Annotated in this window: 55 protein-coding genes (2 of these 55 only partly in view); 42 read left to right on the top strand and 13 right to left on the bottom strand. The window is 48.7% G+C overall.

The annotated features are described in order from the left end of the window. The 9 genes from AC0L4K_RS20925 to AC0L4K_RS20965 form a co-directional block, all read left to right on the top strand. Positions 1 to 234, top strand: partial view of an ATP-binding protein gene (locus AC0L4K_RS20925; protein ID WP_473267758.1) — the final stretch only. The gene continues 942 nt to the left of window position 1, outside the view; the window shows 234 of its 1,176 coding nt (coding positions 943-1,176); its start codon lies off the left edge, out of view; its stop codon occupies positions 232 to 234. 309 nt (positions 235 to 543) lie between these two features. Next, positions 544 to 810 (top strand): hypothetical protein, encoded by a 267-nt coding sequence (locus AC0L4K_RS20930; protein WP_473267759.1) that lies wholly within the window; start codon positions 544 to 546, stop codon positions 808 to 810. Positions 811 to 1,027: 217 nt separating this feature from the next. Next, complete coding sequence (locus AC0L4K_RS20935) at positions 1,028 to 3,772, top strand: DNA methyltransferase (RefSeq protein WP_473267760.1); 2,745 nt, start codon at positions 1,028 to 1,030, stop codon at positions 3,770 to 3,772. Between the two features lie 2 nt (positions 3,773 to 3,774). Then, the gene (locus AC0L4K_RS20940; RefSeq protein WP_473267761.1) at positions 3,775 to 5,844 is read left to right on the top strand and encodes a DEAD/DEAH box helicase; all 2,070 of its coding nucleotides are present in this window, start codon (positions 3,775 to 3,777) and stop codon (positions 5,842 to 5,844) included. An 11-nt stretch (positions 5,845 to 5,855) separates the two neighbouring features. After that, positions 5,856 to 7,160 (top strand): GIY-YIG nuclease family protein, encoded by a 1,305-nt coding sequence (locus AC0L4K_RS20945; RefSeq protein ID WP_473267762.1) that lies wholly within the window; start codon positions 5,856 to 5,858, stop codon positions 7,158 to 7,160. Between the two features lie 725 nt (positions 7,161 to 7,885). Beyond that, positions 7,886 to 9,418: an IS21 family transposase gene (gene istA, locus AC0L4K_RS20950; protein WP_473267764.1), complete on the top strand. Its 1,533-nt coding sequence runs from the start codon at positions 7,886 to 7,888 to the stop codon at positions 9,416 to 9,418. Positions 9,419 to 9,428: 10 nt separating this feature from the next. Then, positions 9,429 to 10,169, top strand: coding sequence for an IS21-like element ISVch3 family helper ATPase IstB (istB, locus tag AC0L4K_RS20955; RefSeq protein WP_473267100.1), 741 nt, complete (start codon positions 9,429 to 9,431; stop codon positions 10,167 to 10,169). A 387-nt stretch (positions 10,170 to 10,556) separates the two neighbouring features. After that, positions 10,557 to 11,222: a hypothetical protein gene (locus AC0L4K_RS20960; protein ID WP_473267765.1), complete on the top strand. Its 666-nt coding sequence runs from the start codon at positions 10,557 to 10,559 to the stop codon at positions 11,220 to 11,222. 10 nt (positions 11,223 to 11,232) lie between these two features. Continuing rightward, positions 11,233 to 11,781, top strand: coding sequence for a FlgO family outer membrane protein (locus AC0L4K_RS20965; protein ID WP_473267766.1), 549 nt, complete (start codon positions 11,233 to 11,235; stop codon positions 11,779 to 11,781). A 154-nt stretch (positions 11,782 to 11,935) separates the two neighbouring features. Here the strand turns inward: AC0L4K_RS20965 and AC0L4K_RS20970 are convergent, their stop codons facing one another. After that, positions 11,936 to 12,388, bottom strand: a complete 453-nt coding sequence (locus tag AC0L4K_RS20970) for a tellurite resistance TerB family protein (protein ID WP_473267767.1) — start codon at positions 12,386 to 12,388, stop codon at positions 11,936 to 11,938. Positions 12,389 to 12,561: 173 nt separating this feature from the next. Between AC0L4K_RS20970 and AC0L4K_RS20975 the strand changes: the two genes are divergently transcribed. Genes AC0L4K_RS20975 through AC0L4K_RS20985 form a run of 3 tightly spaced genes read left to right on the top strand, consistent with a single transcriptional unit; the run spans position 12,562 to position 15,781 of the window. Next, positions 12,562 to 13,041, top strand: a complete 480-nt coding sequence (locus AC0L4K_RS20975) for a MarR family winged helix-turn-helix transcriptional regulator (protein WP_417227711.1) — start codon at positions 12,562 to 12,564, stop codon at positions 13,039 to 13,041. A 20-nt stretch (positions 13,042 to 13,061) separates the two neighbouring features. Continuing rightward, the gene (locus tag AC0L4K_RS20980) at positions 13,062 to 14,270 is read left to right on the top strand and encodes an EmrA/EmrK family multidrug efflux transporter periplasmic adaptor subunit (protein WP_473267768.1); all 1,209 of its coding nucleotides are present in this window, start codon (positions 13,062 to 13,064) and stop codon (positions 14,268 to 14,270) included. Next, positions 14,267 to 15,781, top strand: coding sequence for a DHA2 family efflux MFS transporter permease subunit (locus AC0L4K_RS20985; RefSeq protein ID WP_417227709.1), 1,515 nt, complete (start codon positions 14,267 to 14,269; stop codon positions 15,779 to 15,781). The genes AC0L4K_RS20980 and AC0L4K_RS20985 overlap by 4 nt, the downstream gene beginning before the upstream one ends. A gap of 58 nt (positions 15,782 to 15,839) precedes the next feature. Here AC0L4K_RS20985 and AC0L4K_RS20990 read toward each other — a convergent pair whose 3' ends face one another. Then, a complete protein-coding gene (locus tag AC0L4K_RS20990; RefSeq protein ID WP_473267770.1) occupies positions 15,840 to 19,886 on the bottom strand; it encodes a hybrid sensor histidine kinase/response regulator in 4,047 nt (1,348 codons plus the stop codon). Positions 19,887 to 20,216: 330 nt separating this feature from the next. On the opposite strand from AC0L4K_RS20990, the gene AC0L4K_RS20995 reads away from it, so the two are divergent. From AC0L4K_RS20995 to AC0L4K_RS21005, 3 genes are read left to right on the top strand one after another with little or no spacing between them, the layout of a single operon-like run. Then, the gene (locus tag AC0L4K_RS20995) at positions 20,217 to 20,426 is read left to right on the top strand and encodes a hypothetical protein (protein WP_417227707.1); all 210 of its coding nucleotides are present in this window, start codon (positions 20,217 to 20,219) and stop codon (positions 20,424 to 20,426) included. 9 nt (positions 20,427 to 20,435) lie between these two features. Continuing rightward, positions 20,436 to 20,867, top strand: a complete 432-nt coding sequence (locus AC0L4K_RS21000; RefSeq protein WP_473267771.1) for an EAL domain-containing protein — start codon at positions 20,436 to 20,438, stop codon at positions 20,865 to 20,867. A 21-nt stretch (positions 20,868 to 20,888) separates the two neighbouring features. Beyond that, on the top strand, positions 20,889 to 21,332 hold the full coding sequence (locus tag AC0L4K_RS21005; RefSeq protein WP_473267772.1) for a response regulator: 444 nt from the start codon (positions 20,889 to 20,891) through the stop codon (positions 21,330 to 21,332). Between the two features lie 10 nt (positions 21,333 to 21,342). Here the strand turns inward: AC0L4K_RS21005 and AC0L4K_RS21010 are convergent, their stop codons facing one another. The 6 genes from AC0L4K_RS21010 to AC0L4K_RS21035 all read right to left on the bottom strand — a co-directional run bounded on the left by AC0L4K_RS21010 (position 21,343) and on the right by AC0L4K_RS21035 (position 28,245). After that, the gene (locus AC0L4K_RS21010; protein WP_473267773.1) at positions 21,343 to 22,302 is read right to left on the bottom strand and encodes an isopenicillin N synthase family dioxygenase; all 960 of its coding nucleotides are present in this window, start codon (positions 22,300 to 22,302) and stop codon (positions 21,343 to 21,345) included. A 69-nt stretch (positions 22,303 to 22,371) separates the two neighbouring features. Next, on the bottom strand, positions 22,372 to 23,463 hold the full coding sequence (locus AC0L4K_RS21015) for a BMP family ABC transporter substrate-binding protein (RefSeq protein ID WP_417227703.1): 1,092 nt from the start codon (positions 23,461 to 23,463) through the stop codon (positions 22,372 to 22,374). A gap of 244 nt (positions 23,464 to 23,707) precedes the next feature. Next, a complete protein-coding gene (locus AC0L4K_RS21020) occupies positions 23,708 to 24,634 on the bottom strand; it encodes an ABC transporter permease (protein WP_417227702.1) in 927 nt (308 codons plus the stop codon). A gap of 26 nt (positions 24,635 to 24,660) precedes the next feature. After that, on the bottom strand, positions 24,661 to 25,749 hold the full coding sequence (locus AC0L4K_RS21025; RefSeq protein ID WP_473267774.1) for an ABC transporter permease: 1,089 nt from the start codon (positions 25,747 to 25,749) through the stop codon (positions 24,661 to 24,663). Further along, complete coding sequence (locus tag AC0L4K_RS21030; RefSeq protein WP_473267775.1) at positions 25,746 to 27,293, bottom strand: ABC transporter ATP-binding protein; 1,548 nt, start codon at positions 27,291 to 27,293, stop codon at positions 25,746 to 25,748. Before AC0L4K_RS21030 ends, AC0L4K_RS21025 begins: the two co-directional genes overlap by 4 nt. Positions 27,294 to 27,588: 295 nt before the next feature. After that, positions 27,589 to 28,245 carry a TetR family transcriptional regulator C-terminal domain-containing protein gene (locus tag AC0L4K_RS21035; RefSeq protein WP_473267776.1) on the bottom strand — a complete coding sequence of 219 codons (657 nt, stop codon included), beginning with the start codon at positions 28,243 to 28,245 and terminating at the stop codon, positions 27,589 to 27,591. 296 nt (positions 28,246 to 28,541) lie between these two features. Here AC0L4K_RS21035 and rfbD point away from each other — a divergent pair, with 296 nt between their 5' ends. Then, complete coding sequence (gene rfbD, locus AC0L4K_RS21040; RefSeq protein WP_417227698.1) at positions 28,542 to 29,474, top strand: dTDP-4-dehydrorhamnose reductase; 933 nt, start codon at positions 28,542 to 28,544, stop codon at positions 29,472 to 29,474. Between the two features lie 59 nt (positions 29,475 to 29,533). Here the strand turns inward: rfbD and AC0L4K_RS21045 are convergent, their stop codons facing one another. After that, positions 29,534 to 29,908, bottom strand: coding sequence for a SirB2 family protein (locus tag AC0L4K_RS21045; protein WP_473267777.1), 375 nt, complete (start codon positions 29,906 to 29,908; stop codon positions 29,534 to 29,536). A gap of 91 nt (positions 29,909 to 29,999) precedes the next feature. Between AC0L4K_RS21045 and moaA the strand changes: the two genes are divergently transcribed. The 5 genes from moaA to AC0L4K_RS21070 all read left to right on the top strand — a co-directional run bounded on the left by moaA (position 30,000) and on the right by AC0L4K_RS21070 (position 33,527). Beyond that, a complete protein-coding gene (gene moaA / locus AC0L4K_RS21050; RefSeq protein WP_473267778.1) occupies positions 30,000 to 31,013 on the top strand; it encodes a GTP 3',8-cyclase MoaA in 1,014 nt (337 codons plus the stop codon). Positions 31,014 to 31,132: 119 nt separating this feature from the next. Then, positions 31,133 to 32,257 carry a 1-acyl-sn-glycerol-3-phosphate acyltransferase gene (locus AC0L4K_RS21055; protein ID WP_473267779.1) on the top strand — a complete coding sequence of 375 codons (1,125 nt, stop codon included), beginning with the start codon at positions 31,133 to 31,135 and terminating at the stop codon, positions 32,255 to 32,257. Further along, on the top strand, positions 32,254 to 32,733 hold the full coding sequence (moaC, locus tag AC0L4K_RS21060; RefSeq protein ID WP_417227694.1) for a cyclic pyranopterin monophosphate synthase MoaC: 480 nt from the start codon (positions 32,254 to 32,256) through the stop codon (positions 32,731 to 32,733). The genes AC0L4K_RS21055 and moaC overlap by 4 nt, the downstream gene beginning before the upstream one ends. A gap of 51 nt (positions 32,734 to 32,784) precedes the next feature. Then, on the top strand, positions 32,785 to 33,351 hold the full coding sequence (locus tag AC0L4K_RS21065) for a lysophospholipid acyltransferase family protein (protein ID WP_473267780.1): 567 nt from the start codon (positions 32,785 to 32,787) through the stop codon (positions 33,349 to 33,351). After that, positions 33,312 to 33,527 (top strand): hypothetical protein, encoded by a 216-nt coding sequence (locus tag AC0L4K_RS21070; RefSeq protein ID WP_473267781.1) that lies wholly within the window; start codon positions 33,312 to 33,314, stop codon positions 33,525 to 33,527. Before AC0L4K_RS21065 ends, AC0L4K_RS21070 begins: the two co-directional genes overlap by 40 nt. A gap of 77 nt (positions 33,528 to 33,604) precedes the next feature. Here the strand turns inward: AC0L4K_RS21070 and fabB are convergent, their stop codons facing one another. Beyond that, the gene (gene fabB / locus AC0L4K_RS21075) at positions 33,605 to 34,822 is read right to left on the bottom strand and encodes a beta-ketoacyl-ACP synthase I (protein ID WP_417227692.1); all 1,218 of its coding nucleotides are present in this window, start codon (positions 34,820 to 34,822) and stop codon (positions 33,605 to 33,607) included. An 81-nt stretch (positions 34,823 to 34,903) separates the two neighbouring features. Continuing rightward, the gene (gene fabA / locus AC0L4K_RS21080) at positions 34,904 to 35,419 is read right to left on the bottom strand and encodes a bifunctional 3-hydroxydecanoyl-ACP dehydratase/trans-2-decenoyl-ACP isomerase (RefSeq protein ID WP_417227691.1); all 516 of its coding nucleotides are present in this window, start codon (positions 35,417 to 35,419) and stop codon (positions 34,904 to 34,906) included. Positions 35,420 to 35,557: 138 nt separating this feature from the next. On the opposite strand from fabA, the gene AC0L4K_RS21085 reads away from it, so the two are divergent. Then, positions 35,558 to 36,208 carry a thiopurine S-methyltransferase gene (locus tag AC0L4K_RS21085; RefSeq protein ID WP_417227690.1) on the top strand — a complete coding sequence of 217 codons (651 nt, stop codon included), beginning with the start codon at positions 35,558 to 35,560 and terminating at the stop codon, positions 36,206 to 36,208. 86 nt (positions 36,209 to 36,294) lie between these two features. On the opposite strand, the gene ispB is transcribed toward AC0L4K_RS21085, so the two are convergent. Then, a complete protein-coding gene (ispB, locus tag AC0L4K_RS21090) occupies positions 36,295 to 37,263 on the bottom strand; it encodes an octaprenyl diphosphate synthase (RefSeq protein ID WP_473267782.1) in 969 nt (322 codons plus the stop codon). 227 nt (positions 37,264 to 37,490) lie between these two features. Between ispB and rplU the strand changes: the two genes are divergently transcribed. The 4 genes from rplU to proB all read left to right on the top strand — a co-directional run bounded on the left by rplU (position 37,491) and on the right by proB (position 40,651). Next, positions 37,491 to 37,802 carry a 50S ribosomal protein L21 gene (gene rplU / locus AC0L4K_RS21095; RefSeq protein ID WP_126159392.1) on the top strand — a complete coding sequence of 104 codons (312 nt, stop codon included), beginning with the start codon at positions 37,491 to 37,493 and terminating at the stop codon, positions 37,800 to 37,802. Positions 37,803 to 37,826: 24 nt separating this feature from the next. Then, the gene (gene rpmA, locus AC0L4K_RS21100) at positions 37,827 to 38,084 is read left to right on the top strand and encodes a 50S ribosomal protein L27 (protein WP_126159393.1); all 258 of its coding nucleotides are present in this window, start codon (positions 37,827 to 37,829) and stop codon (positions 38,082 to 38,084) included. 161 nt (positions 38,085 to 38,245) lie between these two features. Beyond that, on the top strand, positions 38,246 to 39,442 hold the full coding sequence (cgtA, locus tag AC0L4K_RS21105) for an Obg family GTPase CgtA (protein ID WP_417227688.1): 1,197 nt from the start codon (positions 38,246 to 38,248) through the stop codon (positions 39,440 to 39,442). An 84-nt stretch (positions 39,443 to 39,526) separates the two neighbouring features. Further along, the gene (gene proB / locus AC0L4K_RS21110) at positions 39,527 to 40,651 is read left to right on the top strand and encodes a glutamate 5-kinase (protein ID WP_473267783.1); all 1,125 of its coding nucleotides are present in this window, start codon (positions 39,527 to 39,529) and stop codon (positions 40,649 to 40,651) included. Between the two features lie 75 nt (positions 40,652 to 40,726). Here the strand turns inward: proB and rpsT are convergent, their stop codons facing one another. Further along, positions 40,727 to 40,993: a 30S ribosomal protein S20 gene (gene rpsT / locus AC0L4K_RS21115; protein ID WP_417227686.1), complete on the bottom strand. Its 267-nt coding sequence runs from the start codon at positions 40,991 to 40,993 to the stop codon at positions 40,727 to 40,729. Positions 40,994 to 41,381: 388 nt separating this feature from the next. Here rpsT and murJ point away from each other — a divergent pair, with 388 nt between their 5' ends. The 16 genes from murJ to AC0L4K_RS21195 form a co-directional block, all read left to right on the top strand. Then, complete coding sequence (gene murJ, locus AC0L4K_RS21120) at positions 41,382 to 42,878, top strand: murein biosynthesis integral membrane protein MurJ (RefSeq protein WP_473269257.1); 1,497 nt, start codon at positions 41,382 to 41,384, stop codon at positions 42,876 to 42,878. Positions 42,879 to 42,970: 92 nt separating this feature from the next. Further along, positions 42,971 to 43,903 (top strand): bifunctional riboflavin kinase/FAD synthetase, encoded by a 933-nt coding sequence (gene ribF / locus AC0L4K_RS21125; protein ID WP_417227685.1) that lies wholly within the window; start codon positions 42,971 to 42,973, stop codon positions 43,901 to 43,903. Positions 43,904 to 43,940: 37 nt separating this feature from the next. Then, positions 43,941 to 46,745, top strand: coding sequence for an isoleucine--tRNA ligase (ileS, locus tag AC0L4K_RS21130; RefSeq protein ID WP_473267784.1), 2,805 nt, complete (start codon positions 43,941 to 43,943; stop codon positions 46,743 to 46,745). 10 nt (positions 46,746 to 46,755) lie between these two features. Further along, positions 46,756 to 47,250 (top strand): signal peptidase II, encoded by a 495-nt coding sequence (lspA, locus tag AC0L4K_RS21135; RefSeq protein WP_473267785.1) that lies wholly within the window; start codon positions 46,756 to 46,758, stop codon positions 47,248 to 47,250. Between the two features lie 11 nt (positions 47,251 to 47,261). Continuing rightward, entirely contained in the window at positions 47,262 to 47,705 is a 444-nt protein-coding gene (locus AC0L4K_RS21140; RefSeq protein ID WP_417227682.1) for an FKBP-type peptidyl-prolyl cis-trans isomerase, read from the top strand. A gap of 109 nt (positions 47,706 to 47,814) precedes the next feature. Next, positions 47,815 to 48,336: a type IV pilus modification protein PilV gene (gene pilV / locus AC0L4K_RS21145; protein WP_473267787.1), complete on the top strand. Its 522-nt coding sequence runs from the start codon at positions 47,815 to 47,817 to the stop codon at positions 48,334 to 48,336. Further along, positions 48,333 to 49,040: a PilW family protein gene (locus AC0L4K_RS21150; protein WP_473267788.1), complete on the top strand. Its 708-nt coding sequence runs from the start codon at positions 48,333 to 48,335 to the stop codon at positions 49,038 to 49,040. The genes pilV (AC0L4K_RS21145) and AC0L4K_RS21150 overlap by 4 nt, the downstream gene beginning before the upstream one ends. A gap of 2 nt (positions 49,041 to 49,042) precedes the next feature. Then, a complete protein-coding gene (locus tag AC0L4K_RS21155; RefSeq protein ID WP_473267789.1) occupies positions 49,043 to 49,615 on the top strand; it encodes a pilus assembly PilX family protein in 573 nt (190 codons plus the stop codon). Between the two features lie 4 nt (positions 49,616 to 49,619). After that, positions 49,620 to 52,397, top strand: a complete 2,778-nt coding sequence (locus AC0L4K_RS21160) for a pilus assembly protein (RefSeq protein ID WP_473267790.1) — start codon at positions 49,620 to 49,622, stop codon at positions 52,395 to 52,397. Further along, positions 52,397 to 52,837: a type IV pilin protein gene (locus tag AC0L4K_RS21165; protein ID WP_473267791.1), complete on the top strand. Its 441-nt coding sequence runs from the start codon at positions 52,397 to 52,399 to the stop codon at positions 52,835 to 52,837. The genes AC0L4K_RS21160 and AC0L4K_RS21165 overlap by 1 nt, the downstream gene beginning before the upstream one ends. Before the next feature lie 11 nt (positions 52,838 to 52,848). Further along, the gene (locus AC0L4K_RS21170; protein WP_473267792.1) at positions 52,849 to 53,340 is read left to right on the top strand and encodes a GspH/FimT family pseudopilin; all 492 of its coding nucleotides are present in this window, start codon (positions 52,849 to 52,851) and stop codon (positions 53,338 to 53,340) included. A gap of 234 nt (positions 53,341 to 53,574) precedes the next feature. Beyond that, positions 53,575 to 54,060, top strand: coding sequence for a GspH/FimT family pseudopilin (locus AC0L4K_RS21175; protein ID WP_473269258.1), 486 nt, complete (start codon positions 53,575 to 53,577; stop codon positions 54,058 to 54,060). Next, complete coding sequence (gene pilV, locus AC0L4K_RS21180) at positions 54,060 to 54,497, top strand: type IV pilus modification protein PilV (RefSeq protein ID WP_473269259.1); 438 nt, start codon at positions 54,060 to 54,062, stop codon at positions 54,495 to 54,497. The genes AC0L4K_RS21175 and pilV (AC0L4K_RS21180) overlap by 1 nt, the downstream gene beginning before the upstream one ends. 3 nt (positions 54,498 to 54,500) lie before the next feature. Next, positions 54,501 to 55,469: a PilW family protein gene (locus tag AC0L4K_RS21185; RefSeq protein ID WP_473267793.1), complete on the top strand. Its 969-nt coding sequence runs from the start codon at positions 54,501 to 54,503 to the stop codon at positions 55,467 to 55,469. Then, positions 55,466 to 55,915, top strand: coding sequence for a pilus assembly PilX family protein (locus AC0L4K_RS21190; RefSeq protein WP_473267794.1), 450 nt, complete (start codon positions 55,466 to 55,468; stop codon positions 55,913 to 55,915). Before AC0L4K_RS21185 ends, AC0L4K_RS21190 begins: the two co-directional genes overlap by 4 nt. 31 nt (positions 55,916 to 55,946) lie before the next feature. Continuing rightward, on the top strand, positions 55,947 to 57,245 hold the start of the coding sequence (locus tag AC0L4K_RS21195; protein WP_473267795.1) for a pilus assembly protein. The gene runs 3,405 nt beyond the window's last position; 1,299 of the gene's 4,704 nt are visible here — the first part of the coding sequence; its start codon is at positions 55,947 to 55,949; its stop codon lies off the right edge, out of view.

Consider the following 57,245-nt stretch of genomic DNA (forward strand, 5'->3'; position numbering starts at 1 on the left):
TTTGATAGATTAACGCCCAAAGAAAAGACATATCTTAATGAAATGGCCAAACTTGGGGCTGGGCCGCATCGCTCAAGCGACATTGCGGACTCAATGAAGAAAAAAGTATCTGATGTGGCACCTGTTCGAAATAGCTTAATTAAGAAAGGAATGATCTGGTCGCCTAATCATGGTGATACCGCTTTTACTGTACCGTTATTTGATGAGTTTATGCTGCGAACTATGGAAGAGTAGAGGGAGCGCAAAAGTACGTCCTATTCTAACCAGCGAAACCATTAAAAACCCCGATTTTCTAGCAAGCCAGATGGCATCTGGGGTGTATATTGATTTTACCTAATATCCTGTAAGCCAGCGTACGCGCCCTTTGTTGAGCACCCGTTTCGGATTATCAAATGTCAGTTTGGTTTTAAGAAGGCCCGATACAGAGGACTGGAGAAAAATGACTATAAGCTGCTTGTTTTTTGATCACCTGCATATCTTGCTATTCTTCTAAATAAAGATAATCTTACATCATTGAAAAAATGAGTAAATTTAGGAAGATGCATGTACATCGTAGATAAAGTTTTAAAGAGAATTGAAGAGAATAAGCAAAGCCGAAGCTCTCAAGTTTTAGCCCGCGCTTTGTTAAGTGCCTGTGGCATGTCATGCGAGGATTTTACGCTGCTTTCAGTTTCGACGAGACTTGATGATGATGGGCGGGCGCTAGTGGCAGAACTAATAAATATTGCACAACAGTCTGATTTTTCTAACGCAGATCAAGACGCAGCGGTTGTTAAAATAAAAGAATTAATGCCTCACTTGCTACAATAATCAATAGTTCTGATTTGTTATAATTTCTTATTATCGCCTGCGATTTAATCAATTGAAGTAATCATCAATAATAAGCATCGCAATAGCGTCTCACCATAGACGGGACGCTTTATAGGGCGTTGATGAGTTGGTGTTTGTAGTCTCAATCTAAATTGATTAATCAGCATTTATACAAAAGTCGAAGGCACGACGAATGATCGGCACAAGGAGTTGACGCATGGCCATCAGTCAGGCACGCATTATTGAAGCACTGGAGCAGGCTTGCTCCAACCTTAATCCAGATGAATTCATTTTCTCCTTCCTTGAGGCTTACGGCTTCCCGAAGAGTACGATCACCCGGCTTCGTAAAGGCGGGGACAGTCGCAATGTAGGTGAAGCCAGTGATATCGGCCTGAAGAAGAAACTCTATTTCCGTGTCGTCCCGAAAAGCGCTGACCTTGATGCTGAAGCTGAATCGCTTAAGGCAAGTGGTGTGGTCGCTCGCAATGATATCCGTTTCGTGATCGTAACTAACTTCGATAGTCTCGTGGCGTTCGATCTTAAGGCTGAAGAGCGCCTTGAAACGTCTATGGATGAACTGGATAAACAGTATGCCTTCTTTCTGCCACTGGCTGGTTACGAAAAAGCAGTCATGCATTCAGAGCATCCTGCGGACGTAAAAGCCTCTGAGAAAATGGGGCAGTTGTTTGATCTGATCCGTGAACGCAACGATCTTTCCAAACCAGAGGATATTCACGCGCTGAACGTCTTTCTGACCCGTCTGCTTTTCTGCTTTTATGCCGAAGATACTGGCATCTTTGAGCAATCCCAGATGACCGCCGCTATTCAGTCCTGCACTCAGGATGATGGCTCTGACGTTGATCAATTTTTCACTGACCTATTCACTGTTCTAAATCTAGATCCAACCACTCCTGAGCGCAAAGCGATGCCTGCTCACTTTCAGGCATTCCCGTATGTGAACGGGGGGCTGTTCCGTGATGATGAGCCTATCCCTGAATTTGGTCGCAAAGCGCGTCGTATTCTTATTGATTGTGCTTCGCTAGATTGGTCTGAGATTAATCCAGATATTTTTGGTTCGATGTTTCAGGCCGTTATTGATGAAGAACAGCGCGGAAACCTGGGGCAGCACTACACATCGGTATCGAACATCATGAAAGTGATACGGCCGCTTTTTCTCGATAAGTTGTATGCTGAGCTGGAAAAGTCGAGTAAGAGTGAACGGAAGTTAAAAGAGCTTTTGATTCGTCTTCAGAATCTTCGTATTTTTGACCCGGCATGTGGCTCCGGAAACTTTCTGATCATTGCGTACAAAGAGCTGCGCAATCTGGAGATGAAAGTGATTGATGCCCTGAATGCTGTGTCGGGTCAGGCTGAGATGTATTGCTCCGGCATCCGTCTATCCCAGTTCTTCGGCATCGAAATCGATGACTTTGCGCATGAGGTGGCAGTCCTGTCTCTGTGGTTGGCTGAGCATCAGATGAACATGGAGTTCAAGGCTGAGTTTGGCTATGCCGAAGCGGCGCTGCCGCTGCGGGATTCAGGCAACATCGTGTGTGGCAACGCGTTACGACTAGATTGGGGAGAAGTGTGCCGGCCCGTTGATGTCAGTGGCAATACTTATGAGGTGTATGTCTGTGGGAATCCGCCCTTCTTGGGCACGACAGAGCGAAGTGCCGACCAATCAGATGATATGAAGTTCGCCTTCGCCGGATTCAAATCACTGGGTTATCTTGATTTGGTATCAGCCTGGTTCTGGAAAGGTGCCCAATACATATCGGGCAGTATCGCTAAATGTGCGTTTGTATCTACCAATTCGATCTGCCAAGGGGATCAAACCTCATTGCTCTGGCCACCCATCTTCGAACTGGGTGTTTCGATAGACTTCTGCTACCAAACATTCACATGGAGCAATAACGCCAAGAACAAAGCTGCTGTTCATGTGGTGGTCGTAGGCCTGAAAAACAAAAGCGATACCGTAAGCAAGCCCCGTATATTTTCAGTATCTAAGGACCGAGTGCTCTCATCAGAGGTCGAAAGTATCAGCCCCTATCTTGTGCCCGGGCCAGATCTGGCCGTTTATCCGCGTACCAAACCACTCGGACCCGTTAACAAAATGATTTTTGGCAACAAGCCAACGGATGGCGGCCACCTCTACATCACGCATGAAGAACGGGATTTGTTCATCGCCAAATATCCCCAATACGCTCACTGGATACGCAAAATTCTCGGCGCGCAAGAGTTTATCAACGGTGGGGAGCGATACTGCTTTTGGCTGGCTGATATTCCCTTGGATGAGGTTATGGAAGTACCAGAGGTTGCCTCTCGTTGTGAGAAGATTCGTAATCTCAGGGTTAAGGCAGGCCATGCCGCTGCTTTGAAGGGTGCCGAGCGTCCTCATACTTTCTTACAGATGGCACAACCTGATGCAGGCAACTACCTTCTCGTGCCGCGTGTTTCCTCTGAGCGGCGTCGATATTTGCCTATGGGTTTTTATGGTATTGAGGTTATAGCAAGTGATGCCAATCAGATGGTTCCTAATGCTACTCCTTATGAATTCGGCATCCTTACCTCCGAAATGCACAACGACTGGATGCGTACAGTAGCCGGTCGCCTGAAAAGCGACTACCGCTATTCTGCCACTCTGGTTTACAACACCTTCCCCTGGCCAGAGGTGAACGATCAACAGCGTAAGCAGATCGAAGCCCTGGCTGAAGAGGTCTTGTTGATCCGCGAGGACTACCCGGATAAGTCACTAGCTGACCTGTACGATCCCGACAAGATGCCCGATCCGCTGCGTGACGCTCATAAAGCACTGGATCGCGCGGTTGAAAAGCTCTACCGGCCCAAGCCGTTCCGCGATGCATCAGAACGCCTGGAGCATTTATTCTCTCGTTATGAGAGGTTGATTGCTGAAGAGCAGGCAAAGAAAATCACAAAGAAGAAAACCACAAGGAGTAAGTGATCATGGCTGATTTGTTGACCGTCCAGTACAAGCAAACCGGTAAGAGTTCGAATCTGAATGCCATGGGCATGCGCGAAATGCAGGCCCGAGCTTATGAAGCGCGTGATGCCCAGTACCTGCTACTGAAGGCACCTCCTGCGTCCGGCAAGTCCCGTGCATTGATGTTTCTGGGGCTGGATAAGCTGCATAATCAGGGAGTGAAGAAAGTCATCGTGGCTGTGCCTGAAATGTCGATTGGTAGTTCATTTAAAGACACTGATCTGACGAGCGGCGGGTTCTTCGCTGACTGGAAGGTGCTGCCGAGCTACAACCTCTGCGTCCCTGGCGGCGAGTCCCAAAAGGTCAAGGCGTTCGTGCGCTTTATGTCTGATCCGGATGCCAGTGTGCTGGTCTGTACCCATGCCACCCTGCGCTTTGCCTACCAGGATCTGAAGCCTGCCGACTTCAACGATACCCTGCTGGCCATTGACGAGTTCCACCATACGTCAGCGGATGGTGAGAACCGCTTGGGTAGCCTGATTGATGGTGTGATGGCGGGGTCTAATGCGCATATCGTTGCCATGACGGGTTCCTACTTCCGTGGGGACGCGGTGCCGATCCTACTGCCGGAGGATGAGGAGAAGTTCACCCAGGTCACCTATTCCTATTACGAGCAGTTGAACGGGTACCAGTACCTGAAGTCCTTGGGGATTGGTTACCACTTTTATACTGGCCGCTATATCGATGCTGTGCATGAGGTGCTGGATACCACCAAGAAGACCATCGTGCATATCCCGAACGTGAATGCCGTCGAATCCACCAAGGACAAGCTTGCTGAGGTGGATTACATCCTGGATGCCATTGGTGAGGTGCTTGAGAAGGATATGAAGACCGGCATCATTACGGTGAAAGATGCTTCAGGCCGGATACTGAAAGTGGCGGATCTGGTTGATGATGGCCCGTTGCGGATCGAAGTCCAGAATTACCTGCGTAACGTGTCAAAAGCCGATGATATAGACATCATCATTGCACTGGGCATGGCAAAGGAAGGCTTTGACTGGCCATGGTGCGAACACGTACTAACCATTGGTTACCGGTCGTCTCTCACTGAGATCATCCAGATCATTGGCCGTGCGACACGCGACTGTGAAGGCAAGCCGCATGCTCAGTTTACCAACCTGATCTCCCAGCCGGATGCCGAAGATGAGGATGTGAAACGGTCGGTGAACGACATGCTCAAGGCGATCACCGTGTCGCTGCTGATGGAGCAGGTTTTGGCCCCTGCGGTGACGTTTAAACCGCGCTCACGCATCCTGCCGGGTGAAGAGGTCGAGCCGGGTACGGTGATCATTGAGGACACCACGGCACCGGTCTCCGACAAGGTGATTAAGGCTTTGGAAAACATGGACAACATCAAGGCGGCCATTCTCCAAAAGCCCGAAGTGATTGCACCGGCTGTGACCGGTGATGTTGATCCTGAGATGATGGAAGCGGTTGAGATCCCCAAGGTGGTTGAAAAGCTGTATCCCGATATGGACCCTCAGGAGGTTCAGACCGTTTCGGAAGCGGTTCATGCGTCCATGGCGATCCAGTCAACGGGCGGCCTGTTCGACGAGTCGGAACTACCGGAGGGTGCTGACATCATGCAGCCAGTGGTTACTGACGGGGAGGCTGCGGCTGATGTCGGTAGTGCAGGTTCAGCTCCCAAAGCAGGCCCGCTGTCACCCGATGGCGATCCAAAGCCTAACCGCAAATTCGTCCTGATTGGCAACAAGTTTGTGAACATTGAGCACCTGAACGTCGACTTGATCCGTCAGATAAACCCGTTCCAGGGTGCCTATGAAATCCTCTCGAAGGCAGTTACTCCCTCTGTGCTGAAAACCATTCAAGATACAGTGGTCGGTATGCGCTCGCAGATGTCCGAAGAGGAAGCAGTCATCCTCTGGCCGCGTATCAATGAATTCCTTAAGGACAAAGGGCATGAGCCTTCTGTCACGGCCAGTGACCCTTACGAGCGCCGTCTGGCGGATGCGCTGTCCTACATCAAACATAAGGCTCAGGAACGTAAGGCTACTCAAGTACAAACCGCATAAGGAGATGCACGATGCCACCTATTCATCATGACAGGAAGGGTGCGGTACGCCCTTCACTGGATGACATTTTTAACGGCCCGGACGAGTTCGGTCTCTTGGATGTTCGGGCTAAACGCTCCAGTAGTGGAGCGCCGCTGGAAGTGTCCAAATTTGAAGATATTAATGTATTCTTCGATCAGTATGGTCGATCGCCGGATGGCTCGGGAGAGCTGTCTGAGAAGCTGTTGGCTCGCCGCCTGAACGGCTATCTTTGCAATGTCGACCTTCACGCGTCTCTGAAACCTTACGACCGCCATGGCTTGCTGCCAGAGCCGGAAAAGACTTCAGATGGACTGGTGAGCGTTTCTGCCGAGTCGGGCGTGCAGCCTGAGCCAAATGGTAGAACTGTTGAAGCCACAAAGCATATTACCGCCGATAACGAAGAGGTAACGTCACTGGATGACATCTTTGCGAGCGAAGTATTCGCGGAAATGGACCAGGGTGACCCCTCGCTATTCGAGTCGGTCCATGTTGCCTTCACGCCCGATCGAGAGGCACCGGATGAAGTTGCTCAGCGGCGAGTATGTGAGGACTTCTATGCGTTCGAGTCGACCTTCAAAAACTTGCACGAAGGGCTCAAGTCCGGGGATGTGCAAACGGCTCGCTTCCAGCAAGCTTCGCAGGTTCAGCCGGGCGATGCCTTCATTTTGGAGGGCGTGCTGTGCTTGGTAGATGAAGTGGGCGAATACCGCGAGGATGGTGAGGGTCGCTATGATCCCCGTCTCCGCGTGATTTTTGAAAATGGAACAGAGTCGAATCACCTCCTCCGCTCATTGGCGAAGCGCCTGTATACCGACGAAACAGGACGCCGAATCATTCGTGATGCCGATTCAGTAGTAGATGCGTTCAATAATATTTCTCATAAGGATAAGCGTGCCGGCCAGATCTACTTCGTCACGACCAAGAGCGAAAGCCCTGATCTGAAAGAGATTCCGAACTTGGTCAAAATCGGCTACACCGAGCAGACGGTTGAGGAGCGGACGAAGAATGCGGAGCGGGATACGGCTTTCCTAGAAGCGCCGGTCAAGATTCTGGCGTCGATGGAGTGCTATAACCTGAATCCCAACAAATTTGAAACTCTGATCCATGGGTTTCTTCATGCCCAGCGGTTGAAAATGACGCTAATTGGCAAAGACGGGAAAGCGTATCATCCGAAAGAGTGGTTTTCAGTTCCTTTGGATACGGCCAGAGAAGTCGTTAAAAGAATAATTGATGGCAGCATTGTCCTCTACAGAATGGACAATACCACTGGACGGTTATTGAAGAAAAAATCTTAATGCATGGGCTAAGAAAACTACGATTAAGAAGTTGCAAAATACTTGATCGATACATCTCCCAGTATGCTGTGGTAACGTAACGTTTAAAGTTGTTATATGGCCTTGATTAACAGTAAACGTTACAATAAACGTTACGTTTTTATGCTTTTATGTGATATTATTATTTTGGATTCTTTAATTTAGGGCGGTTTAACCCACCCACCTAGTTTTAAATAAGCTTTTTATTGTTTACTTCCCTTTTAGGCCTCGGTTTATGTAAAGTGTAACGTTTAGATGTTACATATATCTACTAAGACCCCGCAATAGCGGGGTTTTTTGGTTTTTAGGCTATTTCAAAAATGTAGTGCTTTGATTTAACTAAAAGAGGGAAGTATGTTTTCAGCAAGTTGACGCAGAGGCATAGACTTTTTAAAGGCATGGCAACTATATCATTGGGCTATCTAAACTATTGGTGGACATTGCCGGCTATTCAAATTGAGGTTAATTAAAGTTAGTTGCGTATTTCGGAGCATTCCGAACAGCCATTTCGGTATGATCCGAACACCTATTTCGGTTTAATCCGAACGCACATTCCGCGATTATCCGAACACTTTTAAGCGAACTCCGAAATCAGCGTTCGGAATAGCGAAAACCGCGTTCGGAATGCCCGAAATCCTTCCTTTTTCTCTTTTAAATCAATAGCTCGCTATTCTTTACTTCTTAAAAAAGAACGTAAGGAAGCGACAATGGCTAAAAAGAGAACTCCAATGAACAAAATCAAAGAGGTATTACGCCTTAAGTACGAGTGTGGGTTGTCCTACCGTAGTATTGCCAGTTGTCTCAATGTCAGCCTTGCAACAGTCTCAGAACTTGTCGCTCGCTTTAAGCAAAGTCAGATAGGCTGGCCTCTCCCAGAAGGTTGCAGTGATACAGACCTTACTAAAGCTCTTTATCATTCGAAGAAAGCCAGTCGACACAAGGTCATGCCAGACTTCGCTCAGTACGCTGTCGAACTCAAGCGTAAAGGCATGACAAAGATGTTGTTGTGGCAGGAATACCATGAGCAATATCAAGAGCAGGCTTACGCTTACACTCAGTTCTGCGAGCACTTCACTCGTTGGTTCAAAACCCAAAAGCGCAGCATGCGTCAGCTCCATGTTGCAGGTGACAAGCTGTTTATCGATTACTGTGGGCCTCGGCTTCAAGTCGTCAACCCTGATACAGGTGAAGTGCGCGAAGCCGAAGTATTCGTAGCGACCTTAGGCGCGTCAAATTACACCTATGTTGAAGCCTTCCCTAGTCAAGGTAAGTCTTACTGGTTAGAGGCGCATGCGAATGTGTTCGAACACTTCGGCGGTGTACCACAGCTCTTGGTTCCCGATAACCTGCGTAGCGCGGTCACCAAAGCTAATCGCTATGAGCCAAGACTTAATGACAGCTATCAAAAACTGGCAAATCACTATCAAACTGCTGTGATGCCTGCTCGCCCCTACAAACCGAAAGACAAAGCCAAGGCAGAGAATGCCGTGCTCCTAGTGGAACGTTGGATCATGATGCGGCTACGACACCAAACCTTCCATACCTTCAAAGAGCTGAACTTGGCCATCCGTGAGCTTATGAATGACTTAAATCAACGTGAGATGAAACAGTATGGTGCAAGTCGTAAAGCGCTGTTCGACAAACTCGATAAACCTGCATTGAAGCCACTGCCTAAGCAGCGATACCTATATACCGAAACCAAACGAGCCAAAGTGGGGCCTGATTATCACATCGAATATCGCCGCCATTACTACTCGGTTCCTCATCAGCTTGTTGGCCATCATGTCGAACTGGAAGCTTCCAACCGTTTGGTGCAAATCTACCATCAAGGTAACTTGGTCGCTCAGCACCCACGTAGCCAAAGGGAGCACGGAAACAGCACTCAACCAGAGCACATGCCGAGTAATCATCAACATCAAAAGTGGTCGCCTGGACGCTTACTCAACTGGGGAGCCAATATCGGCCCAGCCACACGAGAAGTTGTCAATAAGATGCTTAACTCCAAGCCTCATCCAGAGCAGTCTTATCGTTCTTGTCTGGGGTTACTCAACCTAAGCAAAGCCCATGGTGAATCGCGCCTAGAGCAAGCCTGTAAAGATGCACTGATGCTGACAAAACCCAATTACACCTTCGTCAACAATCTACTCAAGAACAATCGTGAAGGGCAACTGAGTAAAGACAAAGCGAATACGCCGAACCTTGTTCACAGCAATGTTCGAGGCCCGACCTGTTATCACTAGGAGAAAAGATATGAACGCACTTAATGATCAACTCAAAAGCCTCCGCTTGAGCCATGCGGCGAAAGCGTTAGAGCAGCAACAAGAGCAACTGACCACTTACGCAGAGCTGAACTTCGAGGAGCGGTTAAGCTTGCTTCTGGAAAGCGAGATCTTGAACCGTAATCAGAGCAAAATACAACGCTTAAAACGACAAGCTAAGCTGAGAGTGGATGCGCAACCGAGTCAACTCATCTACAAGGAGGGACGAAACCTCAATCGCAAACAGATGAGCGAACTTCTGACGGGGAGTTATCTGCACAAGCACCAGAATATCTTGATTACAGGCCCAACAGGTGCAGGAAAAACCTATCTTGGTTGCGCTCTGGCAACCAGCGCCTGCGACCAACAGCAAACCGTCAGATACTACCGCTTAACTCGCTTGCTTGATGATCTGACCGCAGGTCGTCTGGATGGTAGCTATCAAAAGCAACTTCAGTCTCTCGCTAAAAAAGCCCTGCTTATCCTAGACGACTGGGGGATGGAAAAACTGACTCAAGAGCATGCTGGTCACTTGTTAGAAGTGCTTGAAGACCGCTACCAAAACAGCAGCACAATCGTCATCAGTCAGTTACCTGTCAAGGAGTGGCACAACATGATCGGCAACGCCACCGTCGCAGACGCTCTAATGGATCGTCTAGTTCACAATAGTCATCGAATAGAACTGGGAGGAGAGTCAATGAGAAAACTGGCGCAATCCGAACACTTAGAGTAAAAATAGGGAAAGAGAAAAAGTGCTGGTTCAGGTGTTCGGAATAAACCGAAACAAGCGTTCGCAATCACCGAAATACGCAGTTAGTTTATAACTCCGCTGAAAGTTACCCTTCACAACCTTTTTCAATACAGTTCATGGTTTTTGTGGATTTTTTCTGCACTGTTATTGGGCAGCAAGACCGCGTTAGATCTGCTTTGTCTAACTGGTTAAATCTAGGATCTGTCAGTTTAATGAATGAGATAAAGCTTCACTAGATCAATGGATTGGAATTTTTCAGACCCATTATTGTAGTTTATGTGGCTATAATATAGGCTTCAAAAAAATGGTTGAAAAGTGGTAGCAAGTGCTTTCGCTTTCTAATTAGCTAAACAATCGGAAGGATTTCGTATGTTGAAGAAAGTTATAGTGTTAAGTGTGGGTAGCACTTTGCTAGCTGGATGTTTCGGTGCTGGGACTACACAAGCACCCATTGCAACGACCTACCCAATATCAGAGCAGCAGAAAATGCAGGCTGCGCATCACTGGAATGTTCTGGCTGAGCATCAGGCAGAACAATTGATTAATGACTCTAGGTTGAAGGCTTGGCCTTTATACATAGAAAATGATCAGAACACTTCCTTTCATAATTCCTTTCAGTCATTACTGACCAGTTCGTTAGTCGGTAGTGGAGCCATGGTACAAACTAATGCTACAGGTGCCGCGAAGATTACTTACAATGTTGATGTAATCGAACATAAGGATCGTGAAGCAGTTCGTGCGCCTGTCGGGGCACTTACCGCGCTTGCGGCGGGTGTTGCCGTGGCGACGGTGCCGTTTACTCATAGTTGGAGTGATCCTGCATTAATGTTGGTGCCAGCGGCCGTGTATGGCGATGTCTTCAGTGGTAGCTGGACAAGTGAATCAAATCTAGAAGTTGTCGTAACAACTCAGGCTGTCGTCGGCAATCAGATCCTCTATTCATCTTCTAATATTTACTACATTAACGGTGGAGATAGCGATCACTACTCCGCAAAACGCAGTGCAAAGCAGACTGACGTTACGGATCAGTGGTAAGGGGGCGGATATGAGAGAGATTAAACGAAACACTTCATTTAAATTGGCTTTGGCTCTTCTGTCTGCAGTGGCTCTAACAGGATGCGCGAGTAACTCGTCTACCCCAAAAGATCCTACTGTCAATTTGATCCAAGTCTCGTCATCAGCGGCGAAAAAATTAGCGAGTGGATTGGCCCTTGACGATGGTAAACCCGTTCTAGCTGTTAGTTTTGCCAACATCGATAACCTCAGGTCTTCATCAACGCTTGGACGTACTCTAGGTGAGCAGTTTTCGAGCGCAATGACTAACTCCGGTGTGCCGATGGTGGAGATAAAAATGCGCAATAGTCTGTTTGTGGAAGCACAAACGGGTGAGTTGATTTTATCCCGGGAGCTAAAAAGTATTGTAGACGCCCATGATGCCCAGGCCGTTGTTTTGGGTACCTATGCTGTCGGTGGCGATAATATCTATGTGACCGCTAAAGTCGTGCGTACCGCTGATAACTTGGTGCTATCGTCAACGAACTATACTTTACCGCTCAATAAAGATATTCGTGCGATGATTAGAAACTCACGGTAATCAACCGCCAAACCTGAGTGAAAAGGGCGCTTATAACGCCCTTTTTTGTTTTTCTCGATCTATAAGTCATGAACAAGCTCTACTGTCCAATACTTGCCTCTTTCTCTGGTTGTCGCTTTATCACTGATAGTCCTGTATTCAAGGTGAGTTATCATTATGACCCTTCAACAACCCGCAACTTAGCCGTGATGAAATCCGTATGGGAGACATAGATCAGGTCGGCGATACGACGAATTACATGTTCTTCATAATGGTGTAGCTCGCCATCGGCATAGGCGACCCGCCAGAGGTTTTCGATCAGGGTCGTTTTTTCGTTAGGGCTGCATAGATCATTGATCTGCGAGGTGAAGCGAAAGTAGTCGGTTGCCTCATGTTGGGCTTTTTTTGCTCGCTCAAAGAGTGCTAGGGCGGTAGCTTGATCCAATGAAAAACTCTTTTTTAATACGCTTAATAGGGTCTCGTCCTCTTCGGGCTTACGCTCATAATCGGATATCAACACTTCCACCATTAGTGCGGCAGAAGCCAGTGATAGCAAGGTTTGTGGATTATCTCCGGTAGCGTTATCGGGCAGAAAGGTTTCCAAAAAAGACTTCAGCTTGGTAATCATTTTATATTCTCCAGTACCGGCAGTAGACAAGCAGCCGTCTATATTAGTTCATTTCGTTGGATCAGGTGTTTTCGTTAAAACTGCTTTGACAAAATTTAGCTGCCATGGCAGTATCTTGTTTTAATTTAGCTGCCTAGGCAGTTAAATGGTATGAATTGTTTAGAGAACACTCAATGATCCACTTTACTGAAGACAATGTGCCAACCCGGCTTAGCATTGCGCATCTTATTTTTCTGTTGAATCAGCATAAAGATCGATTACTGGATAAATACCTTAAACCTTTCAATATTACCGGACCGCAATTTCGCGTGATGCGGCTGATTATCGTTGAACAGGTGGAAACGCCGTCGGAGCTGACGCGACGCTTGTCGATCGATAGCGGGGCGATGACGCGGATGTTAGATCGTCTAGAGCAGCGCAATCTGTTGGTGCGTGAACGGTGTCCTAATGATCGTCGGCAGGTGCGCCTTAAACCGACCGAAGAGGGTACGGCCCTGAGTCATCAGATGCATGGCTTAGCTGCAGATCTATTGAATGAGTTGACCGGTGAACTTAGCCCACAGGAGCTGAGTGAACTAGATCGTATTATACGCAAAATGTTGGTGCCCACCGGATTGATGGAAGAACCGACAGAGCCGTGTAAAGCTGAATAAAGAATAGGCGGAATATAGCGATGAATGAAGAGAATGTAGCGGTTGAAACACGGCCTGCATCAGCTAAGCGTAGCCGTTTAGTTTTACTCAGTGGCCTGTTTTTTATAGTGTTGGTCGTGGCTGGGTCTGTATTTGCCTATGAGCATCTGTACGGTCGCTTTTATGAGGATACTGAAGATGCTTATGTTGATGGTAACCGGGTACAAATCGGCTCGGGGATTAATGGCACGGTGATTCGTATCAATGCGGATGACGGTGATTATGTCGAGCAAGGACAGGTGCTGGTCGAGCTGGACCCGAGTGACACCGCGATTGCACTGGAGCAGGCGAAAGCTGATCTAGCAACCACGGTACGTGAGGTGCGAGGGCTGTTCTCCAGTGTGGAGAACTATCGCGCGCAGTTAGCCACCCGAGAACTTGAACGGCAGCAAGCCCGCAGTGATTTTAATCGTCGCGATAAGCTAGCGGCCGCTGGCGTGTTATCACAGGAAACCATGTCTCACTCACGGGACGCCCTCGGTGAAGCCGAGAATGCCTTGGTGATCGCGCGTCAGCAACTGACCAGTACGCTGGCGCTGGTGGAAGGGACTACCATTGCGACCCATCCGAAGGTGCAAGCGGCTACGGCAAAATTACATCAGGCATTTATAAACCACGCCCGCACTCATCTGATTGCGCCGGTGAGCGGTTATGTAGCCCAGCGCAGCGTTCAACCGGGTGCTCGGGTGACCACGGGGCAGGCGTTAATGGCGGTGATTCCGTTGGATCAGGTGTGGATTGAGGCGAATTTTAAAGAGACCCAGATGCGCCAGATGCAGATTGGTCAGACGGTCGAGATTACGGCGGACCTGTATGGCAGTGATGTACATTATCAGGGGCGTATCGAAAGCCTCGGCGTCGGTACCGGGGGCGCATTTGCTTTATTACCTGCTCAAAACGCCAGTGGTAACTGGATTAAAATTGTCCAGCGAGTGCCAGTGCGCATCGGCTTACAAGCGGAAGAGTTACAGGCCCATCCGTTGCGTTTAGGTATGTCGACCAAGGTTGAGGTCGATCTGCATCAGCAGGATGGCGAAGTGCTTGCCAGCCGTGTTGATCATTCCGCTCGCTATGCTACCGATATCTATGCCAATCTGCTGCAAGAAGCAGATCAATTAGCCGCACAATTGATTCGTGCTAACAGTGAGACGATGACCCACAACGATAGCGCGGTGTCTCAAGTTCAATGAGTGCGATCCGGTTTGCTCCCGCTAATTTGGTGTTGGCTACGATTGGTCTGGCATTGGCGACCTTTATGCAGGTGCTGGACACCACGATTGCCAATGTCGCACTCACGTCGATTACCGGTAACCTGGGGGCCAGCAGCGAACAAGGCACCTGGGTGATCACCTCGTTTGCCGTGTGTAATGCTATTGCGTTGCCGCTGACCGGTTGGATGGCGCGTCGTGTTGGCGAAGTGCGCTTGTTTATCGGCTCTGTTTGTCTGTTTATGTTTACCTCGTTTCTCTGTGGTATCGCTACCTCACTGCCCGAACTGGTGTTCTTTCGGGCCTTGCAGGGCTTTGTTGCCGGGCCACTTTACCCTATCGCGCAGACCCTGTTAATTGCGATCTACCCTGCGGCACGCCGTGGTATGGCGTTGTCGTTGTTAGCAATGGTGGCGGTGGTGGCGCCGATCTTGGGGCCGATTTCCGGTGGTTGGCTAACGGATAACTACTCTTGGCCGTGGATCTTCTTTATTAATCTACCGATCGGTTTGTTTGCCGCAGTGGTGGTGTGGTCGCAGCTGCGCAACCGTCCGGAAGAAACCGAGAAAAAGCCGATCGACTATGTGGGTTTAGCTCTGTTGGTGTTAGGGGTTGGGCTATTACAGGTGGTGCTGGATAAGGGTAATGATCTGGATTGGTTTGAATCGGAGTTCATTATCTACAGTGCCGCGGTGGCGGTGATTGCGTTGATCTCGATGGTGATTTGGGAGATGACCGAAGAGCATCCGGTGATTAATCTGAGACTGTTTCGTCATCGAAACTTTACCTTCGGAACCATCGTGCTGGTGTTGGGTTACTCCGCTTTTTTTGGTCTTAACTTATTGTTGCCGGTGTGGCTGCAAACGCGCATGGGCTATACCGCCGTATGGGCGGGCATGGCGGCCGCGCCGATCGGTATTGTGCCGGTGATACTGTCGCCTATTGTGGGACGGTTTGGCTATAAAGTGGATATGCGACTGCTCACCAGTATCGCTTTTCTTGCGATGGCATTATCCAGTTTTGCGCGGGCGAACTTTAGCTTGGAGGTGGATTACTACCATATTGCCATGATTCAGTTGGCGATGGGGCTAGGGGTAGCGTTATTCTTTATGCCAGCAACCACTATTTTACTATCGAGTTTGTCCCCCCGTGAGATTGCTGATGGTTCCGGCTTAGCGACATTTTTACGAGTGCTCGGCGGCAGTTTTGCCTCGTCACTGACCACTTGGTGGTGGCATCGGCAGGCGGCGGTGGAACATGCCCGGCTGACGGAACATATCACCCCTTACAGTCCTGAAACGCAGCACTATCTGGACCTGTTGGGAGGGCCGACACTGCAGAATTATGGGCGTATTGAACAACTGATCGAAGCGCAGGCCTATATGATCTCGACGGTGGATTATTTTGCGCTGCTGGGGTGGATCTTCTTAGCCTTGATGGCGGCGGTGTGGTTTGCCAAACCACCTTTTCTATCCGGCGCTAACGGGCGTTAGCCAACCGCTGGCATTTCGGCTGGATGCATAGGTATCCCGCCGAGTTAAAACGCTATGTTTATTCGCTGGCTTCGCTATCGATCGAGTCGATTAGCTCCAGTGCTTTGTCATAGTCAAAAGCCTGCAGTGCGGTGGATAATGCTTGGGCAAGCATACTCAGGCCATTGTCGCTCAGCACTGTATCGAGCGTTTGCCGTTGCTCAGTGCTGATATAACTATGTTGCTGCAGCTTTTCTTTGAAGCCGCCGAGCAGTTCATCTAGCGAGATATTGCAGGCTTTACTGTCACCGTCTCTCTTGTTTTTGGGGAGCGTAGTAAGCTGCAGAGCAAGCGCTGTATAGTGGCTCTTAAATAGGTGCAGCATGGCATCGGCATCGTTTTGAACATCATCGGGTAGTGCTTGTTCCTGTTGTTTCGCCAGTATCGATAGCTCAGTATCACAGATGTTTAACGTTGCCCCTTTCAACTTATGAGCCAGCTGTTTGATCTTTTGATGATCCTGAGCCGCCAGTGCTTGCGCGTATAGCGTAGCGAAATCTTCAAAGCCAACGATAAAGCTTCGGATGCAGTTAAGCAGGGTTTGTTGATTGCCATTCATCTGCACCATCGCCTGTTCTTCATTAATGAAGTTTGGCAGTGTCCATGCTGGCTCTGGCTCGGTTGGTTGCGCTGGGGTGTTATGTGGTTCGGTGCCGTTAATGCCCTGTTGTTTGAGGGCGTGAATAAAATCACGTAGATGAAATGGCTTGGTTAGATAACCATCCATGCCTGCTTGTTTACCCGCTTTACGGTCTTCTTCCATGACTGAGGCGGATAGGGCAAAGATGAGTGGTTGTTTAATATTCGGTAATTGACGAATCACCTGAGTGGCTTCTAAGCCGTTCATCCCTTCCATATGAATATCCATCAAAATGATGTCAACGTCGTGCTGTTGTATGACTTCCAAGGCGGCAGCGGCCGAGCTGGCCAGGTGAAGTTCAATGTCTAATGGTTTGAGAAGGCCCTCGATAACATCTTGGTTTAACTCGACATCATCCACCGATAATACTTTCAAGCCGGGGTATAGCACGTCATTAGAAACCCGAAGGCTTGATGGCATGACTTTTTTGTTAAGCCCTGTGAGTGTGTTGTAAACCCGAGAGGGGGTGAGTGGTTTGGTAATGGCCTGTATGCCTAAATCTTGCAGGCTTGAGCGTAGCGTTGACGGATGGCTGGCGGAGAGGAATACGATGCTGTTACGGAGAATGTTTGCTTGGGCGACATCGTGGCTGGCAAGGTTATTCAAAAACAACTCTTGGCTTTGGGAGGTTAGATCGGCCAGCAAGACAAACTTTTCATTGTCGCGGAGTAACTGATCAATCGTTGCAAAGGCCTCGGTATAGTTTTTTGCCACATTGAGCTTTATTTTCCAATGTTCAAAGTGAGCTTGTAGCATCTCGATAACATTGACTGATTCAGTCACTAACAGTGCCGTGAGTCGGTCGACCCGTAGGTCTTTTAACGCCGGCGTTGCCGTTTTTGTAATCGGTATTCTTAATTTGAAGACAGAACCTTCTCCCAGTGCACTGTTGACTGAGATACTACCGCCTAACAAGTTAACCAAACGCTGACAAATCGCGAGACCTAGCCCGGTGCCACCAAAGCGTCGAGTGGTGCTTTCGTCGGCTTGGGTAAAGGCATTGAAGATCAGTTTACTTTGATCTGGACTGATACCAATACCCGAATCACTGACCTCGATATTGAGGATGTAATTGGTTTTGGTAAAGTGATCCGGTTTAAAACTGACCGTGACGAGCCCCCCAGGAGAGGAAAATTTAATCGCGTTACCGACAAGATTGGAGAGTATCTGCCCTAACTTTAGTTGATCGGTATGCAGTTCGAGAGGCATCGATGGATTTACCACCACGGTGAGGGTCAGCTGTTTTTCATCGGCAGGAATGGCGAACAGTTCGACTGATTCTTGGATGATATTTTCCAGCGGGCAATCCGCCATATTGAGTTCGACGTTGTTGGAGTCGATTCTGGAAATATCGAGGATATCGTTGAGGATGCTTAGCAGCCGAGTCGAGGCGAAGTAGGCTTTATCGGCATACATCAGTTGTTGAGCATCGAGCGGTGTTTTGCGTATCAGGTCGAGCATGCCAATAACACCGTTCATCGGGGTACGAATCTCGTGACTCATATTAGCAAGAAAACGGGACTTCGCTTCAGCCAGTTTGAGGGCGTTATCCGCTTCGGCTTTGAGCTGGTGGTTGGATTTTTTTAGTTGTTGGTTCAGTAGTTGAACATCGGTGACATCATGGTTAACACCCACCAGTTTTATGCTGTCCGGACTGTCATGCACCGGTACACCGTAGGCTTTAATCCAGACGGTTTCACCCGATGGTCGAACGATGCGATATTGTATATCGAGGGTTGCATCGGTCTTGATGGCTTCGGCTAACTGACTTTCAACCGTTGCAACATCATCCGGGTGAACAAAAGGTATCCATTGATTGTAGTGTAGGGTAGTGGCGTGCTTATCGAGGCCATACAGCTGGTACATTCGTTTGTCCCAGACGAATAGGTTGTTCTCGGGTGAATACTCCCAGATACCGATGCCCGCTGAATCGGTGGCGGCCTGTAGGCGAAGCAGTACTTGTAATTGTGCTTGCTGGCTGGTTTCTAATTTGTGAGTCAGTTGCCGCTTTTCCTCTTCGAGGGCTTGTTCATAATTGAGACTCGTTTGAATATCGGAGCTGGAACCAAACCAGCGGATAATTTTGCCATTTTTCGCTCGCAGGGCCCGGGCGCGGCTATCAAACATACGATATTGGCCATCCCGTGATTGGATGCGGAAACGGCACTGTAGATCGTGGCCTGATTTTAGGCAGCTATGCCAAGTATCCATCAGTAGAGCTTTGTCATCGGGGTGGACGAACTCATACCAGCCGATGCCCTTTAATGCTTTTTGCGATGCGCCAGTATAGGTGGTCCATGTTTGGCTAATAAAATCAAAGTGGCCTTGTGGATCACTGGTCCAGGTTAACTGGGGCAGAAAGTCGGCAAGCTCTTTCAGCCGGTTAAGCTCTTGTTGGTTGATTTGATTGAGGTCACTCAGTCGTTGATAACGTTGTGACAGTCTAAATAACCACAGCAGTATGCCGGCGGCGCAGATGAGCAAGACCGCTAGAATGAAGGGAGAGATAAACCGAGATTGATTCAGGGTGCTGGTGATGTATGCCGGCGGGAAGCGCCGGATAAAAATTAATTCTTCAGCAAAGTGAAGTTTGCCGTCGCTTTTGAGGTCATTGCCGAGGTGTTCGGCAATGATTAGCTCAGCATCATCTTTTAAGATGTGTGGTTTCTTCTCGGTTAAGATCGCATTCGCAAGATCCGCCGAGAGGTATTCGCCTATTCGATGGGTCTGACCTAGCATAAAGCCCCATTCAAGGCTCTTGTCTGGGCCGATCAGCCAATCACCTTCACCATTGATCAGCCAGCTATTGGCCCGTTCGCTAAAGTGGGAGGTAATGCGGTTTAATATTTCTGAGGCATCAAGGTTGATGATGACAAAGCTGTCTTGCAACCTTAGTGCGATGCGCAGCACGGGCCGAGGCGGGATCTCTATTTCATTGGCTTCCATGTTGAGTTCGAATCTTGAGATGTAAGACTCGCCGGGTAGCAGATGTAAAATATCTTCAACATAATGGCGTTGCGATTTGTTTTGTAGGTGGTCAGGATCAACTCGAATAAGTTGATTGTTTGCTTGGTTGATTCTAAATAGCTCAGTGCCTGAGGCCGAAATATGCCGCAGCTGTAAATATTCGGGGTGGGCTTCCGCTAGGGTGGAAAGGCTTAAGAACTTTTCGGCGTCGGTGTAATCCGATTCGATGATATGCGCCATGGCGGTGAGCGATGTTAGGGTGCGTTGCAGGTCCTGTCTGACGGAGATGACCTGTTCAGAAAGAACGTCTTGCTCTTCACTGATAACCCTTTCTTGTATGCCTTGGGTGCGGTTCTCTTCAGTGAGATAAAACAGTGTAATCAGGAGGGCAACGATGATGAGGGTAGCAACTTCTGGCAGTAAATTGAGTGACCGTTTGAGCATTCTGGTGTCAAACATAAACTGCTTCCTCTTGCGCGACTACTTTTGTAATAGCGGGGTGGTCATCATGACATTTGCGCGCTGTTTGCGCATGTTTCGCTTAAGGATACTAAATTTTGACATGAATATTGGGAATATCATGTTTAATTTAGCGAAGATGAAAAGGATATAATCTGTTGATAATTATTTAAGTGTTTGTTTTGTAATGGTTATTATCCGCTTTCATGATCAGCATGCCAGCCAAGAGGAAAGTTCAGGGCCTGAAATTAGGCACCAAGTGGCTGAGGCACTGACCGACGGTAGTATGAGAGCTTATTATCAACTGATAAAGTGGTTGGCTTTGAAGCCTTGGCGCATCTGGTTTTAAGAGAGGATGATGTGCGTCTGCCGGGCTACTTTATGCCGCATATCAAGGGTGATTCCCTGATGGTGCAGTTGGGTATACATATGGCCTCGTTGGTTTTTTCGATGGCCGATATCTTGTATGAAAAAGAGGTCGATACCTATATTACGATCAATATGTCTGCTGATCAGTTACGCTCAACAAAGCTAATCTAATATTTTGAATTGTTATCGCGCAATCATCCCGAAGGGAAAAATATGATTAAAGTTGAGATTACCGAGGTTGTGTTATTTGAAGATGATGAGCATGTTTCGCGTAATATCAAAACCTTGGTCGAGCTTGGATTTGCGATTGTTTTGGATGATTTTGGCACCGGATACGCGTCTATTTTAGCATTGAAAAAGTTTGATTTTTCAGCCATTAAAATTGATCAGAATTTTATAAGAGACATTAACGACGCGAGAAATGTTAGTTTATTGAAGGGGATGATCTCTCTGCTACATAGTTTAGATCTTGAGATTGTCTGTGAAGGTATTGAGCAGGAATCACAGCTTAAGTTTTTGCGCGAGCAACACTGGGGTTTGGGTCAAGGGTTTTACTACGCCAAAGCATTTCCTAGGAAGGAGCTGTTGGCATACTATAACAAGCATGGTTGATGACTTGTCTAAGGAGAAACAATGTCACGTAAAAAGGCACAGATACTCATTGTCGATGATGAACCTTCGAGCATTCAATTGCTTTGCGCGTTATTAGAGTCAACTGCAGAACTCTCCATCGCTGTGACGGCTGAGAAAGCGCTAGACATAGCACAAACGCAACTGCCTGATCTTATCCTGCTGGATATTGAACTGCCGGATGGCAGCGGGTTTGACGTTTGTCAGCAGTTACGCAGCGAGGCGGCTACGTCCCATATTCCGGTCATCTTCCTCACTGGTTTCACGGATATTATGTTTGAAGCCAAGGCGTTTGATGTCGGTGCAGTGGATTTTATTTCTAAACCCGCCAGTCCATTCCGAGTGATTATGCGAGTGAATGCTCATCTTAAAGATGAGCTTAAGATGTCAGGCGACCATATCCGCCAGATTGCACGTGGCGTTATGGCCTCCTCTCAGGTCGACTGAATCGCTGCCTTTAAGGCGTTTCGGTGCGATAGGCATAGGTGTTGTTGAAGCAGTAAATCATCCAATCACCGGCCGAGATCGGCTCATATTTTGGCGGTGTTCCCGGTGAGCAGCAGTTATCTAAGCAACTGACATCGGTATCAAAATCAGGCTCGACAAAAAACGGCATGGAGTAGCGTTCTTCACCACTGGGGCTGAAAACTCGGTGTGGTGTGGATTTATAACGGTCGTTGCTCCAACGGGCCATCATATTACCGATATTGATTACGAAGCTGTCTTCAATGGGAGGCGCGTCGATCCATTCACCGCGGGTATCTTGCACCTGCAAGCCGCCAATTTCATCCTGCCAAAGAATAGTAATGCAGCCATAATCGGTATGCGCGCCCGCTCCGATATGTTGCTTGCCCTCTTTCGGCGGTACTTCTGGGTAATGTATAAAGCGTAATACGCTCAAGGGGTGCTCAAATTTATCGTCAAAAAAGTCTTTGTCGATACCTAGGGCCATCGCCAGTGCGCTGAGTATGGTTTTACCTAGCTCGAGCATATCCCAATAGTGACGTTCCATCTTTTGCTGGAAATCGGCCGGTACTGGTGGATATTGATTAGGGCCGTAGAGTGGGCGATCTGGACCAATCAACGGATGATCCGCGGCTAAGTTCAAGCCCATATCAAAGGTTTCTTTAATATCACCGGGGTTTTCTGGGTCGAGCTGTTCGGCCATCATGCGGCCATAACCACGGTGGTTGGCTGACAGGGTGATATCAATCTTTATTTTTTCGGCTTCAGGGAGGGCAAAAAAGGCTTCAGACAGCGCGCGCATTTCACGCATACGCGCTTGGCTGATGGGGTGTCCTTGAATATAGAAAAAGCCGCTTTCTCGGCAGGCGGTATCAATTGCGTTAGCAACGGCTAATTGTTCCGCTGCAGTACCGGAATATAAACTAGAAATATTGATCAGAGGAATATTCATAGAGGTGTCGGTTGTTAGTAGAGGAGAGGCTGGCCACTATCGATGATAGCGGCCAGTGGTATTGCAGGCTTACTGAGGAATATCAGATTGAACGCCTTCGACATACCAGTTCATTTTTTCTAGATCTTCGTAAGACAGGCGGGTACCTTCAGGCACGACCAACTCACCGGCTTTGTTTTTGATCGGTCCAGCAAAGGGATAAACACTGCCATCTTTAATACCCGCGATGAGCTCTTTCGCATGGGCGACGACGTCAGCAGGGATGCTGTCATTGAAGCTTGGAATAACAATAGCGCCCTCTTTCATACCCTCAACATTGGCTTTAGGTTTCCAAGTGCCGTCCATGACCGCTTTAATGGTATTGATGTAATGAGGGCCCCATTCATCAACCACAGAGAGCAGATGGGCGTTAGGGCCGAAGGATGACATGTCAGAAGCCTGTCCAACGGCGTGAGCGCCACGACGTTCAGCGGCTTGCATGGCGGCAGGACTATCGGTGTGCTGTAAAATCACATCGACGCCTTGGTCCATCATAGCATTAGCCGCATCGGCTTCTTTACCCGGATCGAACCAGCTGTTTACCCAGATGACCTTTAACTCAGCGTCAGGGTTGTATTCATTAAGGGCCAGCTGCACCGCATTGATATCACGGATAACTTCAGGGATAGGGAATGAAGCGATATAACCAATTTTGTTGCTCTTGGTGACCTGTGATGCAACATAACCCGCAACGTAACGACCTTCAAAGGTAGTAGAAATATAGGTGCCCACGTTTTTAGCCATTTTGTAGCCGGTGGCATGTTCAAAGGCAACCTTAGGGAACTGTTTAGCGACCTTAAGCGTTGGGTTCATAAAACCAAACGAGGTGGTGAAGATTAGGTCGTGACCGGTTTTGGCGAGGTTGTAGATAACCCGTTGGGCATCAGCGCCTTCGGCAACGTTTTCAACATAGGTGGTTTTGATCTTGTCACCGTATACGGCCTCAGCGGACAGACGGCCTTGGTCATGCTGATAAGACCAGCCGTGGTCACCGACAGGGCCAACATAAACAAAGCCTACTTTCAGCGGCTCTGCCGCTTGAACTGAAAGAGAGGATAATGCGGTCAGGCACACCCCGGCGGCGAGTCCGGTAACCAGTTTATTAAATTGACGACGTTTCATGCATCCTTCTCCTGTGAGACGTTTGTTAGCAACAGGCTAATAAAGTTGACCGATAGGTCAGTTATATTTATTAAAGCAAAAATCTGACCAATTACACATTATCCTTTCATCAAGCCGCTAACGTCGATATTTAGCGGCTTGAGTTTCGAGCAGGCCATGGATAATGACTTTAGTTTGCTCCGGCTTGGTGCGCAAGCGCTAAAATAGGCGTGCGGATTCCACAAAGCAGTGCGTCGGTCACGGCTTAACCCTTGGCATAGAACGGGTTGCCCAGTGACATTGGGGCGACGAGTCGGCTGCGTGCCTGATTGCTCGACAGAATCACCAGCACCACAACCGTTGCTAGATAGGGCAGTATCGCCAGTAGATTTGGCGACACGGAAAAGCCCAGCCCCTGAAAGACCAGATGCAGAATGCTTGCCAATCCAAATAGCCATGCGCCGAGTAATACTCGCCCGACCTTCCAGCTGGCAAAGACCACCAATGCTAGCGCTATCCAGCCCCGTCCAGCAGACATGTTTTCGGCCCAGAGTGGGGTGTAGGCTAACGATAGATAGCCCCCGGCGAGTCCCGCCATGGCGCCACCAAACATAATGGCCAGATAGCGAGTTTTAAACACTGGCAGGCCAATCGCATTCGCGGCGTGAGGGTTTTCACCCACCGCTTTGAGCACCAACCCCGGACGGGAGTAGTTAACAAACCAGTAGGCCGCGGCAAACAGGATAAAGGAGAGGTAGACGACCAAGTCTTGGCCAAACAGCATACGGCCAATAATCGGTAAGTCGGTGAGACCTGAAATAAAGATTGGGTCGAGCCCTTCGATAGGCTTACCGACATAATCGCTGCCGATAAAGGCGGATAGGCCGGTGCCGAAGATCGTTAATGCCAAGCCGGTGGCGACTTGGTTAGCACTGAGTTCCATGGTAATAAGGCCAAAAATTAACGACATTAGTACGCCGGCAATAATGGCCAGCATAAAGCCCAGTAATAGGCTGCCCGACAACAGGGTGACGATAAAGCCGATTACGGCGCCCATTAGCATCATGCCTTCTTGACCGAGGTTAAGCACACCGCTTTTTTCACAGATGAGTTCACCCAAGGCCACTATCAATAGCGGCGTTCCGGTGCGGATCATGGCGTAGAGTATGTTGGTAATCAGATCAATATCCATGGGTTTTTATCCTTGGGTCTCAGACGCTAGTGGTGGCAAGGGGGAGACGGTTTGAGCTTTTTGGGTTTGAGACGAATGCGGAAAGAGATCAGCACATCGCAGGCCAGTAGATAGAACAGTAGCATCCCCTGAAACAGCCCCGTGAGTGCCAGCGGTAAGCCTAGGCTAATCTGCGCCATCTCACCGCCCATATAGAGTAGTGCCATCAACAGGCTCGCCAGTAAAATGCCTACCGGGTGAAGACGGCCGAGAAAAGCCACAATGATGGCGGCATAGCCGTAACCGGGAGAGATCTGTGGAATCAGTTGGCCAATAGGGCCGGTGACTTCACCTACGCCAGCCAAACCCGCTAATCCGCCACTGAGTAACAGCGCAAAGTAGGTGAGTCGCTTCTCTTTGAAGCCGGACAGACGGGCGGCACCGGCATCCATGCCCATGACTTTAATTTGGAAACCATAGAAGCTGCGACTCATTAATACCCAGACGGCCACCACGGCCAGTAAAGCTAATGCCATACCAAAATGCACCCGGGTGTCTTCAACCAAAATAGGTAGCAGTGCAGAATCGCCAAACAGCGCCGATTCGGGGAAGTTATAGCCATCAGGGTCTTTCAGCGGCCCGTGAACCGCCCACAGTAGAATGTTTAGGGCGATGTAGTTCATCATGATGGTGGTGAGAATTTCATTGGTATTGAAGCGAACCTTCAATACGGCGGCAATGCCCGACCACACAATACCGCCGCACACACCGGCGATTAGTACGGCGGGGAGCACCCAGAATGCTTCCACCTCAATAAACTGCAAGGCGATGTAACTGCCGAAAAGCCCGCCCATCAATAGCTGCCCTTCGGCACCGATATTCCAGATTTTCGCCTTAAACGCCACGGACAGGCCGATGGCACAGAGTAAAATGGGGGCGGTTTTGACGCAAAGTTCAGCCAGGCCGTGGGTGTCTGAGATCGGCACATAGAGAATAGTGATCAATGCCTCAACCGGATCGACGCCGAGTAGGGTAAATAGAATCAGGCCGGTCAGCATGGTCAATAGCGCCGCTAATACCGGCGACAGATAGGCCATTGCGCGGGAGCGTTCGCCGCGTGGTTCCAGTTTGATCATGGAGTTGCTCCCTGTTCACAGGTAGAGGGATTAAAGTCACCGGCCATCATGCGTCCCAGTTCTTGTATGGATGATTCAGGTGTCGGTTTGATCGGTGACAGTGCACCATCGCAGATGGCACCGATACGGTCAGAAATGAGGAATAATTCATCAATGTCTTCGGAGACCACTAAAATAGCGGCGCCTTGATCCCGCAGTTGGATTAGCGCCTTATGGATCGCGGTGGCCGCACCAATATCGACGCCCCAAGTCGGGTGTGCGGCAATCAAAATGCGGGGGTTCTGCATGATCTCGCGGCCAATAATAAACTTCTGTAAATTACCGCCAGATAAACTGTCTGCCTGTGCATGTCGTCCCGGGGTTTTAACTTTGTATTGGGCGATAATGTCATCGGCAAAGGTTTCTGCTTTGTGCCATGCGACCATGCCTTTGCTGACGAGTCCCGAGAGAAACCCGGTAAGCAGAGCATTTTCTGTCAGGCTCATTTCCGGTACCGCACCTCGACCGAGCCGTTCTTCTGGAACGAAGGCTAGCCCCCATTGGCGACGTTGATCCGGTGAGAGTTTGCCGACGGGGGTGCTCTCAAAATGGATAGTTGCGTCGTTTTCGCAGTGTTGCTCGCCGCTTAGGCTTGCCAGTAACTCTTCTTGCCCGTTGCCGGCGACACCGGCGATACCGACGATTTCGCCAGCATTAACGGTCAGGTTGATCTGTTTTAGCTGCACGCCAAATGGATCATCGCTGGTCAGATTAAGATCTCTGATTGTCAGTAATGGCGTGCTGCCCAGTTTTTTTGGATAAGTGGTGCTGATCGGTGTGTCGTCGCCTACCATCAATTTAGCCATGCTGGTGGTATCTTCCTCGGCAGGTATGCATTCGCCGGAAACCTTACCTGCGCGTAACACCGTAGCTTTATGGCAGAGCGCTTTGACCTCGTTGAGTTTATGGCTAATAAAGAGGATTGAGCAGCCCTCATGGGCCAGTTGTCGCAGGGTAATAAAGAGTGTATCGACCTCTTGGGGGGTCAGAACCGAGGTGGGTTCATCAAGAATCAGCAGTTTAATGTTTTGCACTAGACAGCGGACGATCTCAACCCGCTGACGTTCGCCAACGGAAAGGGTATGGATCTCCCGGTCAGGATTGATCGCCATACCATATTTTTCTGACACGCTGCGGATCTTCTCGGCGAGGGGGCCAAGTTCACCGGCATCATCACCGAGGGCGAGAGCGATGTTCTCGGTGACGGTTAAGGTTTCGAATAGAGAGAAGTGCTGAAACACCATGCCAATACCGAGTTTGCGAGCATGGGCGGGGTCTTTGACTTCAATGGGCAGGCCATCCCAGAGGAGTTCGCCATGATCGGGCTTAACGAGCCCATAAATAACCTTCATTAGGGTGCTTTTCCCGGCGCCGTTTTCGCCGAGTAGAGCATGGATTTCGGCCGGCGCGATATCCAAATGGATGTCATCGTTGGCCAAGCATCCCGGATATTGTTTGCTGATGCCGCGTAAAGTCAGTCGCGGAGGTGATGGGTTCTGCTTCACGCTGGCTACCTCGCCTCTAAATGGAGCTAAAAGAAAACTATACTTAAACCTGACAGTCGAGTCTCGCCTATCTCTGAAAGAAATGCAAAAAGCTGGCCAGCTGGTCAGGTTTCTATTAATTATCTGTTCCTATGCGTTTATTGTGGCTTAACAGCCCTGTAGTTGATACTCATGGATTCGTGTCAACCACCATAGCTTTGGGTATTGCACTAAACTCGATCGCTGCTGAAACGAGACTGCACGGTTATGGCGCGTCAGTTTTTCATTCTCGGTAGTGCTATCAATCAGATCGATGTTATCGCGCCGGGGTAATGCCGCAGCCTTTGAGAATAATGTGGGTGAGGGTATTGATCGCCTGTTCATAGTCATCGTCATCCAGTTCCGGTTTACCTAATGCCGATGAAATTTGTAGCGCGAAATCAGCATAGTGCTGAGTGCTCGACCAGAGTAAAAAGATAAGATGGCTCGGGGTGATATTGGCGTCCAGCTTCCCCTGTTGTTGCCACTGTTCGAAGACCGCGGTACGGGAGCGAAACCAGGTTTCATAGCCTTCGCTAAAATAGTCGTTTAAATTCGGCCCGCCACTAATGATCTCACTGGCAAAAATACGCGAGGCGAGTGGATGGTCACGGGAGAATTCAATTTTGCGGCGTAGGTAATGAGTCAGACTCTCGCTGGCATCATCTTCTGGCTTTAGATTACTGAGGGTGCTATCCCATAGATCAATAATATCGCTGAGTACGGCGAAATAGAGGCCTAGTTTGTTTTTGAAATAATAGTGAATGTTCGCCTTGGGTAAATTAGCCCGAATGGCGATCTCTCGAATACTGGCCCCTTTGAACCCGCAGGTGGCAAATTCCTGCTCTGCTGCCGCTAGAATGCGCTGTTCATTACGCTGACGAATACGTCCAGCGGGTTTCTCACCCGTATGGGAGTTAATATCTAACGGCATGAAGGGGTCTCAAAAAGCATATTGAGGGCGAATTATAGCGTAAAACAAATCGCCGTCAGGTGCTGTGGCGCTATTTTATGGTCGCTGAGCTTTATTATTGAGGTTGATCGGGATTTAAAGGGGGCATCAACGGGCTATTTATGGGTAGCACGTTAAAAAAATTACCGCGGGTGACTTTATGACGCTTTACAATGGGTTAACATGTCAGCATTGCGGTGATCTTTTTTGCACGGTGGATACGCAGTTATGATATCTTTTCTTTGCTACTTTACAGTTGAGTTGGAGCCAAGAGCTTAATGACACAGGATTTTCTGACCACTCCGGCGAAAATATTGATTACCGGGCTGGATGGCCAAATTGGCCATTTTTTAAATCAGGCAACACAGGATGATCCATTTTTCACTGTGGTTGCCTTTACCGATGCAAAGCTGGATATCAGTTGTCGTGAGCAGGTGCAAATGCAGCTGGATGAGCATCAGCCTGATTATGTCATTAACACCACCGGCTTTAATGCGGTTGACCGGGCAGAAGCCTCTGCTGACCGTTGTTTTGCACTGAATAGAGATGCCGTCGAAAATTTAGCGCTGATCTGTGGTGACCTATCTATCCCCCTAATCCATCTGTCATCCGACTATGTCTTTGATGGACACTATGCAAGCGGCTATACCGAAGACGATCAGGCTCGCCCACTGGGTTTGTATGGTGAGAGTAAGTGGCAGGGTGAAGAGGTTTTACGAGCGGCTTTGCCACAGCATGTGATTTTGCGGGTGAGTTGGGTGTTCAGTACTATCGGTGACAACTTTATGCGCCGGGCGCTACTGCAGGCACGACAACAGGAAGAGATCTCTGCCGCCGATGATCGGCGTGGCTGTCCAACATCGGCCAGTGATATTGCGCGGGTGATTGTGGCGATTCTTAAGCAGCTTCATAATGGCGCCGAAAACTGGGGCACTTATCACTATTGTTGTGCTGAAGTGACCACTCGCTATGGCTTTACAGAAGCGGTTTTAGCGGCGGCTGGGCAATATGAAAAGTTAAAGGTGGAGAAGCTGATCCCGATTAGCTCATCTGATTTAGGCAGTGATGCTGAGCGTCCTGCCTCTTCGGTGCTGGTGTGTACTAAGTTACTGAATCACTTTGGTATTCGGCAACGTCCTTGGCGTAGCCAATTGGTGGCGATGATTCGCGAACAATACCAAAATGAAGAGATTAACGATCTTTCAGCTTAAGGAAGGCGATTGCCGCCTTCCGGTCAGTGTTGCCTCTTCCTACTTAATCATCTGCTGAATCAAGCAGGGAAGGCGGTATGATGCAGCGCGACCCAGACAATATAAGCCACACAACCTAACGCCATCACAAAGGCCAAGAGCCTAATGCTTCTGGTTTTTCCTCTCTTCAGGGCGATAGTGCCCAAGACAATATAACCAATCAATGCTATCAACTTAGCCGTCAACCAGTCATGGGTAAATGGATATTGGTTGATAGTCACTGTGAGCGCGATAGCGCTTAGCAGCAATAGTGTGTCGATGATATGAGGGACGATCTTAACCCAGCGACGTTGTAGCTTCTCAGGGCAAGACAGCATCCACATGCCACGCAGACAAAAAAGCAGAATGCTCAAAACGGCAAAGGTGATATGGGTATGTTTCAGTGCTAAATACATTCGTTTGGGACTCGTTTAGAATAGACGGTATAACCGATATAAATGGTCGGGTATATTTTTGCCGAAAAGACCTCGAGATACTAGCCCGAAGATGACGACAACAACGAATAAAAGCAGCAGCAGTCAACTAGTCGACCGTTTTGGCCGTCGGGTTGAGTATATTCGCCTCTCCGTTACTGACCGTTGCGATTTTCGCTGTGTTTACTGTATGGCGGAAGAGATGGAGTTTCTGCCTCGTAGTGAGGTTTTATCACTGGAAGAGTTATATCTGGTGGCGCAGGCGTTTGTTGAACTCGGTGTGAACAAGATCCGCCTGACCGGTGGTGAGCCGTTGGTGCGTCGAGGCATCCTAACATTAGTCGAGCAGCTTGGGCAGCTACCGGCTGAACTGCTGATAACAACGAATGGGTCTCAGTTGGCTGGCATGGCGGCTGACCTCAAACGTTTAGGCGTCGATCGTCTGAATATTAGTCTCGATAGTTTGCAAGCCGATAAGTTTAAACGCCTGACCCGTACCGGTCGTTTGCACCAGGTATTGGCCGGTATCGATGCGGCGGTTGCTGCGGGTTTTAAGCGGATTAAGTTGAATGCGGTGGTGTTGAAGGGCCGTAACGATGATGAAGTGCTGGATCTGATTCAGTTTGCGCGGGATAAAGGCGTTGATATTACCTTTATTGAAGAGATGCCGCTCGGGGCGATTACTGAGCATGACCGGGCAGAGGCCTATTGTTCCAGTGATGAATTACTTGCCTTGATCAAACCACAATATCCACTGATCGACAGTAGCGAAAAAACCGGCGGACCTTCACGTTATTACCGTATGGCCGACAGCGATAGCCGGATCGGCTTTATTTCGCCCCACAGTCATAACTTTTGCAGTGAATGTAATCGGGTGCGGATGACGGTAGAGGGGCGTTTATTGCTATGCCTAGGTAACGAACACTCGATGGATCTGCGTCAGGTGCTGAGGGAATATCCCGGTGATATCGAGCGTTTGAAGCAGCAGCTGATTCTGGCGATGGATCTAAAACCCGAACAGCACCATTTCGACCTTGATGACGATGGGCCACAAATTGTCCGCTTTATGAATATGACTGGCGGCTGATGGGGGGGTTATTGAGCCTAGTCGCGGCTTTAAGTTAAAGAATGGTTAATGTGCGCTGAAATTATTCCTGTCTCCCTGTAAAATACCGGCCTTAATATTAGCAATGCCCAGGAGGCAGAATGTCAGCCAGCCCTATCAATGATCCATTTCAGAACATTCGACCCTATCACGATAGTGAAGTAAGTGATGTCCTGAACCGGCTGATACATGATGATGAACTTATCTCGGTTTTAACCCGTTATCAGTTTCCGCAGATGGCATCGCTGTTTGGTTGGTTATTGAAGCCAGCGATACGTATTTTCTTAGCGCAAAAAACCGGTGAAATCGAAACCATTCAAGATTTTCAAACGCTGATCGCCAGCTATATGACCAAGATGATTGGGCGCACTACAACGCGTCTTTCATGTAGCGGCATTGAGGCGTTAGATACCGACGAAGCATATCTGTTTGTTTCTAATCACCGTGATATAGCGATGGACCCGGCATTTATTAATTGGGCTTTGTATCAAAACGGCTTTGATACCCTGCGGATTGCTATTGGTGACAACCTGTTACGTAAGCCCTACGTGTCTGATCTGATGCGGTTAAATAAAAGCTTTATTGTGAATCGTTCCGCGAAGGGGCGTGAAGTGCTTACCGCCTTAGGGCAGTTGTCCGCCTATATTGATCACTCCCTCGTCCAAGATGAAGCCAGCATCTGGATCGCTCAACGGGAAGGTCGGGCCAAAGATGGTAATGATTTTACTGATCCTGCTATTTTAAAAATGTTCTATATGGCCCATCGTAAGCAGCGTAGCTTTGCGGAGTTTGTTGAGCGGGCGAAAATTGTACCGGTCTCTATCTCCTATGAATATGACCCCTGTGATAGTGCCAAAGCGCTAGAGCTGGACTCTAAGCAGCAGGGTGGTGAATATCAAAAATCACAGTTTGAAGATATTGAGAGCATTGTTGCGGGTATTAACGGTGATAAGGGTCATGTGCATGTGGCGTTTGGCGAAGTGATTGATGGGCTGGATACGCCAGATGAGCTGGCCGCTGAGATCGACCGACAGATTATCGAAAGCTACTATCTACACCCTTCCAACTTACTGGCAGCAGGGGTTGAATCCGATGCCATTGGTGAGGAACAAAAAGCGCAATTTGCTGCCCGATTTGATGGTCTGCCTGAATCTGCAGCGGAAATCCTGCGGCAGATGTACGCAAACCCGGTGTTGAATAAGCGTAAATATCAGGAGGCGGTATGAGCCGTTTGACGCATCTGGATGAGCATGGCAATGCCAATATGGTGGATGTGTCCGATAAGGCGGTGACTAGCCGGGAAGCAACTGCACAGGCGCTGGTGAAAATGCAGCCAGAGACGCTGCGGATGATTACTGCCGGTGAGCATAAAAAAGGTGATGTGCTGACGGTCGCCAGGATTGCCGGTATTCAGGCCGCTAAACGGTGTGCCGACCTTATTCCGTTGTGTCACCCGTTGATGTTGAGTAAAGTCTCTGTTGAGTTAACACCTCAGCCGGAGGTGGATGCTATCTTGATTTTGGCGACCTGCAAGCTGGCGGGCCAGACCGGTATAGAGATGGAAGCGTTGACCGCGGCCTCGGTCGCTGCCCTGACGATTTATGATATGTGTAAGGCGGTTGATAAAGGGATGGTGATCTCTGAGATCAAGCTGTTAGAAAAGAAAGGCGGTAAATCGGGCCATTGGAAAGTGACCTCTTAAAATCCTCTGTAATATAGACTCTCATGCCGAAAAAAGGATAGTGATCAGGCGATGACCAGACAACCTACTCTGTTTTTATATCTGCGGGCAACGCTGTTTTATATCGGTTTTTATCCGGTGACCTTAGTGTTTGCCGCGTTTTGCTTGCTGGTGGGCTGGGCGTTGCCCTTCCGTCCTCGGTTTAAGCTCTTTACGTTGATGAATTATTTCAGCATGGCTTGGTTGTATCTCTGCTGTGGCGTGAAATATCGTATCGAGGGGCGCGAAAATTTACCCCAGGATCGAGCCTATGTGGTGGTGGCCAACCATTCCAGCGAATGGGAAACGCTATTCTTGCAAACACTGATTCGTCCCCAGAGTGCAGTGTTAAAGCAAGAGCTATTAAAAATCCCATTTTTTGGCTGGGCATTAGCGATGTTAAAACCGATCGCGTTGGATCGAAGCAAGCGTCGTGGTGCGTTAAAGCAGCTGTTGACTCAGGGTAAGGCGCGTTTGGAAGAGGGCGTTAATGTGGTGATCTTTCCTCAGGGCACCCGGGTTGAAACAGGCAAGTTGGGTAAGTTTAATAAAGGGGGGCGATGTTGGCCGCCAGTGCTCAGGTGCCGGTGGTGCCGTTAGCGCATGATGCGGGATTATTTTGGCCGGGTAAAAGCTACGTCAAATATCCGGGTACTGTGACTGTGCGAATCGGCACTCCTGTCGAGTCTGTCGAGCGGAGCATCGATGAAATTCACACTGAGTCGATCGGTTGGCTAGAAGCGCAGATGCGTGACCTGCAGGTAGTCGATGAATAAGTCGTGTTAAGTAAACAATAAAAAACCCGCCAATAGGCGGGTTTTTTAGGCTTTGAATTCGCCGTTTGAACGATCGATTAGCCGGTAAACTTCTGGAATACCAGCGTTGAGTTAGTACCACCGAAGCCAAAGCTATTTGACATCACGCGCTGCAAATCAACATTGTCTTTGCGTTCAGTGACGACCGGTAGGCCTTCAGCCGCCGGGTCTAAGTCATCAATATTGGCTGATGCACAGATAAAGTTGTTTTCCATCATCAGCAAGCTATAGATCGCTTCTTGAACGCCGGTAGCGCCGAGAGAGTGACCTGTCAGTGACTTAGTGGAGCTAACCGGAGGCATCTCTGTGCCGAAGGTTTCTTTCATCGCCTTCAGTTCTTGGATGTCACCAGCCGGTGTCGATGTACCATGGGAGTTGATGTAATCAATGTTGCCATCAACGGTATCCATTGCTTGCTTCATGCAGCGCATAGCGCCTTCGCCAGAAGGGGCAACCATATCGTAACCGTCAGAGGTTGCGCCATAACCGACCAGTTCGCCGTAAATCTTAGCGCCACGGGCTTTAGCGTGTTCCAGCTCTTCTAGAACGAGCATGCCGCCACCGCCAGCGATAACGAAACCATCGCGGTTGGCATCGTATGCGCGAGATGCTTTTTCGGGTGTTTCATTGTACTTGCTAGACAAAGCACCCATCGCATCAAACATCATACTGAGTGACCAGTGCAGCTCTTCACCACCACCGGCAAAGACGATGTCTTGTTTGTTTAGCTGGATCTGTTCCATTGCGTTGCCGATACAGTGGGCGCTGGTAGCGCAGGCAGAGGTAATGGAATAGTTAACGCCTTTAATTTTAAAAGGAGTTGCCAGACAAGCTGATACGGTTGAACCCATGGTGCGGGTTACGCGGTATGGACCCACGCGGCGCACGCCCTTGCTGCGAAGGATATCGGCGGCTTCGACGATATCGGCAGAGGATGCACCACCGGAACCAGCGATCAGACCGGTACGCACATTCGATACCATCTCGTCACTGAGGTTGGCGTCTTTAATCGCCTGATCCATTGAAAGGTAAGCATACGCGGCAGCATCACCCATGAAACGAACCAGTTTGCGGTCGATCAGGTCGGTGTAATCCAGATCAATGCTGCCAGCTACCTGGCTGCGGAATCCAAGCTCTTTGTACTCTTCCTGAAACTTAATGCCGGAACGGCCTTCTTTCAGTGAGTCCAAGACGGCTTCTTTATCAGTACCTAGGCAAGATACGATACCCATTCCGGTAACAACTACACGTCTCATAGGATGCCTCTTTTATTCAGTAAACGTTGTAAGTATAGATCTACAGCAGGCTGGCAGCCTGCTATGACGGCTTAGCTTAATTTAGAAGCTATCGGTAGATACGAACAGGCCCACGCGCAGATCTTTTGCGGTGTAAATTTCGCGTCCGTCGACGGATACGCTACCATCAGCGATACCCATAACCAATTTGCGTTCGATCACCCGTGACAGGTCGATACGATAAGTCACTTTTTTAGCTGTTGGCAGGATCTGGCCGGTAAATTTTACTTCACCGCATCCCAGTGCGCGCCCGCGCCCTTTATTGCCACGCCAGCCAAGGAAAAAGCCAACGATCTGCCACATAGCGTCAAGCCCTAAGCAACCCGGCATAACTGGATCGGTTGGAAAATGGCAGTCGAAAAACCAAAGATCAGGATGGATATCCAGCTCTGCTTCGATATAGCCTTTGCCATATTTACCACCTTCGCCGGTGATCATAGTGATGCGGTCCATCATCAGCATGTTGCCGATAGGCAGGCGGGCATTACCCTCACCAAACATGATGCCGTTACCGCACTGAAGGAGTTCTTCTCGATTAAATGAGGAAGGTTTTGTCATTTGAGCTGTATATCCACTTTTTTTTAGCCAAAATATCGGGGGGATTATACCGGGTTAGTGGTCGGGGATCACGGCCTGTATCATTAAAAACGGTAAATTCGGATAGATTTGGTCGTTTTTAAGGGGGTTTATCGCAAGATGCACAGTGAATTTTGGCATGAGCGCTGGGAAACTGGCCGTATAGGTTTTCACCAGTCAGAGGTGAATGAGTGGCTGCAACAAGCTTGGCCTGCGTTGCAAACCCGGGGCGAAGGGCGGGTTTTGGTACCCTTATGCGGCAAGAGTCTGGATATGGTCTGGCTGCGCGAACAGGGTCATGAAGTGACCGGCGTCGAGCTAAATGAGCGTGCTTGTGAGGCATTTTGGTGTGAGCAACTAAATAGGGCCGTTATAGCGACGCCTTTATATCAGGGTGATTTTATTGGACGAGAAGTAGAAGGGCTGCGCACCCTGTGTGGTGATTTCTTTGCGCTTCCCGCCGCAGAATTCGAAACAGTTGCTTGGGTGTATGACCGTGCCGCCCTGATCGCTTTTCCCGAGCCGATGCGTCGACGTTATGCGCAAATGCTGAGTGAGTGTTTACCTGTCGGTGTGGCGATGCTGTTGATAACGCTTGAGTTTAACGGCGCGGAGGGCCCTCCGTTCTCTGTGACTGAAGCGGAGGTTAACGACCTTTATGGAGAGCGATTCATAATAGACAAGTTACACACAGAAGCGTTGGATGGTCGGGATGCTGGCCGAGCCGAAACCGTTTATATCTTGCGCGATCAGCGCAGCGGTAGTCATTAAATGGCGCGAGCGGGTGTGTTTGCGTATCAAAAAAAACCGCCGAGTGGCGGTTTCTTGGCGATGTTCAAAGTGGCGAATGGCCGATGTTAGCTATTGCGCTTAACGGCGAGATCAGCCAGTTGAATCATGGTTTGTTTGAATGAGCTGTCTGGCAGAGCGTCGAGGGCTTTGATCGCCTTGTCTGCTTCGGCGTAGGCGGTATTGCGGGAATAATCGATCGAGCCGGTGACATGAACGATATCCATGATCGGTTGTAGGTCTTCTAAGCCGCCTTTACGAATGGCTTGACGGATCAAGTTGCGCTGCTCATCGGTACCGTGCTGCATAGCATGGATCAGCGGCAGGGTAGCTTTACCTTCAGCCAAGTCGTCGCCGACATTCTTACCCATCTCTTCGGCGCTGCTGAGATAATCCATGACGTCGTCGATGATCTGAAAGGCGATACCGATATGTCGACCATAGAGTCGTAAGGCTTCTTGCTCCTCTTTGCTGGCGTCAGCCAAAATTGCCCCGGCTTCGGTGGCCGCTTCAAACAGCATGGCGGTTTTACCCAAAATTACCTGCATATAGGCATCTTCGGTGGTGTCAGGGTTGCGCGCATTGAGCAACTGCATGACTTCGCCTTCAGCAATAATGGTGGTGGCATTGGAGATGACCGCCATAATTTCCAGCTTGTTGATTTCAACCATGATTTGGAAGGAGCGCGAATAAAGGAAATCACCAACCAGCACGCTAGGTGCATTGCCCCACTTGGCGTTAGCGGTGTCGTTGCCGCGTCGTAGCTCAGAGTTATCCACAACATCGTCGTGCAGTAGGGTGGCGGTGTGGATAAATTCGATCACCGCCGCGAGCGGGATATGTTGATCATCTTTATAGCCGGCGGCGTTGGCCGCGAGGAGTACCAGCAACGGTCTTATTCGTTTGCCACCACTTTCGACAATGTAATGTCCGATTTTTTCAACCAGGGGTACACCAGAGTGTAAGTGGTTGATAATATAGTCGTTTACCGCTTCGAATTGCGGCTCAATAGCTGGGTTTAACTGATGTGGCAGCATAGGAACTGATACTAGGCTCTTAAATTGGTATTGGCGCATGCTAGGGGGTGAGTATGCGAGTGTCAAGAAAGTCGGGTTATTATCTATATTTCTGCTTGAGTCAGATCTGATGTTTCTATATAATCTCGCGCCCTAACCCATCCAAATTCGCTCCCTACCATATGGTTCAACCATTAGAAGTAGGCGTGTTATTTAGTAGCAGGGTGGGTTTTAAACTGGAGATTAAAATGTACGCAGTAATTGTGAGCGGCGGTAAACAGTACCGAGTTCAGGAAGGCCATACGCTGAAACTGGAAAAACTGGCTGTAGAAGCGGGTTCTAATGTTGAATTTGACCGCGTTTTACTGGTTGCAGATGGCGATGATGTTAAAATCGGTGCGCCAGTTGTTGAAGGTGCTAAGGTTACAGCTGAAGTTGTAAGCCACGGTCGCGCTAAGAAAGTTCATATCATGAAATTCAAGCGTCGTAAGCATCACATGAAGCAGATGGGTCACCGTCAACACTTCACTGAAGTTAAAATTACTGGCATTAGTGCCTAAGACTATTCGATAGGAGAGTGACAAATGGCTCATAAGAAGGCGGCAGGTAGTACTCGTAACGGTCGTGACTCCGAGTCGAAACGCTTAGGTGTTAAGCGTTTCGGTGGTCAGGTAGTGACGGCTGGTAACATTCTTGTTCGTCAGCGCGGAACTAAGTTCCATGCTGGTGTTAACGTAGGTATGGGTAAAGACCATACTCTGTTTGCGACTGCAGACGGCGTTGTTAAGTTTGTTGTTAAAGGCCCGCAAAAGCGTAAGTATATTACTATAGAAACCGCTTAATACGGCTTTTATGCTTAAAAAAGCTCCGCGGTTGCGGGGCTTTTTTTGTTTTTAATGGCTAATTAAGCTTGTTGTTGAAAGGGTCTGCAGGGCGGGTCTTATCAACAGCCGGTTTGTTGCCGGTAATGTGCACAGAATGCCAGTATAACTGGAGGTGTAGTATGAAATTTGTAGATGAAGCGACGATTACGATCGAGGCGGGTAAGGGCGGCAATGGTACCTTGAGCTTTCGCCGGGAAAAATATATCGCGAAAGGTGGTCCTGATGGCGGTGATGGCGGTGATGGCGGTTCGGTATATGTAGAAGCGGATGAATCGCTGAATACGCTGATCGATTATCGGTTTCAGCCGCGCTATAAGGCTGAAAATGGTAAAGGCGGTCAGAGCCGTAACTGTACAGGGGCTAAAGGCGAAGATTTGATCATGAAGGTGCCAGTCGGTACTACTGTGGTTGATATTGATACCGACGAAGTTTTGGCGGATATGACTCAGGTAGGCCAGGTTGAGAAAATTGCTCAGGGTGGTTTCCATGGTCTGGGTAATACGCGCTTCAAGAGTAGTGTGAACCGTGCGCCTCGGCAGACGACTAATGGTAGTTTGGGTGAAACGCGTAACGTTAAGCTTGAGCTGAAAGTGCTAGCGGATGTTGGTTTGCTGGGCTTGCCCAATGCGGGTAAATCGACCTTTATTCGGTCAGTTTCTGCCGCTACGCCAAAGGTGGCGGATTATCCGTTTACCACGCTGGTGCCAAACCTAGGTGTTGTTAGTATCGAGCAGCATAAGAGCTTTGTGATTGCTGATATACCCGGCATCATTGAGGGCGCGGCTGAGGGCGCTGGGCTCGGGATTCGCTTCCTGAAGCACTTGGCGCGTAACCGTATATTGCTGCATCTTGTGGATATGGCGCCTTGGGATGGTGTAACGCCGGCGGATTCGGCCTGTGTGATCGTTCGTGAGCTAGATAAATTTAGTCCGACCTTAGCGGCTCAGCCGCGTTGGTTGGTGCTGAATAAGCTCGATATGGTGCCGGAAGATGAGCAGGAAGAGCGTTGTCAGTCGGTTGTTGATGCGCTGGGCTGGGATGGTCCTGTGTACCGTATTTCTGCCATCAATAAGATGGGCACGCAGCAGTTGGTGCAGGATATTCAGGTGTTTCTCGACCAATTGGCTGAGCAGATGGCCGAGCAGCCTGAGTTGGTCGATGCTGAGCTGCAGATACGTCGAGCGATTGATCGTGAAGGTCGTGAGCGGATTGAGCAGATGCGTGAAGAAGTACGTGCGAAGCGCCAAGGCGATGACGATTTTGAAGACTTCGACGATGATGATTATGACGTTGAAGTGGAATATGTAAAAAATTAGGGTTTGTGTCGGGCTGTCCGGTCGCGCTTAGCGTCGGGAAAGGAAATGGCCTTTTAGTTGTGTCTTTCAAGAGAGTAGTTAGCCGTGAGCTCAGCGCGTAATAAACTGAAAACATCTCGTCGATGGGTTGTTAAAATTGGCAGTGCGTTACTGACAAATGATGGTGAGGGGTTGGATCTGGCGGCTATTGGTCGTTGGGTCGATCAGTTAGCTCAATTGCGCCGGGATGGCCTTGAAGTTGTGCTGGTGTCCTCGGGCTCAATCGCTGAAGGAATTGTGCGCCTCGGTTGGAAAGAGCGGCCTTATGAAGTGTATAAGCTTCAGGCGGCTGCGGCGGTTGGGCAGATGGGGTTGGTGCAGGCTTATGAAACCAACTTTCGCCGCCATAATGCCTTAACGGCGCAAATTCTGCTGACCCATGAGGATCACTCGAATCGTAAGCGTTATCTCAATGCTCAGGCGACCCTGAGGACTTTGTTGTCGGTGGGGGTGGTGCCGGTGGTGAATGAGAATGATACCGTGGTTACCAAAGAGATCCGCTTTGGTGATAATGATACCCTTGGTGCGCTGGTGGCTAATTTGGTTGAGGCGGATGCCTTGATTCTGTTGACCGATCAGAATGGTCTGTACACTGCTGATCCGCGTTCCAATCCTGATGCTGCTTTGATTTCTGAGGCGATGGCCGGTGATCGCTCACTGGACGCGATGGCTGGCGGTGGTGGGCGTCTGGGGCAGGGCGGCATGGCAACCAAGGTACGTGCAGCGAAGTTGGCGGCGCGGTCGGGTGCAGTGACGGTGATTGCGAGTGGTCGGGAAGATAATGTTTTACTGCGTCTGCGGGATGCTGAGGTGTTGGGTACGGTGCTGAAGCCTGAGCAGTCGCCCATGGCGGCGCGTAAGCAATGGATTGCTGGGCATCTTCAGGCGCGTGGCACCTTGACTCTCGATGCAGGTGCGGTGGTTGCTTTGGTTGAGCGTGGTAAGAGTCTTTTGCCGGCAGGTGTTAAAGCGGTGAGCGGATCTTTCTCGCGTGGCGAAATGGTCGTGATTGCTGATGAGCAGGGGCGAGCAGTAGCGCGTGGACTGGTGAACTATGGTGTCGAGGATGCGCAGAAGATTATTGGTCATCCGAGCTCGCATATAGAAACGGTGCTAGGGTTTGTTGGTGAGCAGGAGTTGGTGCACCGGGATAACTTGGTGTTGGTTTGAATTTGGTTTGTTGATATTTTGCAGCAAAAAAAACCGGCCAAGGCCGGTTTTTTTAATGCTTATGTCTCAGAGAGATTAAGCAGCCAATTTCTTGATAGAGGCATTCAGGCGACTTTTCTTACGTGCAACCTGGTTCTTGTTGAAAATGCCTTTAGTTACTGCGCTGTCCATCAATGGCTGAGCGGTAACGAATGCAGCAGTTGCAGCAGCGTGATCGCCTGCTTCAATAGCGGCTACAACTCGTTTAACGTAAGTGCGAACCATGGAACGCAGGCTCGCGTTATTTTGACGGCGCGTCTCAGCTTGGCGAGCGCGTTTACGGGATCCTGCGGAATTTGCCACAATCCGACTCCTCTAAATAGTGTAAAAGTTAATCGATGTAAAATAATCGATATTGAGATGCCCGTAGGTCTATTACTAAACGATCGGACATCTAAAATTAAGACGCGAGATTATTCATGTTTGTGGCCTGAGTGTCAACAGGTAAGTCGCAATAAAGTGAGCTAAGTCGGTGGATTTGTTGTCTTGTCGTTTTGTTTGCGCAAGCATTTTGACGGCTTAATCGGTATTATCGGCCTCATTCCATTTTGGCTGGCAGGAAAGCAGAGCATTGAGCAGAACAGAAACGCCTCCCGAGAACCCTGAACCGGGTTGTCCGCAGTCCGATAATACCCCTCCGGGTAAAGCGCCTAAAGCGCGTAGCTTACTGCGCTCGAGTGCGTTGGTCGGGATGATGACGATGTTATCGCGGGTGTTGGGGTTGGCCCGTGATGTGGTGGTCGCGAACTATTTCGGCGCGGGTAGTAGTGCTGATGCCTTTTTTGTCGCCTTTAAAATTCCCAATTTTTTACGCCGCCTGTTCGCTGAGGGGGCTTTTTCTCAGGCGTTTGTGCCGGTGTTGTCAGAATATCGCAGCCTGAAGGATCTGGCGGCGGTTAAGCAGCTTGTTGATCGAGTGGCGGGTAGTCTTGGGTTGGTGTTGTTGCTCGTCACGGCTATGGGTGTTTTAGGGGCGCCGGTGTTGGCTGCTATCTTTGCGCCAGGTTTTTATCTCAATGATCCGCTGCGCTACGAACTTGCCGTGGAGATGCTGCGGTATACCTTCCCCTATTTGCTGCTGATCTCATTAACGGCGCTAGCGGGCAGTATTCTGAATAGTTATGAGCGCTTTGCGGTGCCCGCCTTTACCCCTGTGTTGCTCAATCTTTCTTTGATTGGTGCGGCGATGTGGATGCAGCCATTGTTTGAACAGCCGGTGATGGCGTTAGCGTTCGGTGTTTTGATTGCTGGATCGGTGCAGTTGCTGTTTCAGGTTCCGTTTCTGTGGCGACTGCAGTTGTTGCCTAAGCCTGTCTTGGGGTTTCAGGATGAGGGTGTTAAACGCATCCTTAAATTAATGATTCCGGCTTTGTTTGGTGTGTCGGTGAGCCAAATCAACCTGTTACTGGATACTTTGTTGGCGTCTTTTTTACAGACTGGCAGTGTTTCTTGGCTCTATTATTCGGATCGTTTAGCTGAGTTGCCGTTGGGTGTGTTTGGCATTGCGATTGCCACGGTAATCCTGCCAAGTTTATCCCGCAAACACGCGGAGAAAAGTACCGAAAACTTCTCCCGTACTCTTGATTGGGCGATGCGGATGGTGTTGCTGATCGGCTTGCCTGCCGCCATGGCGTTGCTGGTGCTGGCGGAGCCTTTGCTGGCAACCTTATTCCATTATGGTGAGATGACGGATCGTGATGTCACCATGGCGGCTATGAGCTTGCGTGCCTACGCCTGCGGTTTGCTGGCCTTTATGCTGATCAAGGTGCTCGCGCCGGGTTATTATTCTCGTCAGGATACTAAGACGCCGGTTAAAATCGGCATCTATGCGATGGTCATCAATATGGTGTTAAATCTGATACTAATCTGGCCGTTGGATCATGTTGGGTTAGCATTAGCGACGACGCTGTCGGCCTTTCTGAATGCGGGCTTATTATTGCGTGGTTTGCTAAAAGAAGGCGTTTTCACTTGGCAGTCGGGCTGGCTTCGCTGGTTGATGCGGATGGGGCTGGCAAATGCAGCGATGATTGGTTTTTTGCTGTTTCTGGTGGGGTCACCGGCGCATTGGTTAGGGTTTGATCTATGGCAGCGGGTAACGCAGATGGCGATTCTTGTTGGCGGTGGCGCGGTCATTTATCTGCTGGTATTAGTGGCTACGGGGATGCGATTGCGGCATTTACGCCATTAATCGCCCTATATCGCGGTTGACCGATAGCGAATATTGCTCTAACTGGGGTATAATTTCGCGCTTATTTTATTTGCCAATGAGATTGGGGTGACATGGAGCTAATTCGGGGTTTGCATAATCTGCGTGACAAGCATAAAGGCTGTGTCGCAACGATCGGCAACTTTGATGGCGTGCATCTGGGTCATCAACAGGTGTTGGCACAGGTGCTGCGTAAAGGCAAAGAGTTGGGCCTGCCGGCGGTGGTGATCATTTTTGAACCACAGCCACGGGAGTTTTTTGCCGGTAATCAAGCGCCACCACGGTTAACTCGCTTCGATGAGAAAGTCCGGCTGTTACAAGCTCAGGGCGTCGACCGGGTGCTGTGTTTAACCTTTAACGAGCGCTTGCGCACCATGAGTGCAGATCAGTTTGTTGATGAACTGCTACTCAAAGGCTTGGCGGTACGGCATTTTGTGGTAGGTGATGATTTTCGTTTTGGTTGTGACCGTAGTGGCGATTACAACATGCTACGCCAGAGCGGTGAACGCTATGGTTTCAGTGTCGTGAATACCGAAACATTTGATGTGGATGGCGAGCGGGTCAGCAGTACCCGTATCCGCAACGCTTTGCAGAATAATGATCTGGCCTTGGCTTGTGGGCTGCTAGGCCGTCCTTACCGTGTAACAGGGCGTGTTATGCACGGCCAAGAATTGGGGCGTACCATCGGTGTTCCAACGGCTAATGTGCGTATGCATCGGTTCCACTCACCGCTCAAAGGTGTTTATGCAGTCACGGTGACCGGAAAAAACCTGTCAGCCCAGGGGGTTGCTAATATTGGCATGCGTCCGACGGTCAATGGTAAACAACCGGTGCTGGAAGCCCACCTGTTTGATTGGGCGGGTGATCTTTATGGTCAACTACTGACAGTAGAATTTAAAACGTTTATTCGTCCAGAACAGAAATTTGATGGGCTGGATGCGCTGAAACAACAGATAAATAACGATATTCAACAGGTCAGGAACTACTTTCTGACAGGTGCCTTGTAAGTAAGGCCAAACTAGACGATTCAGAAGCGATACGACAATGACCGATTATAAACCGACCCTGAACTTACCGAATACTAAGTTCCCGATGCGCGGCAATCTGGCTCAGAAAGAGCCGCAGATGCTGAAACAGTGGCAGAAAATGGATCTTTACCAAAAGATTCGTGAAGTCAGTGCCGGTCGGCCTAAATTTATTTTGCATGATGGCCCTCCCTACGCGAACGGCGATATTCATATCGGTCATGCGGTCAATAAAATTCTGAAAGACATTATTGTTAAGTCCCGCACCATGGCGGGCTTTGATGCACCCTATGTGCCGGGTTGGGACTGCCATGGTCTGCCGATTGAGCACAATGTTGAGAAGAAGATCGGCAAAGCTGGCGTTAAAGTTTCTTACAGTGATTTCCGTAAGAAATGCCGCGAATACGCAACCCGTCAGGTCGAAGGCCAGAAGAAAGACTTTATCCGCTTGGGTGTGTTGGGCGACTGGGAAAACCCTTACTTGACCATGAACTTCGGCACCGAAGCGAATATTATTCGGGCGCTGGGACGTATCGCTGAGAACGGCCATCTAGTGAAGGGTTATAAGCCAGTTTATTGGAGTGTTGTGGGTAGTTCTGCTTTGGCGGAAGCCGAAGTGGAATATCAGGATAAAACTTCACTGGCTATTGATGTGCGTTTTGCCCCGGTTGATCAAGCGGCTTTCCTTAGTTGCTTTAGTGATCTTTCTGGAGAAGGTGAAGCCACCGTTGTTATCTGGACAACTACTCCTTGGACGCTGCCGGCTAACCAAGCGGTATCGCTGAATGCTGAGCTGGACTATGTCTTGGTGCAGGTCGGTAGTGAGCGTTTGCTTATTGCCGAGGCTTTGGTTGAAGATGCCATGCAGCGTTATGGCGTTGAAGAGTACCGCATTGTTGGTCACTGTAAAGGTGAAGCGTTGGAGCATCAGGCACTGCAACATCCGTTTTACGATAAGCAAGTGCCGGTTATTTTGGGTGATCATGTCACTATTGATGCGGGTACCGGTGCAGTGCATACCGCGCCTGATCATGGAGTAGAAGATTTCAATGTGGGTCGTGCTTACGGTATCGGTACGCTAAATCTGGTAGGCCCGGATGGTGTTTTCACTGAAAATGCTGGCGAGTTTGCGGGTCAGCATGTGTATAAAGTTGAAGATACGATTGTCGCGGCGCTGGAAGCCAACAATCGCCTCATTCTTAAGAATAAATTTAGCCATAGTTATCCCCACTGCTGGCGTACTAAAACGCCGTTGATCTACCGTGCGACACCGCAATGGTTTATCAGTATGGAAGCGAAAGGGCTTAAGAAAGACGCTTTAGCCGCCATTAAAGAAGTTGAGTGGTTCCCAGGTTGGGGCCAGAACCGTATTGAATCAATGGTTGAACAGAGCCCTGACTGGTGTGTTTCCCGTCAACGGACTTGGGGCGTACCAATTGCGCTCTTCGTGCATAAAACCACGGCTGAGCTACACCCTGAAACGCCTCGCTTGATCGAGGAAGTCGCGCTCAAAGTAGAACAGACCGGTATTGATGCTTGGTTTGATCTGGATGCGAGCGAATTGTTGGGCGATGACGCCGACCAATACGAAAAAGTGCTGGATACCTTGGATGTTTGGTTTGATTCCGGTGTGACTCACTACTCGGTACTGGACCGCACTGAAGGCCTGCAGTTCCCGGCTGATATGTATCTGGAAGGTTCGGATCAGCACCGGGGCTGGTTCCAGTCTTCACTGAAAACCAGTATCGCCATCAAAGGTTGTGCACCTTATAAACAGGTTCTGACTCATGGCTTTACCGTTGATGGTGATGGTCGGAAGATGTCTAAATCGGTGGGTAACGTTGTTTCTCCGCAGGAAGTCATGAACAAATATGGCGCGGATATCTTGCGCCTCTGGGTAGCATCAACGGACTTTAGTTCTGAGATGACCGTTTCTGATGAGATTCTGAAACGTACCGCCGATGCCTATCGTCGGATTCGTAACACTGCACGCTTCTTTTTGGCGAACCTTGAGGGCTTTAATCCGGCAACGGATATGGTCGCGCCTGCTGATATGGTGGCGCTGGATCGCTGGGCGATCGATCGTGCGGCTCGTTTGCAGGATGAACTGGCGGGTCACTATGATCAATATCAGATGTTGCAGGTTTATCAGAAGATTTCCCATTTCTGTTCTTTGGACCTGGGCGGTTTCTATCTGGATATTATTAAAGATCGTCAGTACACCGCGAAATCTGATTCCGTTGCACGACGCTCTTGTCAGACTGCGTTGTATCATATTGTTGAAGCCATGGTGCGCTGGATTGCACCGATTCTGAGCTTCACAGCGGATGAAATCTGGAAAGAGCTGCCGGGTGATCGGGTTGAATCAGTACAGCTGACCACCTCATATACCGGTTTGACTAAGCTGGATGACAACGCTGAACTGGGACGTGATTACTGGCAGCAAGTTTTGGCGGTTAAAACGGCAGTCAATAAAGAGCTGGAAAATCAGCGTAATGCTGGCCATATCGGCAGCAGCCTCGAAGCGGAAGTTACACTCTATTGTGAACCGACTTTAGCGGCTCAGTTGGAAAAACTTGAGGATGAGTTGCGTTTCGTCCTGATCACCTCAAAAGCGGCGGTACGTCCAGCGGCTGAAGCGGCTGATGCGGTAGCTACTGAGCTGGAAGGGTTGAGTGTCGCTGTGGTTAAGAGTGAACAAGCGAAATGTGGTCGCTGCTGGCATCATCGTGAAGATGTTGGCCGTCACGCCGAGCATGAAGAACTGTGTGATCGTTGCGTCGAAAACGTTGTTGGTAGCGGTGAACAGCGTAGCTTCGCCTGAGGTCAGTGCTGTGAGTTCACCTCGTACTGCGTTGCCTTGGTTGTGGTTGGCAGCCGCTGTGATTGTGCTGGATCTGTTGACCAAGTATCAGGCCAGCCGTCTGTTACCCTATGGTGTGGCGCATCCTCAGTTGCCGGTATTTGACCTAACTCTGTTGCATAATACAGGGGCTGCGTTCAGCTTTCTGGCGTCAGCCGGGGGCTGGCAGCGTTGGTTGTTTGCGCTGATCGCCTTGGCGGTGAGTGCCGTTTTGGTGGTCTGGCTAGGCCGTACACCTCGGCAGCAACGGTGGTTAGGTGCAGGTCTCGCGCTGGTGTTGGGCGGAGCTTTGGGTAATCTGTATGATCGGGTGGTGCACGGATATGTGGTCGATTTTATCTCGCTGCACTATAACGGTTATTACTTTCCCGCCTTTAATCTGGCAGATACGGCGATAACGATCGGTGCGGGCATGCTGATTATCGATATGTTATGGTCTTCCGATACTGGCAATAAATCTAAATAAAGGTCTGAGCTATGTCACAACATATGTCACCACAGACAATCGCACCTGATGCAACGGTTACGCTGCATTTTGCTATTAAGCTGGCCGATGGGCAGGTGGTTGATTCCAACTTTGAGAGTAAACCAGCCACTTTTGTGGTGGGCGATGGTCAGCTGTTAGATGGCTTTGAAAAAGCACTATTAGGCATGAAGGCCGGCGATGAGGCGGTGATTGATATCCTGCCTGAACAGGGCTTTGGTATGTCCAACCCTAGTAATATGCAGCGTCTGCCGCGCAAGCAGTTTGGCGACATGGTGTTGGAGCCAGGGCTGGTTGTTTCGTTTGCTGATGGTTCTGACAGTGAGCTTCCCGGTGTGGTTGCTGAGTTTGATGAACGTATGGTCACTATCGATTTTAATCACCCTCTTGCGGGTAAAAATCTAAAATTTGAAGTTAAGATTCTAACGGTCGAATAATTCAAATGATGCTTTAGGTCAGTGATTTGCTCATCAAGCGGGTGACTGACTGGCATTTTTAATTTTTGTTGACTACATTATCTGCATTAATTGCGACAAGGATGTTGTGATGTGTAGATCCACATGTAAGTCAAAATTTTATTTCTACAGCCTCTTTTTTCATCGCCACGAACCTCGTAAATCGTTTTTTTCTTTTATTGAGCGCGGCGTTACCCTGATTGAAGTACTGGTTACGCTGGTGCTTGTTGCTATCGGTCTGTCCGGTATGATGGCGATGCAGGTGCGCGGCGTACAGCAGAATCAAAGCGCATATCTGCGTACTCAAGCGGTCATGATGGCCAGTGATATGGCCGACCGAATTCGTCTCAATCGCCAGGCTGCACTGGCTGACGCTTATTCCCTCAAACTGTCGCAGACTGTAGATGCCTTTAACAGTACCGCCGGTTTAAATGCAGGTCATCAATTAGCTTACAGCGATATCTTTGATTGGTTAGGACGAGTCTCTACTTATCTTCCCGGTGGCGATGCGATGATCTCTCGAAAAGCCCAAACCATCACCATTACCGTGAACTGGAATGGTCGGCGTGATGATGGTAATACGTCCAGTTATCAGCATGAGGTGGAGTTATGAAGCGCCGTCCGTATGCTTCTTTCCTAGCGCAACGAGGCTTTACGTTAGTTGAGTTAATGATCTCCTCAGTGATCGGTCTGTTATTAACCACGGCAATGCTCGCGGCATTTGTTGCTTCTTCGCGCACCTATCAGTTGCAGGATGCTATGTCAGAAGTGCAAGAAAACGGTCGATTTGCCATCAACATACTCATGAGAGACCTACGTCAAAGTGGTGTTGATTCTTCATCCGATGAGACCGTGTTGGGGGTTGAAAATACCGCAAAGACGGTCAAAGACTTTGAAGATGAATATGGGAATTTAGTCATCACCCAGAGCAGCATTAAAAGTAACATTATTTATCTGCCTGGGTTAGAGGGAGCTGGCGTGACCTACTATGTGGGTGATACAGGCGTTGGCCGCATTTCTCTTTATCGCAAGAATCAACCGTTAGTTGAAGGCGTTGCAGGGTTGGCGTTTGAGTATGGGGTCGATAGCAATAATGACGACTTAGTGGATAGCTATAAAGTCTTCGCGGATATGTCAGCGGCGGACTGGGAAGATGTTATTACCGTGCGTTTTAGTTTGCTGGTGAGTAGTTTTGGCAGTGGGGTGACAGATCAGCCTCAGGTATTGGTCTTTCCGTTTGCCAATGTTGATACCTCTGACCGGCGGCTTTATCAAGTTTATACAGCAACAGCGATGCTAAGAAATGCGGTGCTTTGATCATGGCTAACGTAAACCGATTGATTATTAGGCAGCAAGGGGCAACGCTGATTGTTGCGTTGATTTTATTATTAGTAATGGCCTTAATGGCTTCGACATCTTTGAAAAGCAATGTGATGCAGTCACGTATGGCGGCCAATATGCAGGATCTGGCTATTGCCTTTGAGGCCTCTGAAACGGGGCTTTTTTATTCTGAACAATGGCTTGCCAGTCAAAGCTCAACTCCAGAGTTAGTCCAGTTCAGTGATCTAAAGGCGGGTTTGTCTGATTTCGTGGTTGATAGTCGCAGTAGCAGTGAACTCAAAAATAAACTATTAGATTTAACGACGGTTAGTCAATGGGAAGTTGGCGCGCAGGCGGTAACAGCATTTAATGCTGAACCGTTAACCTCAGTGCATAAGCAGCCGAAGGTATCGCTTGAGCTGACAGGCTTTACCCCGGATGACAAAACTCAAGGGTATGACTACGGCGAGACGACGGGGGTGAGCTTATTTCGCCACTTAAGTCGTAATACGGGTAAGAGTGGTGAAAGTGAAGTCATCCTCCAAAGTGAATATCGCAAACGTTTCAGGTGAGACTATGAATAGAGCAAGGATGTTGAGATGGATTGCAGCACCGATAAGTGCTGCTTGCGTCGTGATGGCCGCTCCGGCCATGGCTACTGATTACTCGATTAGTAATGTGCCGATTGATGTGGCGGAAACAGCACAGCCTAATGTAATGCTGCTGATGGATACTTCGGGGAGTATGAGAGATCGTCCTAGTAGTTCTACCAATATGCATGACGACTCTAAAATGGAGCAAGCGATATCGGCGGCTAAAGCGGTTGTCCAATCCGGCGACGGTATGCGTATTGGGCTGGCACGGTTGAACTATGATGACGGTGGGCAAGTTGATCTTAACTGCGGCAGCACAAAAGATCAGTTGATATCAAAGTTGAGCACATATAAAGCTGAAGATTGGACGCCAATCTCAGAGGCGTATTATGAAATCACTCGTTACTTTCGTGGAATGAAAGGGCATTTTGAGCATAAAAATAGTCAATATACCTCTCCCATTACTAGCCAATGTCAGAAGAATTTTACGGTGGTGATAACGGATGGAGAGCCTTATCGTGATAATAATTTCAAGAACTTAAATGATCCAGATGACCCAGAAGATACGTTGCCAAACTGGGATGATTCTGATGACGACAGTGCGTCTGAAAACGGAAAAGAGTTAGTTCGTGACCGGTGGTATTACCTCGATGATTTAGCTAAGTTTGGCTGGGATACCGATATGAGTGATCAGCCGGGTCTGCAAAATATGTATACCTACACGGTTGGTTTCGATATCGACTTTCCTATGTTGAAGGATGCGGCAGAAAAAGGGCATGGTGAGTATCTCATTGCAGGGAATGAAACTGAGTTACTGACCTCGCTAAAAAGTATCTTTGCTGATATCAGTCGCAAGGTATTTAGTAATACGCGGTTGAGTGCGACCAGTGGCTATGTTTCTAGTGGGTTGGATATTTATCAAGCGGGCTACAATACCACTGACTGGAGCGGAGAGTTGAGTGCCTATGAAACAACGGTTAATACAACGAGTGGTTTGTTGGAGGTAGCTGAAACGCCTCTATGGCAGGCATCTGCAGAAATTCCGAGTTGGGGTCAGCGGAAAATCATAACGAATAAAGGCAATACCGGAATTTCTTTTCGTTGGAAGAGCTTTTCAAGTAGCGAAAGGGCCGCTTTGTTTCATCAAAAACAGTCACTGCTTCAGTATATCCGAGGAAAAGACTTTGATAGTTATCGCCGTCGCAACTCGTTACTCGGGGATATCGTCCATTCAAACCCTATCTATGTCGCTAACCCTTCAGCCTATAACAGTTCAGCCAGTTATCGCGCCTTTAAAAAGACCTATGCTTCCCGCGAGCCGATGATCTATGTCGGTGCAAATGATGGCATGCTGCATGGCTTTCGCGCTTCTGATGGCAAAGAGTTATTAGCCTATATTCCATCGGTGTTGTTGTCTGGGCTAAGTGAGTTGACAGATACCGAATACACGCATCGATACTATGTCGATGGCACGCCAACGGTGCAGGATGCTTATGTTGATGGCCAATGGCGGACGCTGTTAGCAGGTGGATTAAATGCTGGCGGGCAGGGCGTGTATGTTCTCGATGTAACCAATCCTACCCGTTTTTCAGAAGGTAATGCTAATGATATTTTTCAGCTAGAGTTTACCGATGCGAATGATGACGATATGGGCTATAGCTATGCCCGTCCCGCTATTGTTAAGTTGCGCGATAACAACTGGTATCTTGTTTTCGGTAATGGTTATAACAATACCGTTAATGATGATCACACCAGTCAGTCAGGTGATGCTGTTATCTATCTGCAAGGGTTGGATAGCGGCTCCTCCTTGATTAAATTGTCCACCAATGTCGGTTTAGATGAAGCTCCTACAGGGTTGGATAGCCCGAATGGTATGTCGACCCTTGCACCGATCAGTGATGATGGGCAAACGGTCAATGTTATTTATGGTGGTGACTTATACGGTAATGTTTGGAAGTTTGATCTGAACGATGTTGATCCTATTAACTGGTCATTGGATTATAAGGTCTTTCAGGCGTGTACGAGTACGTCCTGTAGTGCTGATGATATTCAGCCAATCACTTCACGCTTGGCGGTATCAGAGAATGCATCCGGCGATAATATGATCTATTTTGGTACCGGTAAGGATTTTGAATTTGCTGATAAGTCAGCGACAAGTCTGCAAACATTTTATGGCATTGTAGATAGCGGTGCTGAGATCACTTTGGGGCGAGGTGCGTTACAGCAGCAGTCTATCTATGCCCAAGGGTTCTACTCTTTTGACGGCGAGAGTCGCGAACTGAGATTGACAACCAATAATAGTCTCGATAGTACTGATCAGGGCTGGTATATGGATTTACAAACGCCCAATAGTACAGGTACTTCTGATCAGTTAGGTGAGCGAGTATTGAGTACACCGGTACTGCGCGGGTCTCGAGTGATCTTTTCAACCCTTACCTATACCAATGATCCATGTGAGGCGGGTGGATACGGTTGGGAGATGGAGTTAAATCGCTATACCGGCAGCCGTCTCAGTTATGTTTCGGTGGATTATAACCGTGATGGGGATTTCGATGACGATGATAAGGTCACTGATGCCGATGGCACTACCAAAGTAAGTGCTTCGGGTATGCGAGCAGGGAATGGTACCGGGGTGACCGAGTTGGTTGATGGTGACGGTCTACAGCGTATCCATAATGATGATGAACTTGATGTTGATCGTGTTCAATTAGCACCGGAAGATACTGGCCGAGCCAGTTGGCGTTATTTGGAGCGTAACTGATGAACCTTTCATGCTCGCGCTCTACACGAGGCTTTACCTTGATTGAGCTGATGATCGCGGTGGCAATTGTTGGGCTGTTATCGGCGATCGCTTATCCTTCCTATATGCAGCATATTCAAAATAGCTGGCGAGAATCCGCTCGGCTATGTCTGTTGGATATGGCGCAACAAATGGAGCGTCGGTACGCGGCTGATCTCGGTTATAACTTAGTTGATGCTAATGGCGACAATAATGACGATCTATTGATGGCTTTGTCTTGCGTCACTGAAGGGCGGATGGCGGCTCGTTATCAGTTTAGTGGTGGTCCAAATAAAAATGGTTTTAGTGTGTTAGCGAAGCCTATTGGTGGGCAAGCATCGGATGAGTGCGGCTCGTTAGGGTTGGATCAATCAGGAAAGCAGACCGCGAGCGGATCGGCTGGGGTAGCGGATTGTTGGTGAGTGGAGCGTATATGAACATTAAAAAACTGATGGGTTTTACGCTGATTGAGTTGATGGTTACGTTGAGTGTGCTGTTGATTCTTATCATGGTGGGTGTGCCATCGCTCTCGGGTTATTTTCGGTCGCAGCGCTTAAATACCGTTACTCAATTACTAAAGGACAGTTACAGCCAAGCACGTTACGAAGCGGTGGCAGGGAAGAAGGCGGTGACGCTGTGTCCGCTTGATCCAAATGCCGACACCTGTGGTAATCTCTGGGATGCAGGCATTATGATCTATATCGATCAGAATGGTGATGGCGCTTATGCTGCGACAGACGATTTGCGTCTCAGGCAGGTGGGCTTCCCCACCGGCGTAACTGTTTCGATTGCGGGTCGAACTAAAATTCGTCTTAGTGCCGCCGGCACAACAGCTGATACCGGTACCTTTGTTGTTAAGGTATCAGGCAGTACATCACAAAAAACACTAGTTATTCACTCTTCAGGGCGTATTCGGTTAGGCTGAAATCGTTCACTTTGTTCAAATATAAGCGCTAAATCAGTTACAGATCGTGCAAAATTGGTTTAATCTTATTCTTTTTATTATCATTATCTGATAGTAATTCACTGTTTTGGGTAATCCTAATGCACTAACCGCTGTTTTGTTGGCTAAAATATAACCAATGCGATAAGCAAAAGGAGTTTGCTTCAATCTATAATGATTATAGATGAAGAGTAGAGGGGTGATTTTTTGTTAAAAATGAAACAATCCGGTTTTACACTGATTGAGTTGATGGTGACGCTTGTTGTGTTGGGTATCCTGCTTGGTGTTGGTATTCCAAGTTTTAATTCCGTTATCGAATCCAATACACTTCGCGCTGTCGCTCATAGTGTGAGTACTGCAGCTCAGTTGGCGCGATCCGAAGCTCTTGATCAGCGTACAAATGCTGCCGTCTGCCGGGCGAATAGTACATTTACCGCCTGCCAGTTTGGCGCCGATTGGAGTAGTGGCTGGGTGGTAGTGACACAGCAAGGAGCCGATTTGGAAACAGCAGCGGATGTGACCGTTGTTAGAATGTGGGAGGCGGTTGCTATTACCGTATCAGGTGCTGCTAACGGTCTTGTGTTTGAGCGCTCAGGCCGAGCAACAACGACAGGCAGTATTCAGATTCAAAATAGTAGCGACAGCCGTTGTCTTTCGGTAAATAGCAGTGGAAGTACTGCAATGAAGGAGGGCAGTTGCTGATGATTTCAGGTTATAAAGTTAAGTGGAGGGCCGAGCAAGGGTCATCACTTATCGAGGTATTGATCGCGGTTGTTATTATCTCGGTTGGGCTGCTTTCGGTTGCGGCGCTGCAAACGATGGCGTTGAAAAGTAATAATGGTTCTTATTATCGCTCCCAAGCAACATTCTTAGCCTATGATCTTGCCGACCGGATAAGAGCAGCCCCTGGTTCGGCACTGGCTGGCGATTATAATGACGGTGAACCTGGTGACCGGGCCGAGTGGGACGCTAGAGTCGTTTCAACGTTGGGCGCAAATGCGGCGGGTCAGTTGGTATGGAACGATACCCGTAAAGTAACAATTACGATTAGCTGGAATGATAATAGAGCAAGGATTCGAGCTGAAGGTGATACCAGTGATACTGTGTTGACTAACTTTAGCTATCAGATGGAGTTTTAAAGGATGTTAACATCGATACCAAACAAGCGAGAGACCGGCTTCAGCCTGATAGAGTTGATGATCTCTCTGGTTCTTGGTGTGTTTATCGTTGGCGGTGTACTTGCCGTATTTATGGGTAGCTCTGCCAGTTTTAATAGTAATGCCTCCTTGTCTCGGGTTCAGGAAAATGGACGCTTTGCCTTGGAAATATTAGCCGAGGATCTGCGTAATACTGGCAATAGAAGTAATTGCTGGGGAGAAGTTGTGGATCTGATTGACACAGGCGCTAGTGCTTATGAACCAGATGCTTATGACCTGAATAGTCCACTTAAAGGTTGGACCGATGCGTCCGGTGCTTTTTTTGAAAGCGACTTAGCCGGTACAGGCTATCAGGCGAATACTGATCTTGTTATTGTGAAGCATGCAGCAGAGGATTCCGGTGTTGAGCTTACAGCAGACCTCGATTCAACTGTGAAAACACTTTCCGTGACTGGTGGGGCAGATTCTGGTGCCATTCTTCTTCTCTCTGATGCCGTTGGATGTGATTTGTTCCAAAATACAGCCGCTGATGACAGCGCTCCGATAGAGATAGGTACGGGCCCATCATTATTAAACAGCCTTATAAATGTTGCTAATAAGTCTCAACCATTGAGTCACTCATATTTAAGTAGCGGAACGTCAATTTCTAAGCTTTCTAGTACTCTCTATTATGTTGGTGATGGAGATGGCTCAACAGGCACTGCTCTGCGAAAAGTGAGCTATGGAAATGGTGCGGCGGCGGATAACGAGGCACTGGTTGAAGGTGTAACTGATCTGAATGTTTTTTATGGTATCGCTTCAGGCGCAGGCTCAGCATTAGATTATTCTTCAGACGCGGATGCGATTAGTGATTGGGGGGATGTTGTCGCCGTAAGGGTAACGGTCACTGTGAGAGATGACGATATTGAGCATGACTTTACCACCACCGTTGCGTTGAGGAATCGATTGCCATGATTACCCACTGTACGCGTTGTTATAAACAGAAAGAGCAAGGGGCGGTATTAATCATCTCGCTCATCTTTTTATTAGTTTTATCCTTTATTGGTATCAGCTCAATGCAAGGTACCACTATGCAAGAAAAAATGTCGGGTAACCTGCGTGACCGAAGTTCTGCCTTTAATGCGGCAGAAGCGGGCTTGCGCGAAGGGGAGCGCGAAGCGCGCACTGATTATTTTAGTGGTGCTCTAGATCCTGATAATGCAACCAACGGGACTTATGCCTCTTCCTTTTCGGTAAATGAAGTGCCGTCATGGGAAGCTGAATTATTAGCCGATATCTACGTGAGTACATCGATTGATGCACTCCCTTCGGGGGCTGTTATCCGAGTCAGATCGTTATCAGCGGGATTATCTGGACAATCCGGCGTGCAACTTGAATCAATATACGTGGTGGAAGAGTGAATATGTCTATTACGTTAAGGGAGGCTTTACAATGAAACACTTAATGAAGCAGCGTGTGTTCACAAACCGGAGTTATTTAGTTGCTGTTGTTGCTAGCCTCCTGTCTTTTCAAGGTGTTGCCTCTACGGTTGCACAGGTGCCGCTATTTTTAGGCGAGGGTAATGTGCCTGGTAATTTAGCCTTAGTGCCATCGGTTGAGTGGCCCACCGTATTAAGTGCCGCGAATATCGGTAGTTACAATGAAAATAGTGAGAGTGTTGGTTATTTTGATTCACATAAGTGCTATCGCTATCAATATGATACCGACGAGGAAAAACGGCATTTTTATCCGGTGAGTGTCACCAGCAACTATAAATGTCCCGGAGACGTTTGGAGTGGTAATTTTTTAAACTGGGCGACTACGCAAACAATCGACCCTTTTCGTTGGGCGTTGACGGGTGGTTATCGTGTGGTTGATACGGAAACAGAAACCTGGCTGCAAAAAGCTCGGCATACGGGTCAAAACACATATTTTAACTATCGCAAAATAGAAGGGACCTCGGTTGTAGGAAATGCGACGCCTTTTTCAACCAATAAGTTCGAATCTTATGTGGCCGGGTTGGGCCATCAGATGAAGTTTGTTTTACCTTCAAACAGTGGCTTCACCAATGAAACAACAGATTCGACGGTTTTTTTGAGGGATACCACTTTTAATTCAGGTTGGAGTAATGGGTTTGGGCTTGATGCCTTAGTGGGCGTAGGTGTAGAAACGTTTACTAACGTGGATTTAGGCTTAGGCCTGGGTGTAGGCTTGGGTGTTGGTCAAACCTCCATACTTTCATCGGATGGTGATGGTAAGGCGCTTGCTGTTTATAGTAGTGGGAATAAAACATTTTCTGCCAACGACGATGCGGATTTTGATAACTTTAAGTTTGAAGGTTGGTACTACGATAATAAATTGCTATCTGTTGGTGCGCTTGATGGAACATTAATAGGAGGCTTAGTTGGTAGTGTAAATTCCATACTTAATACTGCGAATGATCAAATAGCATTACTTGATAGTAACGGTGATGGATATGGTTTTAGTGTTAAGAGAGACAGGATAAGTATCGACCGTTGGGATGATGGTAGTCGTACTCGTATTTCCTCCGGCAGGTCAAGTCTACGGTCTCCTAATAGAGAAGAGAAGTGGGAGCATTCAGGAGCGGAGTGGTATCGTTTTGTATTTGAATCGACAGGCGATAATAAGTATAAATTGACATTTTATGATGCTGGTGGCAATCAGGAAAAAACTATTACTAGCTATAGGGATAACAATCATAATGATTTTGGCCATCTCTATACTCGAAGT

The sequence above is a fragment of the Amphritea sp. GJ51-11 genome, from assembly GCF_055808735.1.

What these genes read in the sequence shown, in the direction of transcription:
- AC0L4K_RS20945 (WP_473267762.1), top strand. Translation starts at nt 5,856, where the DNA reads ATGCCACCTATTCATCATGACAGGAAGGGTGCGGTACGCCCTTCACTG.
- AC0L4K_RS20970 (WP_473267767.1), bottom strand. Translation starts at nt 12,388, where the DNA reads ATGATTACCAAGCTGAAGTCTTTTTTGGAAACCTTTCTGCCCGATAAC.
- AC0L4K_RS21190 (WP_473267794.1), top strand. Translation starts at nt 55,466, where the DNA reads ATGATTACCCACTGTACGCGTTGTTATAAACAGAAAGAGCAAGGGGCG.
- murJ (WP_473269257.1), top strand. Translation starts at nt 41,382, where the DNA reads ATGATGACGATGTTATCGCGGGTGTTGGGGTTGGCCCGTGATGTGGTG.
- ispB (WP_473267782.1), bottom strand. Translation starts at nt 37,263, where the DNA reads ATGCTGCCACATCAGTTAAACCCAGCTATTGAGCCGCAATTCGAAGCG.
- pilV (WP_473267787.1), top strand. Translation starts at nt 47,815, where the DNA reads ATGTGTAGATCCACATGTAAGTCAAAATTTTATTTCTACAGCCTCTTT.
- AC0L4K_RS21055 (WP_473267779.1), top strand. Translation starts at nt 31,133, where the DNA reads ATGTCAGCCAGCCCTATCAATGATCCATTTCAGAACATTCGACCCTAT.
- AC0L4K_RS21010 (WP_473267773.1), bottom strand. Translation starts at nt 22,302, where the DNA reads ATGAATATTCCTCTGATCAATATTTCTAGTTTATATTCCGGTACTGCA.
- AC0L4K_RS20985 (WP_417227709.1), top strand. Translation starts at nt 14,267, where the DNA reads ATGAGTGCGATCCGGTTTGCTCCCGCTAATTTGGTGTTGGCTACGATT.
- rfbD (WP_417227698.1), top strand. Translation starts at nt 28,542, where the DNA reads ATGACACAGGATTTTCTGACCACTCCGGCGAAAATATTGATTACCGGG.
- AC0L4K_RS21045 (WP_473267777.1), bottom strand. Translation starts at nt 29,908, where the DNA reads ATGTATTTAGCACTGAAACATACCCATATCACCTTTGCCGTTTTGAGC.
- AC0L4K_RS21005 (WP_473267772.1), top strand. Translation starts at nt 20,889, where the DNA reads ATGTCACGTAAAAAGGCACAGATACTCATTGTCGATGATGAACCTTCG.
- AC0L4K_RS21035 (WP_473267776.1), bottom strand. Translation starts at nt 28,245, where the DNA reads ATGCCGTTAGATATTAACTCCCATACGGGTGAGAAACCCGCTGGACGT.
- rpmA (WP_126159393.1), top strand. Translation starts at nt 37,827, where the DNA reads ATGGCTCATAAGAAGGCGGCAGGTAGTACTCGTAACGGTCGTGACTCC.
- AC0L4K_RS21170 (WP_473267792.1), top strand. Translation starts at nt 52,849, where the DNA reads ATGAACATTAAAAAACTGATGGGTTTTACGCTGATTGAGTTGATGGTT.
- AC0L4K_RS21175 (WP_473269258.1), top strand. Translation starts at nt 53,575, where the DNA reads ATGAAACAATCCGGTTTTACACTGATTGAGTTGATGGTGACGCTTGTT.
- AC0L4K_RS21160 (WP_473267790.1), top strand. Translation starts at nt 49,620, where the DNA reads ATGAATAGAGCAAGGATGTTGAGATGGATTGCAGCACCGATAAGTGCT.
- AC0L4K_RS21025 (WP_473267774.1), bottom strand. Translation starts at nt 25,749, where the DNA reads ATGATCAAACTGGAACCACGCGGCGAACGCTCCCGCGCAATGGCCTAT.
- istB (WP_473267100.1), top strand. Translation starts at nt 9,429, where the DNA reads ATGAACGCACTTAATGATCAACTCAAAAGCCTCCGCTTGAGCCATGCG.
- AC0L4K_RS20940 (WP_473267761.1), top strand. Translation starts at nt 3,775, where the DNA reads ATGGCTGATTTGTTGACCGTCCAGTACAAGCAAACCGGTAAGAGTTCG.
- AC0L4K_RS21165 (WP_473267791.1), top strand. Translation starts at nt 52,397, where the DNA reads ATGAACCTTTCATGCTCGCGCTCTACACGAGGCTTTACCTTGATTGAG.
- AC0L4K_RS21140 (WP_417227682.1), top strand. Translation starts at nt 47,262, where the DNA reads ATGTCACAACATATGTCACCACAGACAATCGCACCTGATGCAACGGTT.
- AC0L4K_RS21150 (WP_473267788.1), top strand. Translation starts at nt 48,333, where the DNA reads ATGAAGCGCCGTCCGTATGCTTCTTTCCTAGCGCAACGAGGCTTTACG.
- ribF (WP_417227685.1), top strand. Translation starts at nt 42,971, where the DNA reads ATGGAGCTAATTCGGGGTTTGCATAATCTGCGTGACAAGCATAAAGGC.
- rplU (WP_126159392.1), top strand. Translation starts at nt 37,491, where the DNA reads ATGTACGCAGTAATTGTGAGCGGCGGTAAACAGTACCGAGTTCAGGAA.
- fabB (WP_417227692.1), bottom strand. Translation starts at nt 34,822, where the DNA reads ATGAGACGTGTAGTTGTTACCGGAATGGGTATCGTATCTTGCCTAGGT.
- pilV (WP_473269259.1), top strand. Translation starts at nt 54,060, where the DNA reads ATGATTTCAGGTTATAAAGTTAAGTGGAGGGCCGAGCAAGGGTCATCA.
- AC0L4K_RS21155 (WP_473267789.1), top strand. Translation starts at nt 49,043, where the DNA reads ATGGCTAACGTAAACCGATTGATTATTAGGCAGCAAGGGGCAACGCTG.
- moaC (WP_417227694.1), top strand. Translation starts at nt 32,254, where the DNA reads ATGAGCCGTTTGACGCATCTGGATGAGCATGGCAATGCCAATATGGTG.
- AC0L4K_RS21085 (WP_417227690.1), top strand. Translation starts at nt 35,558, where the DNA reads ATGCACAGTGAATTTTGGCATGAGCGCTGGGAAACTGGCCGTATAGGT.
- AC0L4K_RS20935 (WP_473267760.1), top strand. Translation starts at nt 1,028, where the DNA reads ATGGCCATCAGTCAGGCACGCATTATTGAAGCACTGGAGCAGGCTTGC.
- AC0L4K_RS21015 (WP_417227703.1), bottom strand. Translation starts at nt 23,463, where the DNA reads ATGAAACGTCGTCAATTTAATAAACTGGTTACCGGACTCGCCGCCGGG.
- AC0L4K_RS20990 (WP_473267770.1), bottom strand. Translation starts at nt 19,886, where the DNA reads ATGTTTGACACCAGAATGCTCAAACGGTCACTCAATTTACTGCCAGAA.
- cgtA (WP_417227688.1), top strand. Translation starts at nt 38,246, where the DNA reads ATGAAATTTGTAGATGAAGCGACGATTACGATCGAGGCGGGTAAGGGC.
- istA (WP_473267764.1), top strand. Translation starts at nt 7,886, where the DNA reads ATGGCTAAAAAGAGAACTCCAATGAACAAAATCAAAGAGGTATTACGC.
- moaA (WP_473267778.1), top strand. Translation starts at nt 30,000, where the DNA reads ATGACGACAACAACGAATAAAAGCAGCAGCAGTCAACTAGTCGACCGT.
- AC0L4K_RS20965 (WP_473267766.1), top strand. Translation starts at nt 11,233, where the DNA reads ATGAGAGAGATTAAACGAAACACTTCATTTAAATTGGCTTTGGCTCTT.
- ileS (WP_473267784.1), top strand. Translation starts at nt 43,941, where the DNA reads ATGACCGATTATAAACCGACCCTGAACTTACCGAATACTAAGTTCCCG.
- AC0L4K_RS21185 (WP_473267793.1), top strand. Translation starts at nt 54,501, where the DNA reads ATGTTAACATCGATACCAAACAAGCGAGAGACCGGCTTCAGCCTGATA.
- AC0L4K_RS21070 (WP_473267781.1), top strand. Translation starts at nt 33,312, where the DNA reads ATGTTGGCCGCCAGTGCTCAGGTGCCGGTGGTGCCGTTAGCGCATGAT.
- AC0L4K_RS20960 (WP_473267765.1), top strand. Translation starts at nt 10,557, where the DNA reads ATGTTGAAGAAAGTTATAGTGTTAAGTGTGGGTAGCACTTTGCTAGCT.
- AC0L4K_RS21020 (WP_417227702.1), bottom strand. Translation starts at nt 24,634, where the DNA reads ATGGATATTGATCTGATTACCAACATACTCTACGCCATGATCCGCACC.
- AC0L4K_RS20930 (WP_473267759.1), top strand. Translation starts at nt 544, where the DNA reads ATGTACATCGTAGATAAAGTTTTAAAGAGAATTGAAGAGAATAAGCAA.
- fabA (WP_417227691.1), bottom strand. Translation starts at nt 35,419, where the DNA reads ATGACAAAACCTTCCTCATTTAATCGAGAAGAACTCCTTCAGTGCGGT.
- AC0L4K_RS21065 (WP_473267780.1), top strand. Translation starts at nt 32,785, where the DNA reads ATGACCAGACAACCTACTCTGTTTTTATATCTGCGGGCAACGCTGTTT.
- AC0L4K_RS20975 (WP_417227711.1), top strand. Translation starts at nt 12,562, where the DNA reads ATGATCCACTTTACTGAAGACAATGTGCCAACCCGGCTTAGCATTGCG.
- AC0L4K_RS20980 (WP_473267768.1), top strand. Translation starts at nt 13,062, where the DNA reads ATGAATGAAGAGAATGTAGCGGTTGAAACACGGCCTGCATCAGCTAAG.